This is a genomic window from Enterococcus sp. BWT-B8 (assembly GCF_020567625.1).
Taxonomy (GTDB): Bacteria; Bacillota; Bacilli; order Lactobacillales; family Enterococcaceae; genus Enterococcus_L.
In genome coordinates, this window is record NZ_JAJDJV010000007.1 from 100,342 (window position 1) to 158,012 (window position 57,671).

At 39.2% G+C, this 57,671-nt stretch carries 53 protein-coding genes and 1 riboswitch (2 of these 54 only partly in view); of the genes, 10 read left to right on the forward strand and 43 right to left on the reverse strand.

The genetic code is table 11. The features are described from left to right. Nucleotides 1-1,365, forward strand: the 3' portion of a protein-coding gene (locus LI951_RS08375) for an ABC transporter ATP-binding protein (protein WP_229441856.1). Its footprint begins 402 nt before the window's first position; 1,365 of the gene's 1,767 nt are visible here — the last part of the coding sequence; its start codon lies off the left edge, out of view; the stop codon is at nucleotides 1,363-1,365. Between the two features lie 40 nt (nucleotides 1,366-1,405). Here LI951_RS08375 and LI951_RS08380 read toward each other — a convergent pair whose 3' ends face one another. The 7 genes from LI951_RS08380 to LI951_RS08410 all read right to left on the reverse strand — a co-directional run bounded on the left by LI951_RS08380 (nucleotide 1,406) and on the right by LI951_RS08410 (nucleotide 9,940). Beyond that, nucleotides 1,406-1,954 carry a folate family ECF transporter S component gene (locus LI951_RS08380; protein ID WP_202064107.1) on the reverse strand — a complete coding sequence of 183 codons (549 nt, stop codon included), beginning with the start codon at nucleotides 1,952-1,954 and terminating at the stop codon, nucleotides 1,406-1,408. A gap of 25 nt (nucleotides 1,955-1,979) precedes the next feature. Further along, nucleotides 1,980-2,083: riboswitch (THF riboswitch) on the reverse strand. A 75-nt stretch (nucleotides 2,084-2,158) separates the two neighbouring features. Then, nucleotides 2,159-2,347 carry a hypothetical protein gene (locus LI951_RS08385; protein WP_229441857.1) on the reverse strand — a complete coding sequence of 63 codons (189 nt, stop codon included), beginning with the start codon at nucleotides 2,345-2,347 and terminating at the stop codon, nucleotides 2,159-2,161. 211 nt (nucleotides 2,348-2,558) lie between these two features. Continuing rightward, entirely contained in the window at nucleotides 2,559-2,981 is a 423-nt protein-coding gene (gene mgsA / locus LI951_RS08390; RefSeq protein ID WP_202064105.1) for a methylglyoxal synthase, read from the reverse strand. Nucleotides 2,982-3,073: 92 nt separating this feature from the next. Next, on the reverse strand, nucleotides 3,074-3,802 hold the full coding sequence (locus LI951_RS08395; RefSeq protein WP_202064104.1) for an epoxyqueuosine reductase QueH: 729 nt from the start codon (nucleotides 3,800-3,802) through the stop codon (nucleotides 3,074-3,076). A gap of 2 nt (nucleotides 3,803-3,804) precedes the next feature. After that, nucleotides 3,805-4,596, reverse strand: coding sequence for a M15 family metallopeptidase (locus LI951_RS08400; protein WP_229441858.1), 792 nt, complete (start codon nucleotides 4,594-4,596; stop codon nucleotides 3,805-3,807). Between the two features lie 231 nt (nucleotides 4,597-4,827). After that, nucleotides 4,828-6,786 carry a KUP/HAK/KT family potassium transporter gene (locus tag LI951_RS08405; protein WP_202064427.1) on the reverse strand — a complete coding sequence of 653 codons (1,959 nt, stop codon included), beginning with the start codon at nucleotides 6,784-6,786 and terminating at the stop codon, nucleotides 4,828-4,830. 514 nt (nucleotides 6,787-7,300) lie between these two features. Next, nucleotides 7,301-9,940, reverse strand: a complete 2,640-nt coding sequence (locus LI951_RS08410; RefSeq protein WP_229441859.1) for a calcium-translocating P-type ATPase, PMCA-type — start codon at nucleotides 9,938-9,940, stop codon at nucleotides 7,301-7,303. Nucleotides 9,941-10,705: 765 nt separating this feature from the next. Between LI951_RS08410 and LI951_RS08415 the strand changes: the two genes are divergently transcribed. Then, entirely contained in the window at nucleotides 10,706-10,948 is a 243-nt protein-coding gene (locus tag LI951_RS08415; RefSeq protein ID WP_202064099.1) for a helix-turn-helix transcriptional regulator, read from the forward strand. 318 nt (nucleotides 10,949-11,266) lie between these two features. On the opposite strand, the gene queA is transcribed toward LI951_RS08415, so the two are convergent. After that, nucleotides 11,267-12,298 (reverse strand): tRNA preQ1(34) S-adenosylmethionine ribosyltransferase-isomerase QueA, encoded by a 1,032-nt coding sequence (gene queA, locus LI951_RS08420; protein ID WP_229441860.1) that lies wholly within the window; start codon nucleotides 12,296-12,298, stop codon nucleotides 11,267-11,269. 155 nt (nucleotides 12,299-12,453) lie between these two features. Between queA and LI951_RS08425 the strand changes: the two genes are divergently transcribed. The 5 genes from LI951_RS08425 to LI951_RS08445 all read left to right on the forward strand — a co-directional run bounded on the left by LI951_RS08425 (nucleotide 12,454) and on the right by LI951_RS08445 (nucleotide 17,306). Beyond that, nucleotides 12,454-13,344: a VOC family protein gene (locus LI951_RS08425; RefSeq protein WP_229441861.1), complete on the forward strand. Its 891-nt coding sequence runs from the start codon at nucleotides 12,454-12,456 to the stop codon at nucleotides 13,342-13,344. 516 nt (nucleotides 13,345-13,860) lie between these two features. Then, nucleotides 13,861-15,054, forward strand: a complete 1,194-nt coding sequence (locus LI951_RS08430) for a betaine/proline/choline family ABC transporter ATP-binding protein (protein WP_202064085.1) — start codon at nucleotides 13,861-13,863, stop codon at nucleotides 15,052-15,054. A 4-nt stretch (nucleotides 15,055-15,058) separates the two neighbouring features. Then, nucleotides 15,059-15,697 (forward strand): ABC transporter permease, encoded by a 639-nt coding sequence (locus LI951_RS08435; RefSeq protein ID WP_202064084.1) that lies wholly within the window; start codon nucleotides 15,059-15,061, stop codon nucleotides 15,695-15,697. Then, entirely contained in the window at nucleotides 15,694-16,632 is a 939-nt protein-coding gene (locus tag LI951_RS08440; RefSeq protein ID WP_229441862.1) for an osmoprotectant ABC transporter substrate-binding protein, read from the forward strand. Before LI951_RS08435 ends, LI951_RS08440 begins: the two co-directional genes overlap by 4 nt. Then, nucleotides 16,632-17,306, forward strand: coding sequence for an ABC transporter permease (locus tag LI951_RS08445; RefSeq protein ID WP_324254749.1), 675 nt, complete (start codon nucleotides 16,632-16,634; stop codon nucleotides 17,304-17,306). Before LI951_RS08440 ends, LI951_RS08445 begins: the two co-directional genes overlap by 1 nt. Nucleotides 17,307-17,456: 150 nt before the next feature. Here the strand turns inward: LI951_RS08445 and LI951_RS08450 are convergent, their stop codons facing one another. The 5 genes from LI951_RS08450 to LI951_RS08470 form a co-directional block, all read right to left on the reverse strand. Next, nucleotides 17,457-17,855 carry a hypothetical protein gene (locus LI951_RS08450; protein ID WP_229441863.1) on the reverse strand — a complete coding sequence of 133 codons (399 nt, stop codon included), beginning with the start codon at nucleotides 17,853-17,855 and terminating at the stop codon, nucleotides 17,457-17,459. A gap of 104 nt (nucleotides 17,856-17,959) precedes the next feature. After that, complete coding sequence (locus LI951_RS08455; protein WP_229441864.1) at nucleotides 17,960-19,123, reverse strand: cation diffusion facilitator family transporter; 1,164 nt, start codon at nucleotides 19,121-19,123, stop codon at nucleotides 17,960-17,962. 1,151 nt (nucleotides 19,124-20,274) lie between these two features. Beyond that, a complete protein-coding gene (locus LI951_RS08460; protein WP_229441865.1) occupies nucleotides 20,275-22,974 on the reverse strand; it encodes a YhgE/Pip domain-containing protein in 2,700 nt (899 codons plus the stop codon). 98 nt (nucleotides 22,975-23,072) lie between these two features. Next, nucleotides 23,073-23,255, reverse strand: coding sequence for a hypothetical protein (locus LI951_RS08465; protein WP_202064077.1), 183 nt, complete (start codon nucleotides 23,253-23,255; stop codon nucleotides 23,073-23,075). A 791-nt stretch (nucleotides 23,256-24,046) separates the two neighbouring features. Further along, nucleotides 24,047-25,390: an FAD-dependent oxidoreductase gene (locus LI951_RS08470; RefSeq protein ID WP_229441866.1), complete on the reverse strand. Its 1,344-nt coding sequence runs from the start codon at nucleotides 25,388-25,390 to the stop codon at nucleotides 24,047-24,049. Nucleotides 25,391-25,579: 189 nt separating this feature from the next. On the opposite strand from LI951_RS08470, the gene LI951_RS08475 reads away from it, so the two are divergent. Then, nucleotides 25,580-27,058 (forward strand): helix-turn-helix domain-containing protein, encoded by a 1,479-nt coding sequence (locus LI951_RS08475; RefSeq protein WP_202064075.1) that lies wholly within the window; start codon nucleotides 25,580-25,582, stop codon nucleotides 27,056-27,058. A 258-nt stretch (nucleotides 27,059-27,316) separates the two neighbouring features. Here LI951_RS08475 and lepB read toward each other — a convergent pair whose 3' ends face one another. The 27 genes from lepB to LI951_RS08610 all read right to left on the reverse strand — a co-directional run bounded on the left by lepB (nucleotide 27,317) and on the right by LI951_RS08610 (nucleotide 54,316). Continuing rightward, nucleotides 27,317-28,195: a signal peptidase I gene (lepB, locus tag LI951_RS08480; RefSeq protein ID WP_229441867.1), complete on the reverse strand. Its 879-nt coding sequence runs from the start codon at nucleotides 28,193-28,195 to the stop codon at nucleotides 27,317-27,319. Between the two features lie 121 nt (nucleotides 28,196-28,316). Further along, nucleotides 28,317-28,730, reverse strand: a complete 414-nt coding sequence (locus LI951_RS08485) for a LysM peptidoglycan-binding domain-containing protein (protein ID WP_229441868.1) — start codon at nucleotides 28,728-28,730, stop codon at nucleotides 28,317-28,319. A 22-nt stretch (nucleotides 28,731-28,752) separates the two neighbouring features. Further along, complete coding sequence (locus tag LI951_RS08490) at nucleotides 28,753-30,099, reverse strand: hypothetical protein (protein WP_229441869.1); 1,347 nt, start codon at nucleotides 30,097-30,099, stop codon at nucleotides 28,753-28,755. A 26-nt stretch (nucleotides 30,100-30,125) separates the two neighbouring features. Beyond that, entirely contained in the window at nucleotides 30,126-30,830 is a 705-nt protein-coding gene (locus tag LI951_RS08495; protein ID WP_229441870.1) for a hypothetical protein, read from the reverse strand. A gap of 255 nt (nucleotides 30,831-31,085) precedes the next feature. Continuing rightward, nucleotides 31,086-31,466, reverse strand: a complete 381-nt coding sequence (locus LI951_RS08500) for a type II toxin-antitoxin system PemK/MazF family toxin (RefSeq protein ID WP_229441871.1) — start codon at nucleotides 31,464-31,466, stop codon at nucleotides 31,086-31,088. A 10-nt stretch (nucleotides 31,467-31,476) separates the two neighbouring features. Continuing rightward, entirely contained in the window at nucleotides 31,477-32,595 is a 1,119-nt protein-coding gene (alr, locus tag LI951_RS08505) for an alanine racemase (protein WP_229441893.1), read from the reverse strand. Between the two features lie 35 nt (nucleotides 32,596-32,630). Then, entirely contained in the window at nucleotides 32,631-32,981 is a 351-nt protein-coding gene (gene acpS / locus LI951_RS08510; protein WP_202064071.1) for a holo-ACP synthase, read from the reverse strand. A 167-nt stretch (nucleotides 32,982-33,148) separates the two neighbouring features. Next, nucleotides 33,149-34,693, reverse strand: coding sequence for a degradosome RNA helicase CshA (cshA, locus tag LI951_RS08515; RefSeq protein WP_229441872.1), 1,545 nt, complete (start codon nucleotides 34,691-34,693; stop codon nucleotides 33,149-33,151). Nucleotides 34,694-35,055: 362 nt separating this feature from the next. Further along, nucleotides 35,056-36,432 (reverse strand): UDP-N-acetylmuramoyl-tripeptide--D-alanyl-D-alanine ligase, encoded by a 1,377-nt coding sequence (locus LI951_RS08520; protein WP_229441873.1) that lies wholly within the window; start codon nucleotides 36,430-36,432, stop codon nucleotides 35,056-35,058. A 525-nt stretch (nucleotides 36,433-36,957) separates the two neighbouring features. Next, nucleotides 36,958-38,034, reverse strand: coding sequence for a D-alanine--D-alanine ligase (locus LI951_RS08525; protein WP_202064068.1), 1,077 nt, complete (start codon nucleotides 38,032-38,034; stop codon nucleotides 36,958-36,960). A 133-nt stretch (nucleotides 38,035-38,167) separates the two neighbouring features. Continuing rightward, nucleotides 38,168-38,635, reverse strand: coding sequence for a YaiI/YqxD family protein (locus LI951_RS08530; RefSeq protein WP_229441874.1), 468 nt, complete (start codon nucleotides 38,633-38,635; stop codon nucleotides 38,168-38,170). Between the two features lie 33 nt (nucleotides 38,636-38,668). Then, nucleotides 38,669-39,676: a hypothetical protein gene (locus LI951_RS08535; RefSeq protein WP_202064065.1), complete on the reverse strand. Its 1,008-nt coding sequence runs from the start codon at nucleotides 39,674-39,676 to the stop codon at nucleotides 38,669-38,671. Between the two features lie 111 nt (nucleotides 39,677-39,787). Then, nucleotides 39,788-40,798: a sugar kinase gene (locus LI951_RS08540; protein WP_229441875.1), complete on the reverse strand. Its 1,011-nt coding sequence runs from the start codon at nucleotides 40,796-40,798 to the stop codon at nucleotides 39,788-39,790. A gap of 44 nt (nucleotides 40,799-40,842) precedes the next feature. Further along, a complete protein-coding gene (gene dagF / locus LI951_RS08545; RefSeq protein WP_229441876.1) occupies nucleotides 40,843-41,583 on the reverse strand; it encodes a 2-dehydro-3-deoxy-phosphogluconate aldolase in 741 nt (246 codons plus the stop codon). Between the two features lie 66 nt (nucleotides 41,584-41,649). Beyond that, nucleotides 41,650-42,744, reverse strand: coding sequence for a DgaE family pyridoxal phosphate-dependent ammonia lyase (locus tag LI951_RS08550; protein ID WP_202064062.1), 1,095 nt, complete (start codon nucleotides 42,742-42,744; stop codon nucleotides 41,650-41,652). Beyond that, a complete protein-coding gene (locus LI951_RS08555; protein WP_229441877.1) occupies nucleotides 42,728-43,843 on the reverse strand; it encodes an amidohydrolase/deacetylase family metallohydrolase in 1,116 nt (371 codons plus the stop codon). The genes LI951_RS08550 and LI951_RS08555 overlap by 17 nt, the downstream gene beginning before the upstream one ends. Before the next feature lie 9 nt (nucleotides 43,844-43,852). Next, nucleotides 43,853-44,941, reverse strand: a complete 1,089-nt coding sequence (locus LI951_RS08560; RefSeq protein WP_229441878.1) for a DUF871 domain-containing protein — start codon at nucleotides 44,939-44,941, stop codon at nucleotides 43,853-43,855. Next, nucleotides 44,938-45,198, reverse strand: a complete 261-nt coding sequence (locus LI951_RS08565; RefSeq protein WP_202064059.1) for a hypothetical protein — start codon at nucleotides 45,196-45,198, stop codon at nucleotides 44,938-44,940. Before LI951_RS08565 ends, LI951_RS08560 begins: the two co-directional genes overlap by 4 nt. 192 nt (nucleotides 45,199-45,390) lie before the next feature. Further along, entirely contained in the window at nucleotides 45,391-46,689 is a 1,299-nt protein-coding gene (locus LI951_RS08570; RefSeq protein WP_229441879.1) for a PTS sugar transporter subunit IIC, read from the reverse strand. A gap of 128 nt (nucleotides 46,690-46,817) precedes the next feature. Continuing rightward, on the reverse strand, nucleotides 46,818-47,516 hold the full coding sequence (locus LI951_RS08575) for a DUF4310 family protein (RefSeq protein ID WP_202064056.1): 699 nt from the start codon (nucleotides 47,514-47,516) through the stop codon (nucleotides 46,818-46,820). Between the two features lie 28 nt (nucleotides 47,517-47,544). Then, nucleotides 47,545-48,324, reverse strand: a complete 780-nt coding sequence (locus LI951_RS08580; protein WP_202064054.1) for a DUF4311 domain-containing protein — start codon at nucleotides 48,322-48,324, stop codon at nucleotides 47,545-47,547. A 22-nt stretch (nucleotides 48,325-48,346) separates the two neighbouring features. Next, nucleotides 48,347-48,700 (reverse strand): DUF4312 family protein, encoded by a 354-nt coding sequence (locus tag LI951_RS08585; protein WP_202064052.1) that lies wholly within the window; start codon nucleotides 48,698-48,700, stop codon nucleotides 48,347-48,349. A gap of 72 nt (nucleotides 48,701-48,772) precedes the next feature. Then, on the reverse strand, nucleotides 48,773-49,129 hold the full coding sequence (locus tag LI951_RS08590) for a glycine-rich SFCGS family protein (protein ID WP_202064050.1): 357 nt from the start codon (nucleotides 49,127-49,129) through the stop codon (nucleotides 48,773-48,775). 26 nt (nucleotides 49,130-49,155) lie between these two features. After that, nucleotides 49,156-49,497, reverse strand: a complete 342-nt coding sequence (locus LI951_RS08595) for a PRD domain-containing protein (RefSeq protein WP_202064048.1) — start codon at nucleotides 49,495-49,497, stop codon at nucleotides 49,156-49,158. Between the two features lie 105 nt (nucleotides 49,498-49,602). After that, nucleotides 49,603-51,477 carry a BglG family transcription antiterminator gene (locus LI951_RS08600; protein ID WP_229441880.1) on the reverse strand — a complete coding sequence of 625 codons (1,875 nt, stop codon included), beginning with the start codon at nucleotides 51,475-51,477 and terminating at the stop codon, nucleotides 49,603-49,605. A gap of 712 nt (nucleotides 51,478-52,189) precedes the next feature. Continuing rightward, a complete protein-coding gene (locus tag LI951_RS08605; RefSeq protein ID WP_202064045.1) occupies nucleotides 52,190-53,149 on the reverse strand; it encodes a Gfo/Idh/MocA family protein in 960 nt (319 codons plus the stop codon). Between the two features lie 825 nt (nucleotides 53,150-53,974). After that, entirely contained in the window at nucleotides 53,975-54,316 is a 342-nt protein-coding gene (locus LI951_RS08610; protein WP_202064044.1) for a type II toxin-antitoxin system PemK/MazF family toxin, read from the reverse strand. Nucleotides 54,317-54,644: 328 nt separating this feature from the next. On the opposite strand from LI951_RS08610, the gene LI951_RS08615 reads away from it, so the two are divergent. After that, on the forward strand, nucleotides 54,645-54,980 hold the full coding sequence (locus LI951_RS08615) for a hypothetical protein (RefSeq protein WP_202064043.1): 336 nt from the start codon (nucleotides 54,645-54,647) through the stop codon (nucleotides 54,978-54,980). Between the two features lie 88 nt (nucleotides 54,981-55,068). Here LI951_RS08615 and udk read toward each other — a convergent pair whose 3' ends face one another. Beyond that, nucleotides 55,069-55,692 carry a uridine kinase gene (gene udk, locus LI951_RS08620; RefSeq protein ID WP_202064042.1) on the reverse strand — a complete coding sequence of 208 codons (624 nt, stop codon included), beginning with the start codon at nucleotides 55,690-55,692 and terminating at the stop codon, nucleotides 55,069-55,071. Between the two features lie 130 nt (nucleotides 55,693-55,822). Between udk and LI951_RS08625 the strand changes: the two genes are divergently transcribed. Further along, nucleotides 55,823-56,272 (forward strand): GNAT family N-acetyltransferase, encoded by a 450-nt coding sequence (locus tag LI951_RS08625; protein ID WP_202064041.1) that lies wholly within the window; start codon nucleotides 55,823-55,825, stop codon nucleotides 56,270-56,272. Nucleotides 56,273-56,338: 66 nt separating this feature from the next. On the opposite strand, the gene LI951_RS08630 is transcribed toward LI951_RS08625, so the two are convergent. Both LI951_RS08630 and LI951_RS08635 read right to left on the reverse strand, forming a co-directional pair. Next, on the reverse strand, nucleotides 56,339-57,022 hold the full coding sequence (locus tag LI951_RS08630; RefSeq protein ID WP_202064040.1) for a YjjG family noncanonical pyrimidine nucleotidase: 684 nt from the start codon (nucleotides 57,020-57,022) through the stop codon (nucleotides 56,339-56,341). A 5-nt stretch (nucleotides 57,023-57,027) separates the two neighbouring features. Beyond that, nucleotides 57,028-57,671, reverse strand: the 3' portion of a protein-coding gene (locus LI951_RS08635) for a 16S rRNA pseudouridine(516) synthase (RefSeq protein WP_229441881.1). The gene runs 100 nt beyond the window's last position; 644 of the gene's 744 nt are visible here — the last part of the coding sequence; the start codon falls outside the window, past its right edge — the gene reads right to left on this strand; the stop codon is at nucleotides 57,028-57,030.

Genomic DNA, 57,671 nt, shown 5'->3' on the forward strand with positions numbered 1-57,671 from the left:
ATTTCGATAGCCTCTTCCGCTGTGTTCAACCAGCTGTTTTCAGGTGCTGCAGTAGTTATTATTGCTTTTGTATACATGATACGAATGAGCGTCAGCTTAACAATGGTTGTATTGATAACAACCCCGATTATTTTTATCGTCAACTGGCTGGTCGCTGCTGCTTCACAGAAAAATTTTGCTGCACAACAGAAAATTGTGGGCTCCATTTCAGGCTTTGTTTCAGAAATGGTGGCAAATCAAAAAATTGTCAAGAGCTTTCAACAGGAATCTATAGTTCAAACTAGGTTTGAAGCACTGAATCAGGATTTATATGTACAGGGGCAAAAGGCGCAGTTCTCTTCTTCTCTGACAAATCCTTTATCACGATTTATTGATCATCTTTCCTATATTGCGATTGGACTAGTTGGCGGATTGCTTTTGTTATCTGGAAATATGACTGTCACAGTGGGGGTTATTTCGAGTTTTACTATTTATGCCACTCAATTTTCCAAGCCTTTTATAGAGCTCTCAGGTGTAATTACCCAAATTCAGACTGCTTTAGCCGGGATTGACCGAACCTTTAATCTTTTGGAACAGCCCGCAGAGAAGTCAGACGATCTAAATGCGATCACTCTTACCAATGTTAAAGGAAATGTTCTCTTCAATCACGTCAATTTTTCATACATTCCTTCAAAGCCACTAATTGAAGACTTCACGCTTTCTGTAAGTGAAGGGGAAACCATCGCCATTGTAGGAAAAACCGGAGCTGGAAAGTCTACATTGGTAAATCTGTTAATGCGCTTCTATGATGCAGACAGCGGAACAATCACAATTGATGGTCATTCTATCTCTTCTATTACCAGAAACAGCCTGAGAAAAAGTTTTGGGATGGTTTTACAGGATACCTGGCTGTTTGACGGAACTATCCGAGACAATCTAACCTATGGAAATCCAGCTGCAACCGATCAGGAGATTACGACCGCACTGAACAAAACACACACATTGGAATTTATTCAACGACTTCCACAGGGGCTGGATACAAAAATAGGAAGCCATGGGATCAAAATCTCTGAGGGACAAAGACAGCTGCTGACCATCGCGCGAACAATGATCAGTAATCCCCCTATGCTGATTTTAGATGAAGCAACAAGCTCTGTGGATACATTGACTGAAAAGCAAATTCAAGCCGCCTTTTTGGAAATTATGAAAGGACGAACTAGTTTTGTCATTGCCCATCGTTTGTCAACGATAAAAAATGCAGATAAAATCTTAGTAATGGAGTCAGGAAAAATTGTTGAAATCGGCAGTCATGACAATCTGATTGCACGTTCTGACAGCTATTATCGTGCTCTCTATGAAGCACAATTTAATGATCAGACACAGTAATAAGAAAAGGCCTTTCCGGGGATGACGGAAAAGCCTTTTCTTATTTATATGAGGTAGTTAATTTGCTCAAAAATTGTTTATATGGAAGTTTTGTTCCTATCAGATAGGTTCCGACAACTTGAACAGGGAAAAATATACTATTTTTAATGATTCTTGGAATCCACCAGGCAATATTTGCCAGATCTACGCCATACATCAATCCCAGCCACAGCGGCGTTAGAAACAGATGAACAATGCCCGTAACCAGCAAAGTTGCTATAAAAACTCTCAGCCAAGTCAGTTCTTTCCTGTAATAGAAAAAACCATAAATCCCGCCTGTAATAATAGCATTCAGTGTAAACCCCGGGAAATACGCCCCTGTTTTAGGAAACAGAATTACACCGACTGCATCTGCAATCGCACTGCCGATTCCAGTCCATAGAGGACCAAAAAGAACCCCCATCACCGATTCAGGTATAAACGTAAAACTGATTCTCAGAAACTGATCTTCATACGACAGAAAGCGCGTAAAAACGACTACCAAAGCAATTAATAATGCCAACAGTGTCAGCTTTCTTGTTTCCAGAACTCTTTTTTTCATCCTTAGCATCTCCTCTAAGAGCTGCTACAATTAATGCAGCGAATGCGAAAATAAAACCGCGGATTTCGATTGCAATCCTTCGTCCACCGGGCGACATCCCATCCCCGCAGCACTTAACGCTTTACTTTCTACTCTGATTTATTTTAGGCTTGCGCCTAAAAGGACTATAGCATATCCCATTCACAAAGGCAATGAAATGGGACACTGTCTCCACTATAAAAGTACAAAAACACCTTTCAAGATTATATATACTTTGTCAAGATCAAGCAAAAGTTCAGAATCCGCAACAATAAATTGAGGAAGCCAGCCGGAAACACCTTGGCTGCTAATATAGTACCGCCATTCCTTCCTCAGTTCCCCTGCCTTTTCAATGGGTATCATGACTTGTCCTATCATCTGCAATCCTGTCCAACTCCTTTTTTCCGCTGCATAAGACGGATCGTACTAAGAGAAGGGCATTTTCATTTATTTTTTCACTTTCTATCTTCTTCATGCTTTTGTCATGACACTGTCTGGTATGAGGAGTACAGCTCCTGTCCTCTTTTCCAGTTTCAACATGGATTTACACATATTAATCTTTTTTCTCTTATTTTAAAACAAGCTGCTCTATTATCTATAAAGAAAGCGGGCGGTTATCAGTTTCATGTACAATTTCCCGAAAATCTGCAAACCCTGCCTGAAGTCCTCTTAACAAAATTTCTGCTGTTCCGATATTGGTTGCCAGTGGAATTTCATAGACATCACTTAAACGAATCAGTGCATTAACATCCGGCTCATGGGGTTGAGAAGCCAAAGGGTCCCTCAAAAAAATAACCATATCCAGATTATCTTCTGAAATCATTGCACCAATCTGCTGATCTCCTCCAAGCGGACCGGATTTAAAGCGGTGAACAGGAAGTCCTGTTGCTTCGGCAATTTTCCCGCCAGTTGTTCCTGTTGCAAACAGTTCATGTTCAGCTAAAATATTTCTGTATGCCAGGGAAAACTTAACAATTAAATCCTTTTTTCGATCGTGAGCGATCATTGCTATTTTCATTTTATTATCCTCCTTTTTTTACAAACCTGCTGCCAATGAATAGACAGTTAGCGTCAGTCCAATAAATACAGAAGTAAATTTGAAGCAATTATTCAGTCCTCTGGCTGATTCTTTAGGAATTCCTGTGCGCCTTTGCTGATTTGCTTCAAGTCAACTCCTTGTTTCTGTGCTGCAAAAAGACAGCCGCAGTAACATTGCCGATAGATTTCATACTCTCTGCAAAGCTCAATTGATCGTTTATACCCGTTATTCTTTTTAAAATCACTCGGCAGATAGTTTGTTTGATAGAACTTTTGAATCTCTATTCCGATTTCATTAATCAGCTGACTGTTTTTCTTTGGTGACAAAGTTAACGCACTCCCAAAGTAGTCATAATTTAGTTCCTGAGCTTTTTCAGCTGCAATATCAAGACGCAGCTGAAAACAGGAAGAACAACGTTTCCCGCCTTCCGGCTCTTCTGCAAGCTGTCTCTTTTTCACCATTTGTATAAACTGGTTTGGTTCATACGGAGCAGATAAAAACCCTACCTGATTTCCGGTTTGCTTATTAAATTCCTCTACAAATTGCTGTTGAACAGCCTCTCTTCTAAGATATTCCAATCGTGGATGAATATTGGGATTCGCAAAGTAAACAGTTATATCTGCATATTGAGTTAAATACTCCAGTGCTGTTGTGCTGCAAGGCGCACAGCAGCTGTGGAGCAGTATAGTTGGTCGTGACTCTGCTGCTCTCCACTGCTTAATTAATTTCTGCAAAACGCGATCATAATTGATCTTCTGATTAGCGTTCATCTTTTCAGTTATTTCAGTTACATCAAACATGCTTATTCCCCGCTGACATAATCTCCGCCTTCAACATTTAGATATTCTTCCAGTGTAGTATTTCTTTCTTTTATCTCCTGAGCTGCTTTCTCACCGACATAACGAACATGCCATGCTTCTGCTACGTATCCGGTTATCTCTTCCTGTCCAGGTTTATAGCGAACAATAAAGCCATACAGATGTGCATTTTCATCAATCCAATCCGCTTCTTCTTCAGATCTGACCAATTCTCCGGCACTGTTGATAAAATCAAATGCCAGCCCGGTCTGATGCTCGGAATACCCTGGTCGTGACGAGTAGCGGTCTGCTTCTTCCTTTCCATCACTTTTCACATAGTTTTGATAAAGAGCCTCCTGATCTTTGTAGCTTCTGTAGCCGCTGTATTCAGAAGAAATATTCATCCCTAAATTTCTCATTTCCGCATTCATTTTATTAAAAGCTTCCAATGCCTCCTGGTTCTCCCCTGGATCATAGGATTCGGGTAATGGATAGCGCTTATTAACAATCACAATATCATTAACAATCAGCGGCTCCTTCATCGTTTGAGGTGTATGATTTATTTCTGATTCAGCTGACGATGCAGTTTTCCCGATCTCTTCTTCAGATGACTCAGTCAGTAACTCCTGATTAACTTCCACCGCAGAACTTTCAGCAGTCCCTTCCTCTGAACGAATAAGTTTATCAAATTTTTCCGTCATCTTTTTCTGGTTGTTTTCATAATAAAAAAATGAACCTATCAGCAGTACAATTGCAAGTATGCTTAATTTAAAAAAATATTTATTTCCTTTGTCCATTCATGCTCACCTGTCCAGTCTAAAAATTCACTGCCAAGAACAGTCCCTTTTTATTGTCTCTATTATACTGATAAAAAGCAAATCTGGCGAATGTAAAAATAAAAAAGCAGCCTTCTTTCAAACCAGCCCTCAAGCATTAAATTTTTAGTTTGATGGTTTGAGGGCTGATTCATTCTTCTAAGGTTGCTTTTTTTCTGTTTAGCATTCTATTCACTTCATAAATTTTAACAATTATTTAAGTTCAGTCAATCCTTGTTTCCGTTCAACCAAATGTGTTTTTCTGGTCGTCCCTATAATCAGCGGAACTGATTCATAACGTACATCACTATATTCCAAACCAAACCAGTTTTCCGGAAGAATAGTCATACGTTTAATCGCAAGCTTCATCTGCATAATCTGACGATCCCACTTCTTCAGCTCTGTTACTTTGGACAGCTCTTCCCGAATAAGAACAAATTGGAAATCGCCAACCTCCCGTCCCGGTGTGATAGTGTATTTCTGCGGCTGTTTGGCCAAACGACCTTCTTTCATCAAGTCATGGACAATCTGGTGCAGGTAAACATTTACTTCCTGAGACACCCTGAAACCAAGATAAAGCTGTACTTGTACAATATAGTCAGTTCCCATCATATCCACAGTATATTCTTTCGTGAACGGCTCATCTGTTACAGCTACATTGACAAACCAGTAGACCTTTGCACGTTTTGGACGTTTATCCAAAATAGAGTACATGATTGCCCGTCCGATTTCGTCACTGATTAAATCAGGTGTCATGAAGACAACATTTGTCTGGTACATTTCCAGACTTTTATCTTCTTTCAGCTCTGCCAGCTGATCCATATAGTCCCGGATTGGTACTGTATCTGAAGTTTTTTCTTTAATGATATTCCCCCATTCCCAAATGGTCATGACTGCCAAAATCAGCAATGCAATTCCAACAGCAACGTAACCGCCATGGAAGAATTTTACAATACTGGAAATAAAGAAAACTATTTCAATACTACCGAAGAACAACGTAATCAAATAAACAAAGGCTGCCGGTACTCCTTTTTGTCTCAGGAAAAACATCAGCAGAATAGTAGTCATAAGCATCGTTACAGTGATAGAAAGTCCATAGGCTGCTTCCATACGAGTGGAGGTTCTGAAGAACACAACAACTGCTGAACAAGCCAGCCAAAGCAGCAGATTCAGCGATGGAATATACATTTGCCCAATCGTCGAGCCGGGATAGATGATTCTCATTCTTGGCAGCAGTTTCAATTTGATTGCTTCTGAAACTAATGTAAAGGAACCGGAAATCAGCGCCTGTGAAGCAATGATTGCAGCGATTGTTGCGAAAATAACACCAAATAAGGTCAGTGAATCTGGTATCATTTGGAAAAACGGATTTAGATTTTCAATCCTGGTAATTTTAGGATCATTCTGTGATGCTAAAATCCAGGCTGCCTGTCCAAAATAATTTAACAATAGACAAATCTTAATATACGGCCAGCTGAAGCGGATATTCTTCTTACCCACGTGTCCTAAGTCTGAATAAAGAGCTTCTGCTCCAGTGGTTGCCAGAAAGACATTACCCAAAATAAAAATACCCAGATGATTTTCAGAGCTGAATAACAATTTCACGGCATAATAAGGACTTAATGCTCTGATCACTGTCAAATCCTGAGTAAAATTGCCTAAACCAACCAGCCCTAAAAAAGTAAACCATAGAAACATAATTGGACCGAAAGCTTTTCCTACCGCATCTGTGCCAAAACGCTGAACGGAGAATAAAATCAATACAATCAACAGAGTAATAACGACGATAACATTCTGATCCATGCCAAACCGGTCAAAAAATATCGGGATTCCTCTAAGCCCTTCAATCGCTGTGGTAACTGTTACTGCCGGAGTCAAAATACCATCTGCCAACAATGCAGCCCCGCCAATCATTGCAGGAATAATCAGATATTTCCCGCTTTTTCTAACCAGCGTATATAGTGAAAAAATCCCACCTTCTCCGTGGTTGTCTGCATTCAGCGCAATCATGACATATTTCACTGTCGTCAAGATTGTCAGCGTCCAGAAAATTAAGGATACCGCACCAAGAATAAAATTTTCGGATACTTCTGTGATACCGCCGTTGTCTCCAACAATCGCCTTCATCACATATAAAGGACTTGTTCCAATATCTCCGTAAACAACACCCATCGCTACCAACACACCTGCAGCTGTCAACTTGCGATGACTGTTTGCAGTTTTCCCTTGCTTTGTCACTGTGTTCTCCTCCTACAGCATTTGCCATAATATGTTTTAATAAAAAAGACCTAAATGAACAAACATAGCTGGTTTGCCCATTCAGATCCTCTCATCTGTTTTTACAGCTGATTATCTGCGGACAGATTGCCTGTCCTCTGTCCTGAACACCTTTACTACATCCACGTCTGTTTGGTCCTCAGACTGGCTACATTAAGCTATTCATTTGATAATCACTATAATACTCTTATTCAATTTTATCAACCTATATATGTGGAATGAATGAAACTTTTTTTGATTCTTCCATAAAATTCACCTGCACCTGAAAAATGCTTTTTTCAGTCAGCCGAAAAATATCCATAAAGTATCAGATAAAATAAAATTTTAAACTGCCGTACAGCCGAAAAATCATTTAGCCATTTCAAAGTCTAAAGATTCAGACGTATTCTGCTGATTACACTTCTTTATCTTATATTTCCTCTTCTTCCTCAGGAGAAAAATGGAATTTAATCAACTCATTCACAAAAATCGGAACTACCGACAACGCAACAACCAATGCCCAATGTGTCAGCCCAATTGGAACCAAATTAAACAGTTCCTGAGTAAAAGGCAACAATGCAATCGTTGTTGTAATCACCACAGCCAACACTGCCATTTCAAATAATGATTTATTTGAAGACAGTCTGACTCTAAAGATGGAATTACGGCTTCTTACATTAAATACATGAATAATAGATGAATAAGCCAAAACCAGAAAAGCAACCGTCTGTCCTACTTCATGACTGGCACTTACCCAATGAGACACGCCATCTACAAACGCCCCTAAATAAAAACCAAGCAACGTCACTACCGTAAAAACAGAGGCATTAACAGCAATCTTTTTCCAGAGCCCTCTGGAAAAAATTCCTTCATCTCTCGGAATTGGCCTCTCAGTCATAATCCCATTTTCTGCGGGTTCTCTTCCTAATGCAAATCCTGGAAGTCCATCTGCCACAACATTGACAAACAGCAGCTGAACCGCAGTAAACGGTGCCCCCCAGCCTAAAAGCATGGCGATCAGCACAATGAAAATCTCAGAAATATTACAACTCAATAAGAAATTAATAGCTTTACGAATATTCTGATAAACAGTTCTCCCCTGAGCTACAGCATCAACAATCGTTGCAAAATTATCATCTGTCAGAATCATATCTGATGCACTTTGAGCAACATCAGTTCCTGTAATTCCCATTGCACAGCCGACATCACTGGCTTTTAATGCCGGCGCATCATTTACACCGTCACCGGTCATTGCCACGACGGCTCCGGTACGCTGCCAGGACTTAACAATACGAATTTTATCTTCAGGAGTTACACGTGCATAAACGGACAGCTCTTTTACTCTGGCATCTAATTCTTCATCACTCAATTTGCGCAGCTCCGCCCCTGTCAAGGCTTCACTTTTGTTGCTTAATATGCCCAGCTCTTTTGCAATAGCCCCAGCAGTCACCACATGGTCTCCGGTGATCATAACCGTCTTAATTCCTGCTTTCCGTGCTTTTTCAATGGCACCTTTACTTTCAGGTCTCGGCGGATCAATCATTCCAACCAGTCCAAGCAGTCGCAGATTCTTCTCCAGCGCTTCTGAGGTAATATCCTGAGGCTCCTCATCGTGAATCGCATAACCGACTGCAATAACCCGTAACGCCCGTTTACCAAAACGGTCATTGACAACAGCTGCCTGATCCACATCCCCATAACGGAAACGAGTGAGCAGCACATCAAAAGCACCCTTTGTGACAGAGATATACTTTTTGCCCATTCGATGAACAGTCGTCATCATTTTTCGTTCTGAGTCAAAAGGAATCTCTCCAATTCGAGGATATTTTTCCTCAAGTTCTTCTTTTGTATGATAATTTTCTTCAACGGCGCGAACAATTGCAGCTTCTGTTGGATTCCCTTTGATAATCAAATCATCGTTTTCTTTTTCAACCGTGACATCCGTACATAGGGCTGCCATTTTCAGTACTTCCATCGCTTCACTTGTCATGGCATCTTCTGTATCGGTCACTTCATCCCCACGGGACCATACACGTCGTACCCGCATGTTGTTCTGGGTCAATGTTCCTGTCTTATCTGAACAAATTACACTGGCTGTTCCCAAAGTTTCAACAGCCGGCAACTGACGAATAATTGCATGCTTCTTCGCCATTTTCTGAACACCGTAAGCCAATGTCAACGTCACGATTACTGTTAGTGTTTCCGGAACTGCCGCAACAGCAAGTGAAACAGCGGTCATAAACATTTCCAGCATTGGTTCTCCCTGAAGTTCTCCGATCGCAAAGACTAAAGCAGCAGCTACCAGTGCAATGATACTAATTCGTTTCCCCAATTGGTTTAACCGAATTTGAAGAGGGGTTTTCTGCCTTGTATCATTTCCTAAAAGGCCTGCAATTTTCCCCATCTCCGTATCCATTCCAGTTGCGGTAACCACGGCTCTTCCACGACCGTTCGAAACTGTACAGCCCTTAAATACCATATTAATCTGATCCCCTAACGAATCCTCTTCATCCGCTATGTACATAGGATCCTTTTCCACTGGTTCACTTTCTCCAGTTAAGGCTGACTCTTCCACCCGCATTTGAGAGGACTCTATTAAACGGGCATCCGCGGTAATCATTGAGCCGGACTCTAAAATTAGAATATCGCCGACAACTATATTTTCTGCGTTGACTGTTTCAACTTTTCCATCTCTTAATACAGTACTCGTTTGTTTGTTCATATCTTTTAAAGCATCCAGCGATTTTTCTGCATTCCCTTCTTGAACAATCGCCAACACTGAGTTGATAATAACAATTGCAATAATCAGAATTCCTTCAAAATACTCATCATGCTCTGTCACAACCGCTGTATAAAATGAAATAGCTGCAGCTACTAATAAAATAATTGTTGTAAAATCAGTTAAGCTGTGGAGAAATTTCTTTAAAATTGACTCCTTTTTAGCGTCAGCAAATTTATTCGCACCGTTTTCTTTTAAACGTTGCTCTGCTTCCTGTTGTGACAACCCTGTTTCTTCGTTTGCTTTTGTTTCTTTCAATACTTCTTCCAGCTCTTTTTGTTGAATTTCCATCCTATCCCCCATTTAGTTATTTCCTATTTAATAGTAGTACTCTACAATATACTATAACATGAATTTTTTTATGATTTCAATAAATACCTCTGATAATCGGCTCTAACCCCTGCTATATCAAGCTTTAAAAAATTTCACGAACAAACATAAAAAAAAGATTAACACATCAGAAAGAGCTTTCAAAAGAACAGATTTTAGCTGGCAGAGAGCGCTGTGTATGGTTTAATGATACACTGACGAAAATGATAGTTGCTTATATATAAATTTAATTTTCGTTAAAAAAATAAGTGCTTTTTATTGAAAACGCTTTCTTCTCGTGGTATTATACTTATGTAGGAAGGAGGAAAATCAGTTATATTGAGGAATTTCTCGAGTTTCAATAGATTAAGTTTCAAATAAGTTAAAGTTTGTTGGAAGTAAATTATTCACCTTTAATCTGTTATATGTGTAGAGAAAATGGTTAAAGATACATCTAAAAATGTACGTTTATTTATTAAGGTAAACTTGATATTCGGAGAATTCTCGGATATCTAACTAAAAAGTTTCATTGGATCAAACAGAAATTCAAGTCGTACTTTACATGTATAAAAGTAAAACAATTCAATATAACTGATACCTTCCAGAAAAAAGGCCAGGCTATTCGAGAAGCTTGGCTTTTTGCTATACTTTTTTTGCTATATTATTTGTAACAAAAGCAAAGATATGGTATATTGACTATGCACTTTCTATTATTTAACTACAATTCAGTCATTGGAGGGATTTACATTGCCAAAAAAGAAGAACTCATCCTTTGAGAGTTCCATTCACGTCTATAGAGCTATGAAGCGTATGACCCAACAGGAATTAGCTGACAAAGTAGGCGTATCAAGACAAACCATTATTCAACTTGAGCGTAATAGATACAACCCATCTCTATTATTAGCTCATGATATCGCAGAGGTCTTCGAAGTGCCTATCGAGAAAATCTTCACTTTCAAAAGAATAGACCACTCAGAAGAAACAGACTAGTAACAGAGCAATAAAAGAGAAGACATGTATAACACCTTCTTTAAATTCTTGTTCAACATTTTATCAGTAAATCATTAGTCTGGCTAATCCGCTTTATCAATTTCACAGTGACGATATACGCTTATCTGCCGTCCAACATAATTTCTATAAGCTAGCTACTTGTAGACTGATGATTATGACTGGGTATCTGATATAATATATTTCATCGCTTCTGCTGCACGGAAGCATGATGCTCGTTGCTTTGAAAAAATAAGCTGCTAAAGAAGCGCAATGAACACATTGCGCTTCTTTTTTATTGGTTCTATATCAAATCACCGTTTACTTTATAAACATGGCATCGCCAAAGCTGAAAAATCGGTACTGTTCATTAATAGCGTGCTGATAGGCACTTAATGTTAATGTCCTGCCTGCAAAGGCGCTGACCAGCATCACCAGAGTAGACTTAGGCAAATGGAAATTCGTGGAGAACGCCTGAACGACCTTAAATTCGTAGCCAGGTGTAATAAAAATATTCGTCCAACCGCTGTCTGCTTTGATTTCTCCCCCAAATTTAGTCCCAATGGTTTCCAGTGTGCGAATAGATGTTGTCCCCACAGCAACAATTTTTCCGCCAGCTGCTCTAACCTCATTCAATACTGCTGCAGATTCCTCTGTTAGTCTGTAAAATTCGCTGTGCATTTCATGTTCTTCAATATTTTCCACCGATACCGGACGAAACGTTCCCAGACCTACATGAAGAGTCAGATAAACAAGTCGAACACCTTTTGCTTCAATTTTTTCCAGCAGTTCTTTTGTAAAATGAAGTCCTGCAGTCGGTGCTGCTGCTGATCCGCTTTCTTTAGCATAAACTGTCTGATAGCGATCGGGATCCTCTAGTCGTTCTTTTATATATGGCGGCAAAGGCATTTCTCCAAGAGATTCAATAATTTCCAAAAAGATTCCCTGATAATCGAAGCTAATTATTCTTCCTCCATGATCCAATTCTTTCACAACTGTGGCTTTCAAACGACCGTCGCCAAAGCTGATCTGTGTGCCGACTTTTGCCCGTCGAGCGGGTTTAATCAATGTTTCCCACGTATCTCCCTCAGTATTGGTCAGCAAAAGAACTTCCAAATGTCCTCCAGTTTCAGGTTTTTCACCGTATAAACGAGCCGGCAGTACTCGGGTATCATTCATCACCAACGCATCTCCGGCTTCCAGCTCATCAATAATTTCACTGAAATGTTTATCTTCAATCTCTCCAGTTTCTTTATCCAATACCAGCAGACGTGAACTGGTTCTATCTGCTAGCGGAGTCTGAGCGATCAGCTCTTCCGGCAGGTCAAAATCAAAATTTTCTGTGCTAAGCATTTTTCCACCTTCATTCTCTATTCATATACCTTGGCTATTTTAACACTATTTCAAGGAAGTTGCGAGAAACGGCGTAAAACAGATTGATTGGAAATAAACTAAAAACGAGTTATACTTATTTTTAGTAAGTTCAATTAAATAGAGGGGGTTCCTTTATGATTCCATTTATTCATCATGTATCTTTACTCACTCGTAACAGCTCAGCAAATCAGTCATTTTACATTGAGTTGCTGGGATTGCGTTTTGTTAAACATACAGTAAATCAGGATAATCACAGAATGATTCACGACTATTATGGCAATTATTATGGTGCACCAGGCTCTGTTATTACGTTTTTTATTGTTCCGCTATTGGGACAGCGTTATGACAACGACCATTTTCTAAGCACTATCGGATTAAAAATTCCAAAGGACAGTCTGCCATTTTGGAAAACCAGATTAACAGAAGCACAAATTTCTTTTGAACAGCGAGAAAACAAACTGTACTTTTTTGATCCCGACCAGATAGAAATTCATCTGATTGAAACTGATCTTCCTTTTTTAGAGGAAAAATATCAGGTGAAAAACGATATTCCGGGAGACAAACAAATTCTTGGACTGCTGTCAACTGAATTTCATGTGGTAGAGCCGAAAAAGACATTGGCATTTTTTAATAGACTGCTGGATTGGAACAGCTCAGATCAGCGAATTTACTTGAACGACACAGATTTTATTGATGTTCTCCCTTCTGTCAGTCAGGAAAAATCAAGAATGGGCAGAGGCAGTATGGACCATGTTGCTTTTGCGGCAGCAGATGACCAGGCTCTTGATGCACTTTACGAAAAAGCCAAATCACTAAATTTAGTGATAGAAAAAATCGTTAACCGCGGTTACTTCAGAAGTCTTTATCTACGGGAACCCGGTGGCAACCGGGTAGAATTTGCCACTGTCTCACCGGGATTTACTATAGATGAGACCTTGGAAGATCTTGGAAAAAGTCTTGCTCTCCCTCCTTTTTTAGAGGAACAGAGGAAAGAAATCGAGAAAAAGATTTATCAGGAAAAATAATAAGTTAATATATACATCGATCAGCAGCTATTAGCATATTCTCTAATGGTTGTCGCTATTTTTTAACTACTGATTGGCTTCCATAATCATCTTTAATTATTCTATAAATGGGGCTTTCACTTTAAATTAGTCATTACTCTTCAACGTACGCTCTGTTCAGCAGAATAATCTATACTTGTTCCGAACTCTTACTTCAAGTCAATATATATAAGCGACTTTCTCACCTTTTATGTTATGCTGTTAGTAGAGGTTGTTGCTATTTTACCTAAAATATTGGTTTTCTTCACGTATGTTTCATTTTATTTCAGCAACCAGCTACAATGAAACGGCAGCTGCTTTTCGTTCATTACTTGAGGAAGCGCAGAGTGCTCGATGAATTGTTCTTGACTAAAAATAGTCATTATATACTTCTTTTAGGAAAGCCAGTCCTTTCAGAAAAAAGGCCTTCTTATTAGTTTTCAAGAACTGTTTAAAACATACTGATATTGCAGGAATTATAAGAAAGAGGTGACTGTTTTGATTGAGTTTCAACATGTGTACAAAATTTATAAGGGTGGCAAAGTGGCTGTCGAAGATGTCAATCTGCATTTTGACAAAGGCGAGTTCATCTGTTTTATCGGAACAAGCGGAAGCGGAAAAACAACAACGATGCGTATGATTAATCGAATGACAGATCCCACCAAAGGAAAAATTTTGATTAATGGAAAAGATATTCTAACAATGAACCCTGTGGAGCTTCGCCGCAAAATCGGGTATGTAATTCAAAGTATCGGGTTAATGCCGCATATGACAATTCGTGAGAATATTACGCTGGTTCCAAAACTGTTAAAAGCAGATCAGGAAGAGCGTGAAAAGATCGCTGAAAAAATGATTGATCTGGTTGAGCTGCCAAGAGAAATGCTGGATCGTTATCCCCATGAATTATCCGGCGGCCAGCAGCAGCGGATTGGGGTTGTGCGGGCTCTGGCGGCAGATCAGGACATTATCCTGATGGATGAGCCTTTTGGTGCTTTGGATCCTATTACCAGAGATTCTCTTCAGGATTTGGTAAAGGACTTGCAGGAACGACTCGGGAAAACGATTATCTTTGTTACGCATGATATGGATGAAGCACTGAAGCTGGCGAATCGGATTGTTATCATGAGTGAAGGAAAAGTCATTCAATTTGATACACCTGATAATATTTTGAATGCTCCGGCGACAGAATTTGTTGAAGAGCTGATTGGGGAAGACCGCCTGATTCAGGCAAAATCAAACACAACAACTGTTGGTGAAGTTATGTCACACAACGCAATTACTATTACATCGGAAAAATCTCTGTCCGAAGCAATTAAAGTCATGAGAGAAAAACGGGTGGATACTTTACTGGTTGTAGATGGGCAGGGGATCTTAAAAGGATTTATTGATATTGAAACCCTGGACAGAAAAAGAACCAAAGCAACCAGTGTCAGTGATATCTTAAATACAGATGTCTTCTTCGTAAAAGAATCTTCTCTTCTGCGGGATACTCTTCAGAAAATTCTGAAGCGCGGGGTTAAGTATGTTCCTGTTGTTAATGAAAAACAGAAAGTTACCGGAATTCTGACAAGGGCTTCGTTAGTTGATATTGTCTATGATGTAATTTGGGGCGAGGAAGAGCTAGCCACCATCGCTTCTGAAAATTCTACGAGTGAAGATGTTGAACCACAAGCCTCTCAAACGGAGGTGTAGTCAAATGTATGAATTTTTTATGGAAAAAGGCGGAGAACTCATTACCAGAACAGGAGAGCATATCTTTATTTCAGCTGTTTCTCTTGGTTTAGGTATTCTGTTTGCTGTTCCATTAGGTATCTTGTTGACCAGAACAAAGCGTACTGCGGCGATCGTTATTGGCTTGACCAGTGCACTTCAGACGGTTCCTTCACTGGCTTTGCTGGCACTGATGATTCCTATTTTCGGTGTGGGAAGATTTCCGGCAATTGTTGCATTATTCATTTATTCGCTGCTGCCGATTTTGAGAAATACCTATATTGGAATCAAGGAGGTCAGTTCTGATTACAAAGATGCTGCTAAAGGAATGGGTATGACAAATATTCAATCTATTTTTATGGTGGAACTGCCGATAGCCACGCCAACTATTATGGCTGGGATTCGTCTGGCAGCTGTATACGTAGTCGCATGGGCGACTTTAGCTTCTTACATTGGAGCCGGCGGTCTGGGCGACTTTATCTTCAGCGGGCTGAATTTGTATCGTGCAGATTTAATTTTCGGCGGAACAATCCCTGTTGCACTTATTGCTTTAACTGCTGATTTCCTGTTGGGGTGGCTGGAAAACAAACTGACTCCGGCAGCATTACGAGGTGAATCAGAATGAGAAAACTAAAAAATATCTTATTAAGCATACTTCTTCTTTCTACTGTCGGATTTCTGGGGAGCTGTTCATTGCCGGGGCTGGCAAGCGGAAATAATAAAGATACCATCAGTATTGCCGGCGGCTCTACTTCCGAGATTCAGATACTTGCCAACATAGTTAGTGGAATGATCGAACATTACACGGATAAGAATACCGTCATTATCAATAATTTGGCAACGACAACCGTGATACATCAGTCCATGCTGAACGGGGATACCAGTATCTCGGCTGCCCGCTACACTGGAACTGATTTAACGGGAACCCTGCAACTGCCTCCTGAAAAGGAACCTGAGAAAGCTTTTGATATTGTAAAAAAAGAATTCCAGTCACGCTATCATCAGACCTGGTTCCCTTCTTACGGATTTGCCAACACCTATGCGTTTATGGTAACTCAGGAAACTGCAGAAAAATATAACTTGAAAACAGTCAGTGACTTGAAAGCCGTTGCTGATCAATTGACAGCCGGAGCTGATACATCATGGATTGATCGTCAGGGAGATGGCTATAAAGGCTTCGTTCAGGAGTATGGATTCGACTTCAAGCGAGTTTTTCCGATGCAGATTGGGCTGGTTTATGACGCTGTAGCTGTCGGAAAAATGGACGTTGTTCTAGGATATTCTACAGATGGTCGGATTGGAAGCTACAATCTGGTTATGCTGGAAGATGACCGAAAATTTTTCCCGCCTTACGATGCAAGTATTGTGACAACGGATGCTATTTTAAAAGAAAATCCAGAGCTAAAGGATATTTTAAGCAAGCTCTCTGGAAAAATTTCCACGGAACAAATGCAGGAACTGAACTTTCAAGCTGACAATGACTTAATGGAGCCGGCCACAGTTGCAGAAAATTTTTTAAGAGACAATCATTATTTTGAAACAGATCAGGGGGAAAACTAATGGAAAATTTGCAGGATATGAATCTTTTCGAGCAGTTCTTTTATTACTTTGCCCAAAACGGCAGCTATGTATTCAGTCAAGTTGTGCGTCACTTTCTGATTTCAGTATATGGTGTATTGTTTGCAGCCATTATCGGGATTCCAATCGGGATTTTTATTTCCCGCAGAGTTAAACTGGCTGGCTGGATTATCAGTCTTGCTAATCTGATTCAGACGGTTCCATCATTGGCTATGCTTTCCATTTTAATGCTTGGACTTGGATTAGGTGTAAATACGGTTATCGTAACTGTCTTTCTTTACTCTCTGCTTCCCATTATCAAAAATACGTACACTGGCATGCGTCAGGTCGACAACAATATTCTGGATGTCGGAAAAGGAATGGGAATGACTAAAATTCAGCGCCTGTTCATGGTTGAACTGCCTCTGTCCATCTCTGTCATCATGGCAGGGATTAGAAATGCACTGGTTGTTGCCATTGGTATTACGGCTATCGGCGCCTTTGTGGGTGCCGGAGGACTGGGTGATATTATCATCCGGGGAACAAATGCCACAAATGGTACTTCAATTATTCTAGTTGGTGCACTACCGACTGCTCTGATGGCAATTCTGACAGACTGGATTCTTGGCATGATTGAACATCGGCTGGATCCGGTAAGCAAGCAGTCATCACATTAAAAAGGAGGTTATGACAGCAGTACCAAGCTTCAAGCAGTTTCTGAAGCACAACTAGCTGCCAGACCTATGACAAAATAAAAAGATCGGGACAAACACGTGAATTTCGTTGTGTTTGTCCCGATCCTTTTATAATTTTTCAAACAGCACTAACTACTGTTCTCTATTTTGATAATACTCATCTTCATATCTGGAAAATGCTCCGTCATTCAGAATGATAAATGGCTCTTCATTCAGCTCTTCTTCCAGCTCATCGCTTACCACTCGTTGTTCAATCTCAGTTCTTTCGGAAAGCTCTTCCTCCGGTTCATCTAAATAAGTCCCTTCCTGCAATTCCGTCTCATCCATTAAATGGACAATACTCTCATCCTGCATTTTCAACATATGATTCATACGGACTCTTTCCACTTTCATCTCAGATAAATCTTCCTGCAGTTGATCTTTTTCATCCAGTAATTTATACATCAGCTGTTTTTCTTTAAATAATAAAAAACCTAAAATAATAATAATGACAACAAAGAAATACATCACTGCAAGAAATGCCAGATTCATAATCATCAGCTCCTTAAAGCTATGTTAACACGAGAATATCCTTTCAAATTCTCAGGTTTTTTTCAAAAAAGAAAAATTTTTGAGAAAAAAGAAATAATAGAATTCTAAAGAAGATAATTGTGATCAAATGTAATCTCAACTTCACAACCCTCTAATTTATCATAAGCTTTTATCTGAATCATTCGCAATATTTCTTCATCACTTATCAAATATTTACTTGGAACAACTAAATCAAACAGAACAGTACTTTTTCCTTCATGATCAACCAGACGAATATCGTGAGCTTTAAAATTTGTATCAATTTCTTTGACAATCATTTTGACCTGTTGATGGACAAACTGCTGCTTTTCATCATAAAGATTGACAGGATCAACGTGGCAGACCAGCTCTACTTCCAATTGTTCTTTAAAAGCAACCTCAATCTGATCAATAAGCTGATGCGCGCGATTCAAATCCCAGCGATCATCTATTTCAATATGAACTGTCGCAAAAATTTTATTTGGTCCATATTGATGAAGCATTAAATCATGGTAGCCGACGATCCCTTGAACAGCAGACAGAAACTTTTTCATTTCATCTATCTTTTCCTGATCCGGTCTTACCCCTATCAACTCATTTATAAACTCACGAATCAGCTGCAGACCGCTGTAAATAATATAGCCAGCAATCAATAACCCTATATAGCCATCAATTCGCCAACCGGTAATTCCCTCGACAACAGTAGAAATCAGAACAGTGACTGTTGTAAATACATCATTCAAACTATCTTTGGACGCCGCTATTAATGCATTGGAATCAATTTCCCCGGCAATGTTTTTGTAGACTAGTCCCTGCCAAACCTTCAAAAAAATAGACACTAAAAGAACAACCAGCATAATCCAGTTAAAATTAATACTTTGCGGTTCTCTGATACGGTCAATAGATGTCAGTAAAAACTGAAAGCCGACAAATGTAATTAGAAGTGAGACAAACGTACCGCTGATGTATTCAAAGCGTTCGTGTCCATATGGATGTTCTCTGTCTGCCGGCTTTCCTGCAATGTAAAAACCCAGTAGTGTTACAACTGAAGAAATCGTGTCAGAAAGATTATTTACTGCATCTGCCATGATTGAAACACTCCCAGAAAAAAAACCGATAGACAGCTTCCCTACCACCAGCAAAAGATTGGAAGTTAAACCAATAATACCTGCAAAAATGCCGTAGCTGGTTCTGCGATCCTTTCCTTCTCCATATTTCTTTTCAAACAAATGAAGTATCCCTTTTATCATAGAATCAAATCCCTGCCTTATTTTAGAATCTCTGGTTTGTATCTTAAAATGTCCTTTGACATGCGTATGTCTGAGACCCCTAAAACCGAATAAACGGTATTCCAGTCTTTGTATGTCGTAAGAAGCGTAGGAGCACGGTCCCCTATTCTTCGAGGATCGAAATGAAGTCCTTCAATTCTTAGTGGCTTTGCCATTTAGAAATTGATGGGATCGAAACGACGTGTAGTGTAGTGAAAATCGTAGATGCAGAAAAACGGATACAGCGTAATGTTTTGTCTCAAAAATCGTTAGACTCGTAGAGACAGCAGTTCTTCTATGCTCCGCTACGCATACAGTTCTACTGCATCAAGTGAGCTAGTTTCATTTAAGGAATACTTATCGAAACTACGCATACCATTCTGCCAAAGTACGAATATAAGCAGAAGTGGCAAAGTAGAACTAGCACTTGTCGGTCCTAATCTGTGCCGAGTAATTGCAGGCAACATCTCGGAAATAAGTCAAACAATCTTCAAAATATAAGCAGCTCCAGGTCCTTCACCGAGTAAGTAACAGGACTTCGTCTACTCTGCTAAATCAATCCTAGTGAAGATTGTCAGCTCTAGTATGTTTCCTACGTAGAAGTTGAGGTGGTAGATGATGCATGATAACTACTTGGTTCTTGAGGCAGAACACTTCTGCTCCTGCGGTTACTCGTCGCACAAAAAGCTTGCTCCTGCGGTTACTCGTCGCATAGAGAAGCTTTGGCACAACCGCATCATTGCTCTTAAGTACATTCTAAAGAATATACCCCGTTATTAATGATTTGTACATTGAAACATTAGATTTTTTATCCGCTTTTTACTATTTAGAAAACCCCTATTTCCAACACCGGTGACCCATTATTTCATTATTAGGAGTGCCTAGTTTCCAAATTCAGCGACCTTGGAAATTTAACGAACGGATCAACCTACGCATAACAGAAACAGAGACCAAGATTCATTCGATCTCAGTCCCTGTCCCTATTCATTAGATGTCAATTGTTTTTTACCACAATTCTGCACTTATGATTATCTATATCTGCTCAAAATACTGCAAATTTCGAAAGTGGAAACCATGTACTGCGACACCTCCTATTTTACCTGAATTTATACAGTTCGGAAAATAATAAGTCATTAATGAAAAATATAACTCTTGTGTGACAATTCCCCAAGTTTTTTCATTTTTGGCTCCAGAAGAGGGTAAAATATCGTCCCCAGTATCCCTACCACCAGCATAATCCCCGCTAAAATAACAATCGCTTTCCAGGCATTCGGCCAGTAAATACCACCTGCTGATTCTCTTAATAGATCAACTGCATGAGTAAACGGCAGAAACGGGTTGATAAACTGAAAGAATTTACCCGAAACTTGAATTGGATAGTTTCCACCCCCACCGGAGATAGAGAGAACCAGAATAATGATCGCAATTCCTTTTCCGACATTTCCAAACAATGCCACGAGAACATAAACTATCGTCATGAAGCTCAATGCGATAAATAATGCAAATAGAATACTGAAGACCGGGGCTTTAACCTCCACCCCCAGTAAAAAGTAATTTCCAAGAGTAACGATCAATGCCTGAGCCAGACCCATTACAATAAATGTCAGCATTCTGGCAGAAAACTGTTCCCGTTTTGAAAACTTTCCTTTATCGGTTCCTTCCAGATAATAATCTGTCGTCGCAATACTGGAGAACAACACTGCACCTACCCATAAGCAAAGTACGGTATAGAATGGTGTACTGGCAGAGCCATTATTTGCAATCGGATAGATAGAGTTTTGTTTAACCACAACGGGTTCAGTAAAAAATTCGCTTTCTGAGGTTGCATCAAGTTTTAACAGTTTAATAATCTCTCCAAGCTCTACTTCACTTTCACCTTTGCGGATTGTTTCAGCAGCCTTGTGAAGTCCTGCTTTAATATGGGACCAGTCATTTTCAATCAGATCATTGGCTTCATTCAACACAGCTTCCACTTCTGGAAGTTTTTGATCCACCATCGCCAATGTATCTGTGATTTCTGCTTTAATACCTGGGTAATCATTTTGAATGAAATCCGCAGCCAGATCCAGTTTCTCCTCAATTACGGGCAGTTCATTATTATAAAGAGCTGCTCCCTCATTAATTCCGTTGACAATTGCAGCCAAATGACCATTCAACAGAACATTGGCATCATGGACTTCCTTTTTAATAGCAGGCAGCTCTCCCTGATATTTTTCTAAAATACCAATTGCATTGGACACTGTCTTCTCCGTAGAATTCAGCAAAGAAGCAAAATCAATTTGCTGTGCCTGAGACAGTAATCCCTGAGCTGTTGTAATTGTTTCAATCAGTTTTGACAGCATCGTACCAACAGTCGTTGTAATGCCATTTACATCTACGCTGGCAGCTTCTGAAGAAATTCTGTCGGCTGCTGTCGTAATTTCGTTAAGAATAGTTTGAAGTTCAGCAATTGTAATTTTGTCTGCATCTATTCCCTCCACTCGATTTTTCAGTCCCTGAACCAGTGTTTGTATACTATTCAGCTGTCCGATAATTCCCTGCAGGTCCTGATTGCCGGCTGACTCCTGAATATCTGTCAATAATTTCGACAGCTGCTGAATTCCTGTTACCTGTCCATTCAGACTGTTGGAAAACTGTTGAAGCAGCTGCTTCAAGGTGATCCGCTCTTCCGGTGTCAATTCATTATCAGCCAACATTTGCTGAATTTGGCTGGTAATTGCAGAAACATTGCTGCTGACCGTCTGAATTGATTCTAAAGTAACCTGAACGCTGCTTGCAATACTTGGCAGAGCCTCCTGCAACTTTTGAGCTCCTTCCAAGGTAACCGTCCCTACCTGGTTTACCTGTTCGCCTAATTTTCGAATATCAGGCAGCGACTGCTGAACAGTTTGGATAATTGTCAGTCCTTGTTTGGCTTCTGTTATTCCTTCATTCATTACCTGCTCTACAGAAGTAAAATCTTCATCAATCATTGCCAGCTGCTTCCCTGCATTTTGAATTTCAGGGATTTTGTCTTGCAGCGTCAAAATAACTTTTGCCTGCTCTTTAATCACAGGAAGATTGGTATTCAGCTCCACTACCTTATCAGCCAACGCATCAATCTTCGGTATATAGGTTATAAATTCATCTGCTTTAGTAATTTTCTTCTTTATCTCAGGTATTTTCCCATAGAGCTCCGCCACTTGCTGAACATAGCCGTCAATTGTATCAATATTATTATCAGCAGACAGGATAAGATTCTTCACTTTGTTGATGCTGACCAGATTCGCATCTATATCATAACCAATCTCATTAAATACTTTCAGTAATGTACTGGCGGCCATACTGATAAATTCTGAAGATATTTGAGATTGCAATGAAGCCGCTCCTTTATCTGTAATTTTAGGTGCGATAGCATTAATTTTTTCATTTACAGAATAGACAATCTCAGGCTTTGTTATCTCTCCAGTTGTAAAACTTAGTAAATCTTCTGAAAAATCTTCCGGTAAATAAATACCTGCATAATATTTTCCTGACTTTACCCCTTCATCCAGCGCCTTCTTCGATCTAACAAAACGCCAGCCCAGCTGTTTATTCTCCTGAAGATTCTCCAAAACCTCATCTCCAATATTAATTTTCTTCCCTTGAAATGAAGCTGTTTGGTCATCACTGTAAACAGCAATCGGCAATTCTCCTGTATTTGAATAAGGATCCCACAATGCCTTGATGTTAAACCATGCATAAAGGGAAGGGATAAGCATCAAGGCTGCAATTAATAATGCAGCAATCGGATTCTTCCAGATCCTCTTCCAGTCTAAAATAAATAAGTTTAATGTATTTCTCAAATATTTCATATTCCACCTGCTTCCTTACGACGGACTTACTTTAGCACATATTTTTACTGGCAAACAACTTGAAACCCTCGTAATTGGTGAATTTTTAGACAACTATTTTAATCTGTCGCAATTTTCCCCAGCACTTCTGAAGAATCTTTTAAGCCTATTTGACAAAAACTAAAGTAATCCTCTTTCAGCTCAAAAAAGAACCAGACAGAATTACTTGTTTTCCTTAAAAAGTAATCAAAAATCTGTTTTATTCCACTCACTATCTTTTTATGCTGAAAGGTACTTTTCAATATGGTGCCTCCTGCTCCTGGTACATTGATTATAGATATTCTCCATATGCTGATTCTAAAGGATTTTCTACTGATGTAGAAACCTTTGATAGACTTGTCAGCCCCATTGTTTCAGGAACAGCTAGTGAGATGGTATGCGAACCGACAATCTGATGGGGTAGCAATAATTCATTCCTGTATTAAAAGCTTGCTCCTACGCTTCTTCGAATGCTCGTCGCATGTCTTAAGGTCGTGCAAGAACTTGCTCCTACGCTTCTTCGAATGCTCGTCGCATGTCTTAAGGTCGTGCAAGAACTTGCTCCTACGCTTCTTCGAATGCTCGTCGCATGTCTTAAGGTCGTGCAAGAACTTGCTTCTGCGCTTCTTCGAATGCTCGTCGCATATCTTATGCTCATCCAAGACATGCAAATGCTTTTCCAAGTAGATACAAGATTTTCCCATAGTAGAAAATCAGTTCTCAGAATTTCCAATCTCACTAAGATAATCGTACTAGTAAAATAGTATGCAACACTCTGATAGGGATAAATTTGTCAGAATCTATTCCGTCTACAAAGAGATAGCTGTATACGAAATGATGATCTCATGAACATGCAGACATCTAATCTTAAATAGGAGATAACTGACCGTAGTGGTATACAAAGACTGGAACACTGTTTATTCAATTTTAGGGAGCTAAAACATACTGATGTCCCAGCTCCCGAATAAATAAAAAGGCCTAGAACAGTTTACTCAAAGCTTCATCACTATTGATGAAACAAAGAATAAACGCTCTAACCTTTATTTATTAATCGTTAATTTTTGTATTTTCTAAGCATAAACTCGTAAGCAGCCTGACTGATGACACCCATTGGCTGATTAAGAATCGGATTGAAATAGAAATCCATTGTAACCAGTTCTTCCCACCCGACTTCCTTATCTATTGCTAAGGAAATAATATTGATAATTTGTGTAACATCCTTTTTCGACATCAGCTGACCGCCAATAAGGCAATTTGTTTCTTTTGAAAACACCATTTTTATATAAATACTGTCCTGTTCTTTCAAGTAAGGCAGCTGGTAGGGAAGCTTCAGAAAGATACTTTCAACATCAATTCCCTCAAACGTTGCTTCGGTCTCCGTCAAACCTGAACTAGCAATATAATACCCAAAAACATGAGTAGCTGTTGTCTTCTGTGTTGTATTAAAGCTCATTTTATTTCCCATAACATTCACTGCTGCAACTGTGGCACTTCTCACAACATTATTAACCAACGGGATAAACGATTGCCGATAACTGTTATGAACAGGATAAGAAACAATATCCCCCAGAGCATAAATATTCGGATCACTAGTCTGCATATGCTTATTCACACGCACTGTGCCATTAGGATTCAAATCAAGAAAATCATGAACGATCGCCGTATCCGGACGTGCATTGACCGCAATCACTACATAATCGTTTTTAATTTCTTTTTTTGTTGTGACTGTAGAAAATATTTCTTCTTCTTTAGCATTAAAGCTCAGCACCGTTTCATTCAGATGAAGATGTATCCCAGATTCAACGATTTCTTTTTTCAAAATCTCCCCCAGCTCTTTATCAATATAACGAAATAGAACTGTATCAGCACTTTCAATAAGATGAACTTCTTTTCCCTTATCCTTCAAAGCATCTGAAAGTTCCACGCCAATATAGCCGCCGCCAATAATTGAAATACTGTTCGCAGCCTCAATTTTGTGCAATGCTTCCAGCGAGCTGTCATAACTTTTAAAGTGTGTGATTTGATTATTACCAGGTAGTTTCATGTTCAAAGAAAACTGGTTGGAGCCCATCGCAAGGATTAGCTTATCATAGTTCTCCTCTGCTTGGCTGCCATCCGGCTTCTCATACATCACTATTTTTCCTTCCGGTTCTATATGAGTAACTTTTGATTCCAGACACAGTCTTATTCCAAGTTTGTGTAAATCCTCTGCAGTAGTATAACGTACATCATCAAGATCATCTACCATATGATTCAATTTTATAGTGATACCACTGGAGACGTAGCTGATATCATTTCTTTTTTCAATCAGAATAACGTCTGTTCCAGGGTTTAATCGCTTTATAGTGAAAGCTGCCTGAAGTCCGCCGTGTGAGGCTCCGATAATTACTATCTTCAAAAACCTATCTCCCTTCAAGTAATCTCTGCTGAATGAATTACTTTGTTTAATATAACTGCATATTCCGTGTTTTCATTATATATAACTTCCTAAAAAAAAGAAATCCACCTTCCAACAATAACATACTTTTCTCAGATTAATATTGCCATTTTATCATGAATAAAGTATGCTTAAAGTGAGGTGTCGATTATGCTAAAACGAGATTTTTTAGAAAAACCATATGATTATATGAATGATATTCTTTTATTTCTGTACAATAATCAAGGAAAATCAACAAAGAGTAAGCTGATTGAAGAGTTTCAAATCAGTTTACCTACATTGAATGAATATCTTTCTTTTTTACAAAGTTTTCTTGAAGAAAACGGAATTAGTGACCAAGTGAGAATAACCACTAGTGGAGATCACCTTTCTTTAACCAAAGAACTTGATTTCCCGCTAAAAAAAGTTGTTCTTCTTTTTCTTGATAAATCGATAAAATTTCAAATGGTCAATCAACTGTTTCAAAAAAACGAGGTAAGTTGCGATTATTTTCAATTATCCTATGCAATCAGCTCTGCAACGTATTATCGAAAAGTCACAGAATTGAATGAGCTTCTGAAAGAATTTCATTTACAAATAAAAAGAGGAAAAATAGTAGGAGAAGAAAAGCAAATCAGATATTTCTTTTTTAATTTTTTCTGGTATCTTTTTGAAGATAAAACTGAACTGGAAAAAGAAACGTCCAATCAATATCTTGGTTTTATTGAAACGTTAAAAGAGTCTCTGAATGTGACCTTTGATCCCACTGAAATATTCCAAATTAAATTATGGATGAAGATTTCACTGCGCCGAATGACTGTCGAATTAAATCCGGTTATCAGCCCAAATTATGATCATCCAGACCGTCCGCTGTTTGAAGAGATAAATCTGGCTTTCCATACATACATGAAAAAAATCGATCGTCCATACACTATCTACGAAGCCTATATGTTTTATGATTTCTTCTGCTCCATGAACAATTTTTCTGCGAATTCTTCTTTTGCCTTTCGACTGGCAGAAGCACAGAGAACAGAGAGTTCTTATTTAAACTATATGAATAAGGTCATTTTAAAATACTTGAAGCAGCAGGGTTATCTAACTACGTACGCCTCAGATGACCGCCTGTCCTATATTGAAAATTTACTGTTTCAACTGCATTCAAGACTTTACTATTTCGACGGTTTCATCCTACCTTTCGACTATTGGACAATCACTTCCATAATCAATGCACACAGGCATCCTTTCACAGGAAATGAGGTGGATGAAACTATGAGAATTGCTTCTGAAAAATTTGATTCGAGCGAAGAGAAAAATCGTTTCATCAATCGCTTTACTCAAATACATTACACAATTATTTTAAATCATATAGCAGAGCTCAATGAAGAAAAAATTACCATTGGTGTGTATCATTCTCTGAATCCTTCCATAGGTGAACTGGTCATGCAGCATTTAACAAATGTGCTTGGACATAAGTTTCCTATCAAAGCTGAATTATATCAGGAAGATTCTTATTATGATATATTACTGTCTAATATTTATAACGAAGCAATTGCAGAAAATCAAAAAACAACGTATGTCTTCTCTGATGTAGGAAACAATTATGATATGAATGAGGTCAAAAAAATTATTCTCAATTTACTTGATAAATAAGTAAGAAATCCTTACTTCTGTAGCTCCATTATAGCAAAGAAACGTGCTAAAATTTCTCTATTTTATATAAAAAACCAGAATTTACTGAGAATTCTAACAAAATGATCGTTATTGCTGATTGAATGAATCAGATTTTAAAAGAGGCATTGTCGTTTATTCCTGCTGATAATCGACAATGCCTCTTTTGATTTTATTCTGTTCCCTAATATTTCGATTCAAGCTCTCAATCAGCCAAGTACAGAAAATATGCTGTTCCTTCTATCTAACCCAGCCAATTGAGCTGAGCGGTTTATAGCGGAACGTAACCACACCTTCTATTGAAAACTTGCTGACTAACCCAAACTCTCTGCTATCACTTGAGTTATTTCTGTTATCGCCCAGTACAAAGTAGAATTCATCTGGAATTTTATCAAATTTAGACAACTGTACCACCGTTTCCGGAGAAATGGATACTTTTATAGTACCATCTGGAAGCTCGTTGGCAGCATTTAAAACAACCCCTTCAGGAACCCCTTCCGTCTGATTAATAAACAAGTCGGAGCCTTCAATCCAGATTGCATCTCCCGGCATCCCAATTACGCGTTTTACGTATTGAAAATTACTGTCAACCGGCGGATCAAATGTAATAATCTCATAGCGGTTTGGCGTTTTCGTTCGTTTCGCAATCACCTTGTCTCCACTCTGTAAAGTCGGATTCATTGAATCACCATCAACTATATGCGGAGAAGTATTAAAAATAAAAATAAAAACAATGGTTGCCATGATAATGACCGGAACAACAAACTTAATGATTTCAATAATCTGTTCCTTCTGTTTTTTCTTTTTCCTAAACTCAATTTCTTGTTTTGTAAGCTTTCTTTTTCGTTTCCTTTTGGGAGGCGTTTTGCGCTCAATATCTGTCGGTCTTCTCTTCTTACTATTTTTTGAAACAACGGGTTGTTGTTCTTTTAACTCTTTCTGCTCAACCGCTGGTTTTCTCTTTTTCAATGCTGCAGTTTCTCTCTGAACAGTTGGTCTCTCTTTAATTGTTTCTATATTCTGATTTTTTTTGATCAGCGGGCGTTTCAATTTGGGCATATTCTCAGTTGATTCTTCCTTGCCCCTCATCTTTTTTAGTTTTTCTATAAACTCGTCCATGTAGCACCTCAATTTACACTCTTATCTTAATAAGAATAACAAAACGCAGCGCAATTTACCATAAGAAAAGCTGAAAAAGAGTTTTCGGATTTTACCAAACCGAAAACTCTTTTTCTTCTTATTATTTTGACAGTACTAATTCCTGGCCTTCAATAATTACAGCACTACTCAGCTGATTGGTAATCATCAAATCCTGTACAGATACTCCAGTAGTCTGGCTGATCTCCCAAAGTGTTTCACCTGACTGAACCGTATAAATATTTGCCGGATCCACTGGTATATTTTCTACTTCTGGTTCAGGCTCTACAACTACCGGTATCTGTTCAACAGGTGCACTGCTTTCATTTGAAGTTTCATCAGTTGATGTCACAGAAGTCATTGTAACTTCTCCTTTGGGCTCTTCTGTAGAAGATGCCGCTGTTTCATCAGGTGTTGAGCCCTCAATAAGAGTTGAATTCATTAAATAGGCAGAAACTCCAATGATTCCAGCTGAAAGGAGTGACAGCAACATCATTCTATTTCTATTCTTCCCCATATCGAACTCTCCTTATCTTTTATTAGTTTCCTGTTTTATCCAAACGGGAAAGTTTGCTCAGGCGCTCTTCCAGTTCACGATAAACGCTCATAATTTCATTTTTGGATTCTTCTACTTCATTAGAAATATTTTTCGCACGATTTCCAATGTTCAGCATTTCCAATTCAGCTGAATTAATCATATGTTTTGCTTCAACTTGAGCTTCGCTAATAATTCTGTTTGCTTCTTTCTTCGCTGAAACCATTACTTCCCCGATTTCCTGTTGAGATTTCAGTGCATCTTCCTGTAATGACTGATTTTTCAGCAGTAAATCATTGATTTGTTGTTTCGCCTGCAGCAATTCAGCAAGCTGCTCGCCTTTTGCTTCTCCAGCTGCTCCACCGCTTTGAAGAACATTCAATTCTGATTTAACAGATTCAAGTTCTTCTTCTTTTTGTTTATAACTTTCTCTCAAGGTTGCAACTTCTGCTTCAAAAACATTCTTTTGAATTGCATGTTTGTCGTTTAATGCCTGAATGCGTCCAAGAGTTACTTCTAATTCACTTTTCTCTTTAAGAACAGCTTCAAGTTCTTTCTTCAATTCTTCAATATGCCCGTTTGTTCCTACAGATGTGCTGTCAGCAGACAAAGAAATTGCTTTGTCATTTAAGCGACTGTTTTCTTCCTGTAATTGAGCAAGCTGCTGTTGAAGATCGGCAATTTTTTGTGTAAGCGCCTGTTTCTCGTCTTCACTTTTATGAAGTTTTTTATTTAATTCTTCTAATTCCATTTTTACCGTCTCCAATGCTTCTTGTTTTTCTGTTGTACTTCCACGGGATAATAAATCAGCATTCAGCTGCTTGATCTCCTGTTCTTTTTCAGTAATTCGTGTATCTAGTTCTTTATTTTTAACCAACAGTTCTGCTTCCAGACTGCTGATCTGCTGCTGCGCTTCTTCATTGTCGCGCTGAAGCTGCTGAACCTGATTTCTCAATGTTTGAACTTCTTCTGAAGCCCCTTGTGTCTGAGCATCTTTTAACTCGCTGATCTCAGCTTCTTTCTGATTCAGAAGCATCTCCAGTTCATCATTTCTGTCAGTGAGTTTTTCAAGTTCCTTCTGATCATTTTCAACTTTGAATGTCAACTGTTTATTCTGTTGGGACAGACGGAAATTCTCGTCTCTTTCCTGCTCAAATTCCGCTTCCTGTAAGCGATACTCTTCCAACAATTCTCTTAAATGTTTAATTTCCTGATCTTGCTTTTCCAACTGTTCATTGGAAGCTGCGGAATGTCTGCTCTCTGTACCTTCATTTTCTGTTTCAAACGTTTCCTGTGCCAATTCTTCATCAGACACTTCGTTAATCTTTTTAATTAACCGTCTTTTTGCCATGTATTACACCTCATCTAAATATTTCGTTATTTACTAAGCTCTATCCTTTTTAGTCCCTGACCCTCTGAATCATCTTGAGCATACACGATTGATTGTTTCGTTAATGTATTTGTTTCGTCACGATATGTAAAATTAAAATCTATCATCTTTATTTCAGGTACTGCTCCCAGTTCCTCCACAAACTTCTCCACATTTTTCTTAGCAGTCTGGAAATCTGTATTCGCCAGCGAAGAGGAGAAAACTGAGATAGTAAGTGTTTTAGTTGTCTGACTTCTAACGATCGTTACACTTACCTCACCCAAAAAGGGTTTCCAGTCTCTTGACAGTTGCAGCTCATAATTTGTCAGAGCTGCAGCATCACGACTTTCTACAACTGTTCCCCAAGGAAATTCAGCCAGTTTCAAGCTGCCTGTCTTATAATCTTCCACCAGACCACCTGCACTGCCTGTCTCCTTTTCCAATACTGCCACATCTGATTTTAGGGATTCATTGTCCTGCTGTAAAAGATACTGCTGATACAATATTCCCAGTAAAACAAATGAAATGAAAATCATTGCAATAACAAGAGAAACAACCAGACGACTGTTTTCCTGTTGTCTGTACACATTAATTTTTTTCTGCATTTTTGAATTTTCTGAATTCAGCTGATTTAAGTTCACTCTCTTGTACAACTCATAACTGAAGAAAGCCAACATAGCGATTACCAAAATTCCTATAACAATTATGACCAAATAAAAAACCCCTTTATACCGTAATAAAAACACTGATGAATAATTTCTTGAAGTTATCTATTTTCTACCCAATTATACATAATCCATTGTAACATTACCTTTTGCTCTTGCCAACTTTTTTTTGTGCTCCTGTAAAACTGTTTTAGAGAGCTGTAATTATGTGTTATTGCAGCAATTTATCAAAAAGAAAAAACATGTGTTTTGTTTGGCTTTTTAACTATGTATCACAATAAATTGGTATGTCATTCATATTTGTTATATTTGGTATGTTCCTACCGATTCTTCCGGTTCTGATTCAATGATGCCTACACTAATTCCCAAAGCTCTGTCTACAGCAGACATTAATTGCGAATTCAAGTGGCAGACTTTTTCCTTCAGTCTTACCTTATCGATTGTTCTAATCTGTTCCAGTAAAATTACTGAGTCTCTTTCAATGCCGGTCTCTTCTGAATTGATTCCTATGTGTGTAGGTAATTTGGGCTTAGCCATTTTCGCTGTTACAGCTGCCACAATAATGGTTGGGCTAAAATGATTTCCCAGATTATTCTGAATAACCAAGACGGGACGTATACCGCCTTGTTCAGAACCAACAACAGGAGAGAGGTCAGCAAAATAAATATCCCCACGTTTGACCATGTTGTCCTCCCTATTTATATTCCCTTGGTATGCGTTGAGAAAATGTACAGGCTACTTCATAATGAATTGTCGAAAGATGTTCGGCAACCATCTGCAACGTAACCGTTTCCCCGCTATTTTCACCTACCAGTGTTACTTTTGTGCCCTCCGGTACCCATTCTTTCAGAAGCAGCATACACTGATCCATGCACACTCTTCCTACGATTTCACACTTTTTCCCATTCACTAAAACACTAAACCCCTGCATATGTCTCAGCCAGCCATCCGCATAACCAATTGGAATCGTTCCGATCCATTCATTTTCCGCAGCTGTATATGTTTTGCCATATCCTATCCCTGTACCAGCTTCAACTTCCTTGACTTGAATCAACGATGTTTCCAAACTTAGTGCCGGTTTTAAAAAATAGGTATCTTCCAGTTTGCTCCCTGATGGATTCAAACCATACATGGCGATCCCAAAGCGGATCATGTTTCCTGGGCTTTCCGGATGCCACAATGCAGCTGCACTGTTTTCGCTGTGAATATATCGCGGCTGTTCAGGCAGCTTCTCTATAAGCTCCCGAAATTTTGTTTCCTGCTCCTTAAAATAGGATACATCTGCTTCATCTGCAGTGGAAAAATGAGTAAAAATGCCCTCCCACTCCATTAAAGGATTCTCTCTGACTATTTCAACAGCCTCCAGAGTTTCTTCAAGAGAAGTGAAGCCTATTCTGCCCATCCCTGTATCCGATTTTATATGTATCTTCAAGGAAACTCCTGCATTAAGCTTATTAAGTTGCGCTGCAGCTTCTACCAACCATTTTTTTGTAGCAACTGTTACGGATAAATCATATTTTAACAATAAATCTATGTACATTGGATCTACAGTTCCCAAAATCAAAATAGGTTCTGTCAATCCGGCTTCCCGGAGCTCCAGTCCTTCATCCAGCAACGCAACACAAAAGCCGGAAGCACCACCTTTTTTTGCACTGTATGCAGTCTCTACAGCTCCATGCCCGTATCCATCAGCCTTAACAACAGCAAAAAGCTCTCTTCCTTTAGGAAGTCTTGCCACTTCGTTTGCTACATTTTCTATAATTGACTGTGTATCAATCAGTAATCTGGTGGGGCGATGATGCCCAGTAACCATTGCGTCTCCTCCTTTTAAATCAATTGTTCCCATTGTCATTCTTCCAGAATGATTTGTGCAATTGCCAGTGAGTCCGTATGGGAAATGGATACAAAAACTTTTCCCATGTGAGGCGATTTTGTCACCTCCGGAGCCCCGCTGCTGTTGCTCAGTATTTCTATTTCCTGAAAACCAACGCCGCTGATTCCAGTCCCCCAAGCTTTTGAAAAAGCTTCCTTACAGCAAAAGCGGCCACCCAAAAATTCTATCTGACGATTTTGTGAAAGTTGTTGAAACATCAAACGTTCATTTTCAGTCAGGACTCGTTTGATAAATGAAGATTGCTTTTGAATAATCCGCTCAATCCTGGAAAGCTCAACAATATCAATTCCTATCCCCTTTATCATAATCTGCCTCGCATTTCAAATCAATAAATTATATTTATTCTATCAAATTTCAGTCATTTTTCCTACTAGTAAGAACAAAGAAAAAGATCTGTCTTAATAAAAAAATATCAGGCTGTGAACAACACCTTAAATGGTCGTTGTCTGCAGCCTGATATGTATCTTTACATTTAGTTATTTCCTTTTTCGCGAATCACAAAGCCTCTGCTCTTGTCATTACTGCGCTTGGAAGAATAATTTTTCTTTCCTTTGTTGTAACTTCCGTTACCGCTGCTGCTGCCGCCGCTGTTTTTATTATTCTTTCCACGATATTGAGAAGAACGTCCATCTTTACGCTGACGATTACCTCCGCTGCTGTATCGTTTATTTTTATTAAAGCCGCCGCTTTTCGGTGAAGGAAGTGGACGCTCAGGTGTTATTTTCACCGGCACAGCATCTTCCGGATCTTTAGAGATTGTTTTAAGCAGCAACGCTGCCAAATCCTGCGCAGAATATTTTTCCAGCAGTACTTCAGCAGAAGCCAGATACTTGTCCAGCCCATTTTGCTCTAACTTTTCTCCTACAGATTCCATTGCAAGTCCTAATTTACCATGAAACGCTTCTTTTTCTGTGGGCGGTCTCAATGGAGACATTCTCTTTTTCGTCAAAGATTCAATGACATGCAGATAGCCCATTTCATTTGGTGTAACAAATGTTACTGACATCCCGCCTTTACCCGCACGACCGGTTCTGCCGATACGGTGTACGTAGCTCTCAGGGTCCTGAGGAATATCGTAGTTGTAAACGTGAGTAACCCCGGAAATATCTAATCCGCGGGCTGCCACATCAGTAGCCACCAGAATATCCAAGTTGCCGTTTTTAAATGAACGTAAAACACTCATTCTTTTTTGCTGAGACAAATCCCCATGGATTCCTTCTGCTTTGTAGCCTCGTGCTTCCAAGCCTCGTGCAAGCTCATCCACTCTTCGTTTTGTCCGCCCGAAAACAATTGTAAGATCTGGAGACTGAACATCCAGCAGTCTTGTCATTACATCAAATTTCTCATAATCTTTTGATCGCACATAAAATTGATCAATCAGATCAGCAGTCATTTCTTTTGCTTTAATTTTCACATGTTCCGGATCTCTCATGAACTTCACGCCGATATTCTTGATAGCCGGCGGCATTGTTGCTGAAAACAGCAAGGTCTGACGTTCACTTGGAACCTGCGAAATAATTTTTTCTATATCTTCCAAAAATCCCATATTGAGCATTTCATCTGCTTCATCCAGTACCAGTAATTCAACTGTACCTAATTTCAGTGTTCGACGATTGATATGATCAATAAGTCTTCCGGGGGTTCCTACCACAATATGCGGATTGTCTTTCAACCCTTTGATCTGACGACCAATATCTGCTCCTCCGTAAACAGCTTGAACACGAATCTTTTTATCCCGTCCAAGACGGAACAATTCTTCCTGAGTCTGGATAGCCAGTTCTCTTGTAGGTGCAACAACCAGTCCCTGCAGTATGCGTTTGCCTGCATCAATTTTTTCAAGCATTGGCAGACCAAAAGCCGCCGTTTTCCCTGTACCTGTTTGTGCCTGACCAATAACGTCTTTTCCTTGTAATCCCAAAGGAATTGTTTCTGCCTGGATCGGTGTTGCTTCTTCAAAGCCTGAACGCTCAATAGCAGATAATAGTGTAGATGATAAACCAAGTTCGTTAAATTTCAATGTGATCCTCCTAATTTCTTATTCTTTGAGGGCATTCCCTCTGTTACTAAACATTTCAATGAGTCAATAAACTCGGCCGCACAGTTTGCTCTGTTGAACAGGTACCGACCATTCACTGCTGAGGCATCCGCTCTGTTTATTCTGAAATAAACTATATGTTTTCATCAAACCATCTTATTAACTCTATCGAAAAATCCAATCGTATGAAGATTGACAACAGAAAAGCCAAACGGAAACGTTCAGCTCTTCAAGTTTTATATAGATAATACGGACAGTCTTTGTCTGTCACCTATTCCAATTCAAATCTTCTGACAACAGTTTATTTTAGCACAATTATTACTTTTCAGCAAGTTTTATGAAAACTAGTTTTCATTTAACAAAGCTGTCACCACTTCCGATAACCCCATCCCGTTACTTCCTTTTAATACAACCATATCCAGTGGAGTCAGAATAGATTTTAGCGATCGAATCATGCTGTCCTTTTCATTTTTTGGATAGTAATGAATTTTTTTCCCGTATCTCGGTTCCAACGCTCTATACAGATCATACATTTCACTACCGTATAAAAAGACTTCTGCAATTTCTTCCGGATTTAAATACTCGCCGACAGAGCGATGCATTTCTTTTGATTCAGGTCCCAGCTCCAGCATATCCCCCAATACTGCTACACGCTTGCCGCCACTGTTGATCGGCATTTGTCTAAAATTATCAACGACCAGTTTCATGGCAGTTGGATTGGCATTGTAAACATCACTTAAGATTTCAAGTCCGTTCATACTTTTTAACCATTCTGTTCGATTCTTCGTTAAATTAAAACTTTTTAGACCTGCTTGTATTTCTGAATAGGAAAGCCCAAACCAGCGCCCAATTCCAATAGCAATTAACGCATTGGTCACATTGTAATTACCCGGAAGCGGAATACTGAAAACCTCCTCAGAACCTGAAACTTTAAATATTGTCTGTTCTTTTCCTGTTTCTATTGTTTCCCCCTGATAGAAAGCATCGGCGGACCAGCCAAATTTTTCCACAGTCTGAGTCAGATTAGCAGTTAAATCCTCCAGCAGCGGTTCCTCATTAGGAACCATCAAAAGTCCATCAGTTTTCAAGCCTTCTACAATTTCCATTTTGGCTGCTGCAATTCCCTCCCTTGAACCTAAATGTTCAATGTGAGCCTCTCCAATCATCGTAATCGCTGCAACATCCGGTTGCGCCAATTTGGACAGAAAACGAACTTCTCCGGCATGATCCATACCCATTTCCAGAATAAGTTTCTCAGTATCATCAGGCATATGGAGAATTGTATAGGGCAGACCAATCTCATTATTGTAATTTCCTTGTGTTTTGTAAGTCTGAAATTTCTGAGACAAAACTGCCTCTGTCATGTCTTTTGTTGTCGTCTTCCCATTGCTGCCGGTAATGCCGATAACTGAAGGCGCAAGCTTCTTTAAATAATATATTGCCAACTGCTGCATTGCTTCCAGTGTATCCGAAACTTCAATAATTCCAAGACCCTCAGGTGCTTTTTCATTACTGCTCCAAAATGCAGCAACAGCTCCATTGGCAACTGCCTGATCTGCAAATAAATGTCCATCATTAGTTCCTGAAAGCGGCACGAAAAGATTCCCTTCCTTAATCAGACGACTGTCAAACTCAATACCTGTTATCGGAAGATCTTCCCATTGCTGCCAGTTATTTTCCCCATGCGTTGCTTCAGCTATTTCCCAAAAACTAAGTTTCATCGGTCATTCTCCTTTTCTTTTATAAGAGAGTCTGAAAATCTAAGCTTCATACTCCGGCACAGCATATGAATCATTCTAAAAATCAGCATTTGCAAATTGTTTTTTCAAAAAAATAATACAAGGAGCCGCTTCAGCTCCTTGTACAGCCTTACTTTATAGATGCCAAACAGTTGCTGAAAGAGATCTGAACAGAAGGATTCAGCTTCAAACACCGTGTAGCGATCATGCATCATCTACTCTGACAAGTCAATCGTAGTGATTTATGACAAATAAGAAGGGATTCATGAAAATGACAAGAAAGCTCATAGGTACTAAATGCTCTTCGAGTCCCTGCAAAAGTACCTGTGTATGACCTAAGCTGTGATACGTGTCCTACGAGGAAACATCTATTTTATATAAAATAGTGATTCTCAACAATTTCGACCTATTATCAAAGAGTCTGCTTCTGTTCCGCCATTTATTCAAATTTTTTTGAATGTCATTTGAATGTTATAAGTTTGGAGCTTCGTTATGGACCAAACTCAATCAATTTCCGTACAAGCTTTGATGCTGCTTATAACGATTCAAGGCCAGTTGAATCAGCTCTTCTATCAGATCACTGTATTTTAGTCCCATATTTTCCCATAGTAAAGGGTACATACTGAACTGTGTAAAGCCCGGCATCGTGTTCAGCTCATTAAGGAATAATTCATTTTTACTTGTTAAAAAGAAGTCACATCGGCTTAAACCGCTGCCGTCTAAAATCTGATAGGCCTTTTTCGCATACTTTTGTGCTTCCTGATGAACCTCATCCGGAATCTCTGCCGGAATCTGCATAGTTATTTTATTATCAATATATTTAGAATTATAATCGTAAAAATCAACGTCTTTTACGATTTCTCCTGCCATGGTTGTCCGTACATCTTCATTTCCTAAAATAGCCACTTCGATTTCTCTTGCCTCAATTCCCTGTTCAACAATAGCCCGAGAATCATACTTATACGCCTCTTTCAACGCATTTTGAAGTTCTACTCGGTTCTCCGCTTTAGAAATTCCCACGCTGGAACCCATATTTGCCGGTTTAATGAACATTGGATAAATCAGTGATCCTTCGCATTGTTCAAAAATATGTTTTGGATTCTCTTTCCATTGATTAGCCAGAACAGGCACAAATGGTACTTGAGGAATTCCTGCTGTCTGAAGAAGATATTTAGTCATAATTTTATCCATGGCAGTGGCGCTGGCTAAAACACCGGCACCGACATAAGGAATATCCATTGTTTCCAAAAATCCCTGAATCGTTCCATCCTCGCCGTTCGGTCCATGAAGTACCGGAAAGACAATACTGTCCTCTTCTTTAATATCACAGGGCATAATCACTTCTCCGGTAAAATTATCCTCTTCTGAGACACCTCCATGTGGGTTCCAAGACAGATGCAAGACTGCTTCGTCTTCAGGAGCTTCTGTTAAAAGCGGACCTTTTACCCATTGACCTTCCTTACTGATATAGACCAGCTGAACTTGATAATAATTATAATAAACTGCATTTAAAACAGAAAAAGCGGATAAAATAGATACATCGTGCTCTTCACTTTTTCCTCCGTATAACAATACAATCTTCAAATGCTTTTCCTCCTATTTTCCCATCTATTACTATGTATTCCATTAGCCAAATTCTTTTTCATTATTTTAGCATAAAAATGATTTTTGTAATAGAATCAATTCAAATTCATTACGCCAGCATTACAATTGCCGGCTAGATTGGTTTGGACTGTTTGTCCAACTCTCTTCGAATAACTTCCCTCAGCTTTTCTCTAAATTTTTCCCGATCCTGTGCTGTAAAAGGCTTTGGTCCTTTTGTTCGACCTCCGCTTTTTCTAACTTTTGCACTAAAATACCGCTGTTCCAACAGCTGATCAATGGAATCAAGGGTATACTCCTTACCCAGCTGATGCAGAACCGCTGCACCTTTGGGAAGAGCCAGTGAGGCAAGTCCATAATCCTGAGTAACCAAAAGATCGCCTCTTTTAATGAGTTCAAGGATGCGATAATCTGCGGAATCAGCACCTTTATCCACATACATAAATGAAACGCCTTTCGGATATTCCTTTTGAGAATAATGATCAATACTTGTTACAACCACTATTTCCAATTCTTTCGAAAGTCCGATAGAGATTGTATCTTCTTTTACCGGCGATCCATCTCCGTCAATGAATATCTTCATACTTCAGCCTCCTGTCTTCTTTCCTGCCTGAAACTATCTTACATACCAGGAAGGATGTCGTCTCAAGAAAATAGACACCTCTTCTGAAATCGCTTCTCTGACAATTTTATACAGCTCTGGATTTCGTATCTTCTGTCTGACTGTCCCTGCATATCTGGGCCGCTGCTTTATTTTAATAGAAAGTACAAAATCAAAACGTTCAGGAAAATTTTCAACCGTCATGATTTTCATCCGGCTGGTTTCTCCTAAAAACTGATTCATTCCGTCTACTGCTCCCTGAATAAATCCATCCAAATGTGTTCCCCCATCTGCAGGCAGGTGACTGTTGACAAAACTGTCTCTGATGCTTGCTGACGGATTCTTTGAAATAACTGCCTGAATCAAAACATCTTCTCTTGAGGTCCTTATAATTAAAGGTTTTCGGCCTCTAGTCAGACTGTTGTCTTTTTGAAAAATATATTCAACAAGCCCCTGCTGATAATGGAGTATATTTTTCTGATCTTTTCCATCTGTCAATGTAATCATTAAACCGCTGTGAAGCATTGCCAGCTGCTGACAACGATTAAATAGAATAAAGTAAGAAAATTGCTGTGTACCAAAATACGCCGGATTCGGTGTAAATGCCAATTCAAGTCGATATTCTTCTCCTTTGGAAGAAAGAGACGCCTCTTTTACTACTGCAGCCTGTTGATAAATACGAATCTCCCGCTTTTTTGGCGTCTGCATACTGATCCCCACCTGCTCAGAGAGTGCCAGCATGATTTGCAGGAACAGATACGGAGAAGAAGACTGTTCGTTTTTTTGTCCAAACAGCCACTTCCGCTTGCTGGAAAATGACAAAAGAATCTGTTCACCAGAAAGCTCGATCGCCAATTGCGACACTTCCGGTGCTCCTGCCATCCCCAATAAATAATCAAGGAGCTGAATCATCATGCTTTCCAAGCCGGAAAGACCGAGTGCACCAATATACATCCCCGGACGCTTGCGGATGTTGTCTATAACTTTTTCATTTTGCAAAGCAATCCAAAAATCTTCGGGCATCTTATTTCCTCCTGTATTACACTTTGAATCTATCTCTCTCATTATAATGAAAAAAGAACTGAAACGAAAGTAACTTATCAACTTTCGTTTCAGTCTATCAGTCTATCCTACTTATCGAATCAAATCAACTGCAGGATATTCCATCATATGTTCGACTTGCTTTCGGGTTGTCAGCGGAACATCCCCCTGAATCGTGTGGGCAAGTACTCCATTTGCAGTAGCGAATTCTACCGTCTTTGCCAACGGCCATTTTTCTGTGTAGCCAAGAAGCACTCCTGCGGCGTAGCCGTCACCTGCACCAATTCGATCCAGATTGATGATCTCTCTTGCTTCTGCCTGCTGATACTCGCCCTCTGAAAATAAAAATCCGGAAAGGTAAGACTTCTCATCTTTTCTAGTTCTAAAAGTTCCTGCAAATTGTTCAACAGCATATCGTTTCATAAATCTTCTGACTAGTTCCGGAAACTGTTCTGGAGACGGCAAATCCAAATCTACAGTCATTCCCAGCAAATCAGTCAGATCTCTCTGACTTCCGAACACAATATCACAATAAGGCAGCATTCGTTCATATTGTTCTCTCATAAATGCATTCTCATTATTTTGGTTCAAACTGGGGCGGAAGTTAAAATCAAAACAGATTTTTTTCCCCTGCGCATGTGCTTTTTCTGCTAGAGAAAAGGCTGCAGCTCTTGTTTGATCCGTTAAGCTCAAAGAAATGCCGCAAATGTGAACCAAATCCGTATCTTCCAGAAACTCCTCAAACGGATAAGCGAAATCATCACTGACACCAAAAGAACTGCTGTGTCGGTTTTGATAGGTCACTTGTGTTGCACGCGGTCCAAAGCCCATTTCTGCAAAATAGGAACCGATATGATTGCCGCATTGACCAATCCATCTATCACTGATTCCCAACTGACGCATACTTGCTTTTGCCGCTTCACCCAAACGGTTATCCGGAAGATTAGTAATCAGACTCGTTTTACAGCCAAAATGGGCAAGGTTGCTTAAAATATTTACACCGCTTCCTGTAAAGTCCATTCTCAGTTCTTTTGTCTGCTCCAGCATTAAATATTCGGGCGGAGTCAAACGCATCATCACTTCTCCAAAAGCTGAAATTTTCATTGTCTTGTCCTGCCTGTCCATTTATTTAAAATTAGATTTTATGTTTATTTTAATGTATTCTTCATCATTTGCAGCAGTAAACGTACATCTTCCGGTTTTGTATCCCCGGTTTCCTTATCAATAATTGAGCTGTAAACATGCGGAATAATTTTCTTAACACCAGCATCTACTGCAATTTGGACGATTTCTTCAAAGTTTTCCAAGTCGATTCCTCCGGTTGGTTCCAGATAGAAATCATATTTTGCACAGGCTTCTGCAACTGCTTTATATTCTTCTTTATGTGCCAGCCCTTTCATAGGAAAATACTTGATTGAGCTGCCGCCCATATCCTGCAAAAGTTTGATGGCTGTTTCAATCTGAACTTCTCCTGCAGGCGCCTGTGAGCTTAGGGGACCTGTTGCGATATTAACATAGCCTACTTTTCCTGTGGGTGAAACCAATCCATTAATCACGGTATCATTTTGTCCAAGCAGCGCCCGGGAAGTCCCAACTCCGGTAAATACCTGATTGACATGCTGAGGCTGTAAATCTTTGGAAATACGTGAAACCATCTGACTTTGATTCGGGTCTCCTGCGCCAAGTCCCACAGAAAGCGCGTTATTTGTTGCATCTGCGTATTTTTTCATATCCTCAATTGCAGCTTCATCTGTTGCATAGTTTTTAGACAGTACACCAAGAATAACGTGTCCCTCGGCTGCTTCATAACAGGCCTTTGCATTTTCTACTGAGTTTGCTAAAACATTTAAACATAAACGATCTTCTAAATAATTTGGTGTTAATGACATTCTGTAAACCCCTTCTGTATATAATTTAATACGATATTCTTCATAATAACATAGCTAAAGCCGTTTTTATTTCATAATTTCTGTCAGGCGGACAGTGATCTTATCCATTTCTTCCTTATTAACAGAACGGATATCAAACTCAATGATTCCGTTATTTGCCTGATATTCTCTAGTGTAGATTGCCGGATTCTCTGTCTTCAGCTCACGAATCACTTCTTTGGCCGTTTTATTTCCAGAAACTTTTATGCTTGCTCGATAGATATCTCTCCCTGCACTGTCCTGTACAACTTTTGCATCTATATTGGAAATATTATTCAAATCAGTGATAAAAGGAGCCAGACGATCCTTCATCGAATCACCGGATTCACTGCCGTTCTTCAAATAGTCTTCCACAGCCTGAGTAAACCCTAGAATGTTGTCCTTGCCGATTTTCATTGCGCGGCCAATCCCTTTTCCTTGAAGACGAATCCATTCAATGTATTCCTTTTTTCCGACAACCATTCCGGCACTTGGACCTTCAATCGCTTTCGCCCCGCTGTAAATAACCAGATCAGCTCCTGCCTCGATATATTTAAACAAATCTTCTTCTGCAGCAGCATCAACAATCAGCGGCAATTGATGTTTATGGGCAATCTCTGCTGCTTCAGCCGGACTTAGCATGCTTTTTTGAACTGTATGGTGACTTTTAATATATAAGACAGCTGCCGTCTCTTCAGTAATCATCATTTCAATATGTTCCGGTGTACACATATTTGCATACCCAGCTTCAACCAGCTCGCCGCCTCCCTGAGCAATCATCACTTCAACAGGTGTTCCATAATCGACATTATGCCCTTTCGGAATAATAATTTCCCGTCGGCTGATACGATCTGTATAAGGATGGTACGCATGATAAATGGAACCTTGACCAATCAGAGCCGACACACTTTGAGCAATCCCCGCAGAGGCAGAGGAAACAATTTGAGCATCTTCAACCTTCAGCAGCTCAGCAAGATAGCTCCCTGTTTGAATACTTAATTCGCTCATTTCAAAGAAGTGCTCTCCGCCAAATTTCTGAGCTGCCAAAACATTTTCAGATACCTTTGAAACTCCAAGGACAGTCATTCGTCCGGAAGCATTGATCACTTCTTTTAGATTAAACTTTTCATAACTGATTGTCATAAACAACACCTCCGATAATTGTTTTTACAGGTTTAATCAGCTCTGCTGCTTCTCTGGTAAAGCCATTTGAGTCTGTCAGTAATTTGCTGCCTTCTTCTATAGTAAAAATGGTAAGATCAGCATCGTAACCAGTTACCAAATGACCTTTTCTTTTCAGATGGAAGCTCTCAGCTGGGGCTGCCGTCACTTTATTAATAATCTCCGACCACTCATAACCTGCAACACGCAGTTTTTCCATTGTTGTGGCCAGATCGTAAACCGGTCCGTTTTCCCTATTGCGGATGTAAATATCTGTACTGATAGTTTTTGCCTTTATTCCTTCTTTAAGTGCTGTTTCAGCGACAGTAAAATTAAAGCTGTCAGTTCCGTGACCAATATCAAAAACGATCCCTTTATTATACGCTGCTGTGGCAAAATCTTTTATCTTGCCCTTTTCTGAATCCAAAATACCGTTGGCTTTTCCATTAAAACAATGCGTTAGAATATCGCCGGCAGACATATGCTCCAGAATATCATCTAATTCAGGAGGGGCAGAACCGATATGAACCATTAACGGTACATTATTATTCTCTTTCTGGATTTCCTTTGCAAGCTCAAGCGGCTTGATTCCATTCTCACCAATCACCGTTTTGCTCATTCGAGCTTTTATACCAATCACAAAATCAGACAGATCAGTTAATGTTTTCTTTACCAGCTCTTTCTGAATCTTTGTAAGATCTGCCAGCTCATCCTGTTCGACAATTCCCCATTTGGATATGTTTACAAGTGCGTAAACGTTGGTTTTTGCCTGAACAGCTAAATCATGAAATTCATGAATGTTTTCTGCACCGGTTGTTCCGGCATCGATCACAGTAGTTACACCCTTTTTCACTCCGATTTCATCTGGAAAGTCATAATACAGTGTCATCTTTTCAAAGCAATGGACATGATCATCGATCCAGCCGGGAGAAATAAAAGACTCTCCTTTTAAATCAATCTGTTCCTTACTTTCACCCTCAACAAAAACACCGGTTTCAGCGATCTTTCCGTCAAGTATTGCAATATCAATTGTTTGTCCACCAATTAATTTTCCATTTTTTATCAGTAAATCATAGACCATATAGTCCCCCTACTTTTCTTTTAATCTAAATTTTGTCCAAGGCTTTATATAGTCCAGCAAGACCTGTTCCTCGGCAATGATACTGCCGACCTTGTTCTTTCTTGTATCTTTATGCGGCTGCAATACAAGCTGCAGCTCATTCTTGTATTTTCCAAATGCATCATTTCCGATAACAATATCGCCAACGCTGAATTCCTGATTATTATCATGCGCAGAATTCTTTTCCTGACTATATTTCTTACGAACTTCTGTCGAGCGAGCCATCAGCGCTGTGATATCTCCTCGGCGAAAATGCTGTTCATCCAATACAATTGTTTTTTCTACAGGATTCACGGCATCTGTAAACTCAACACATAATTCCAGCTGATAGCGATTCAAATTGCCTAATACTTCGAGCTCTTCATCTGATGCATAGGCATTTCCTATGATAACATCATCAATCAGCCCTGTAGCAAATAAGTGCTTGGCCTGAACCTCCACCGGCAAATGACGGTGACTCTCAAGTGTCGGCAAGCCATCATTGATATCCCACGGTCCAATGCTCCCTGACTGAGAAGTAATAAAGGCTGCAGTACGAATGCCCTTTTCTTTAAAACGGATACTGCATTTTTCAAAGAAATCATAAGGCAGAGCCGTACCTTCCTGAGGATAAAAATTGTGACAGCCGTACAAAAAGGGCTTATTTGCTTCATAGGTCAAAATATTATCCAAGTAGGCAACATCATTACTCATATTCAATTCTATCGCCAAATTATATGGATTGAAAGTTAGTTTCGCTTCTTTATTTCCATCAAAGCCAACATCCAGACGGATTCCGTCTGCTCCAAGCTCATGGAAAAAGGATAAATCATCATAAGAGATTTCCAGCTCATCAAATAAAGAGGGAACAACATCCAGTATGGTCTCAAAGCCAAGGTTTTTCGCATAACTGATTAAATGCTGAAACTTTTGTTTGACTGTGTCTTTCCCATCCGTTACCTCCAGCATACTCATAAAAATTCTGGTAAATCCGTATTCTGCTGCTTTCTTTAAATAAGCTTTATCCTGTTCCATATCACTATGATCCGGATATACTGAAACTCCCAGTGCTCTTTTCATATTCTTTTGCCACGCTCCATCTTGTCAAATTTATCTCGATTTTTCCATGATACCAAAGATCCAAAGAAAATAGTGGTCGTTCCTACAATCAATATCGGCTGTCCTGCTATAATACCCAGAACAATTGCCAAAGAAATTCCGCCTATTGAATACAAGCAAAGTGTTCTCAATCGGACACTTGTCAGTTTTTCAGGCAGCAGCTTTTTCTCCAGCACAGCCTGTACAATAACAAAAAAAAGAATGAACCATACCCACATCGCTTACTCCTCCTATAGCAGTGTTTGTTAGCGCCTTTTATCTAAAATGAAAGAGAGATGAGCCCGGAACATATGCACGTACCAGGCTCATTTACTATCTCTATAACAGAATAATGGACGTTGCTGAAACATCGAGTCTACAAAAGACTGTCATAACCTTATCCTGCCCGCTTCCCTTTTTACAAATTCTTTTTATGCTGCTTCTTCCAGTTCCAATTCTTTATCAAGCTGCTGCTTTTCATAAACTTTAAAGAATGGATAGTAGATAGCCAGTGTAATGACAAAGTTGATACAAACCAGAATCGCTGACATGACACTGTAATCTGTACTCAGCCATGCAGCAATTGGTGCCGGTAAAGTAAAGGCCAGACGAACAGCCATCATTGGAACGACGTTCGTAATTGTTAAAAAGTAAGATAATGTAGTTGTTACCAATGGAGCCACAATAAACGGTATCCCGATAATTGGATTCATTACAATCGGTGTCCCGAAAATAACTGGTTCATTGATGTTGAAAATTCCTGGAAGCAGGGATAGTCGACCCAAGCTTTTTAGGTACTCTGATTTTGAAAAGACCATTAAAAGAACTAACGCCAGTGTCGTTCCCGCACCGCCAATCCAAACGAACCATTGTAAAAACTGTTCCGTAAAGATATTAGGCAGTTCATCTGCACTTATACCATTTAGAAATGCCTCATTATTTTCAACAATTGACATATCCCAGAATGGGCGGATAACCGGTCCCATAATTGCCGGACCATGAATCCCAAGAACCCAGAAGAAACAAATTAGGAAAACTGTTAGAAGTCCTCCAAACAAACTGTTTCCTGCCAGAACACCTTTTAATGGCATCAGCAGATTACTTAAGAATCCGTTTAAGTCAAAGCCGATAATATGGCGCAGTCCCCAGAACAACAACAAGATAACAGTGCCTGGAATTAACGCCACAAATGAATTTGATACTTCCGGCGGTACACCCTCAGGCATTTTAATCGTAATATCTCTTGAAACAAAGAAGCGGTAAATTTCCACCGTCAGCAACGCTGCGACAATTGCTCCAAACAGAGAAGCTGCTCCCATGTTTGCCAAATTAATGTACCGACCGGCATTAATAACATCTGGAACATCCTCAAATACTCTTGTTGGAGGAGCAGCCGTCACCAAGAAAGCAACCAATGCCAAAATGCCGCACATCAGTGAGTCAAGTTTATAACTTTGCGCTAAAGATGATGCAATCCCAAAAGTAGCATATAGAGCCAGAATTCCCATAGTATATCGGGAAGGAATATCCATTACAGCTGAATAAGGTGCAATAAATTCCATGTACGAATCAATAGGAATATTTTGAAACAGCGTAAAAAACGACCCCACGATTGTTAAGGGCATTGTTGCAATCAACCCTTTTCTAATTGCCACCATGTGCTTTTGCGAGCCAAATTTATTGGCTACAGGCATCAGGTGCTGTTCCATCCACAATACAAATCCATTCATTTTAAACTTCCTCCGTTCAATTAAAGATTATAACGTTATTATAAATCATTGCGGATTTATAATAACATAGTTCTATACTAATGTAAACGGATTTTTCACTATTTTATGAATAGAGTTTCTACTTATTACTACGGCAATTCTACTGGAAAGAATGCTCCGAAAATCATCGCTCCAAGTATTGCCCCGCCTGCAATCGGTTTTTTCCATGCATAGAAAATCAATGCTCCGATCGTCGAACCGATACCAATGGGGATTGAAGCACCAGCTGCACTTAAAATGATTAGCGGACCAAGGAAGCGGCCAGCCGCATTTCCTGCTCCCATCATAATATCTGCTCCAAATGTGGAATTCGCCTGATTAATCGTAAATTTACGAATCAGAATAATAACACCGCCAACTAATAGTCCCAGCACAGCTCCGGTAATCAAGGACAACGCAAAATTATCAATTGGCGCTGTAATATTCATACTCAATAAAATAGCTGGTACGCCAATACCAATTCCTGTCAGAATTGAACCGCCCAAATCTAAAATCCCTACCAGCGAGCCTTCCAAAATACGTGCAAACAGGAAGCTGGCTCCAAACGCTGCCGCAGCTCCATAAGAATCTCCGTCAAGCCCAGCCTTCAGCATTGCCACGATCGATACTTCATTAAAAGCCCCTACACCATGGACCACATACATATGTGTACCTGCAAATACTGCAGCTGCCATCAAACCAACTAAAATCGGAAAAGACCAGTCAGCATACCAGAAGCTTTTTGCTTTCAATGATTCTTGAATCTCTATCTCTTCCTGAGACCATTCTTGTTTCTCTTTTACATCCATACCTTGCTTCCTCCTTACTTAAATCAGTTTATTTTACAGTAAATACATCATGCAGATTATTCAGCCAGTTTGGTACTTCCAGCTTAAAGCTCTCAATCATCTGCATATCAAATCCACGGAAAAAGCCGCTGAAAATAAACAGGAGAATAATTGCAGCCATCATAGCTTTCGTCATCTTGGACCAGCCCAGCTCATCGACGCCTTTACCAATTAGAATTCCCAGAACTACACCGGGCACTGCATTTCCCATAACCAGCTGAGAAAGTCCGCCAAATAATGTTCCCCAAAAACCTGTACGTTTACCTGCATCTAAAGCTGCCAGCCAAAACAATACCGGCATCACTGTATTTATTAAAATAGTTGCAGCCGGAACCAGAACAGCCACTGCGGTTACTTGAAGAGATGGCGGTATAGCTGCAGCTGTACTGTTTAAAAAAGCTACAGTTATAATTCCCGCAATCATTCCTGTAATCCCCATTTTTTTAGGATCATGCATCGTTTTTGTGACATCTTTATCTTTGACCAATAATGCAGCAGCTGCCCAGTTCGGAATGATTCGATGTGTGACATCCTGAGTAAATGCACCTGCCCCCACAGCAGAAGCCCACGCATTAAAGAAAAAGCCCAACCCAAAAGAAAAATGGGAAGCTGGATCTCCCTCTGCTGCATTCATTTCTCCTAATGTTCTAAATGCACCCAACCCCTGAGTTTGAGGAGCATGAAACATTCTCGCCGCTCCGGTCCCAGCCGCAAAGCCAAGTAACCCGCCAATAATAACTGATTTAAATAGAATAATAATTAAATCCACTTACCTGTTCCTCCTGCCCTAATTAAATTTTCCTTGATGTAAACGGAATCGTTACACCATTCGGATCTTCTGAATCCACTTTTGTAAAAACGATATCAGCTGCTTCAATCAAACTGATTTCTACCTCAACCATTAACTCTACTTCATAATTTGTTCGTTTTCTCGGAAAGAAGAAGAACAGAAATCGTTCAGTGTACTCTTTCTCTTTTGCAGACAGAACAGCAATATTTGTCGGTTCGATTCGAATCAGTACATCTTCTGAATCTTTAAGAACTTTTTTCGAAACACTGCTCAATGCACTGGCAAATGCGGTGACTTTACTGTCTCCTTTTCCTGTTACCTGTACGATCTGTGACATCTTTTTAGTTAGTCCCATTCCTCTTCCTCCTCGTGCATTTTTTAGACATCTGATATACAGTTAATCTGCTTCTGTATTAAGCATTCATTGCTATTCTCCATGTTTCTTAATGAATGCTTCTGTCAGTCTTTTTCCAAGTTCTTCCTGATCCATGAATCCAAAACCAAGAACTGTTTTCCCATCATTGATTGCTGTAATCCCCTCCTCAATCGAACGCATCCCATGTCGCTCCGGATAGCCATATTTCGTTGCCGCAGTTAAAGCTCCTGCCCCGCCGCTCCCACAAAAGGAAATACCCATATCCGCATTTTCCTGCTGCATCACATCACCTAAACGCATATCTGCACCCATTCCCGGTACAACTACCGCACGTCCGCCGGCAGCTTCGACACCTTTCGCTACATTTTGTCCTTTTCCTAAACGATCTGCAATTACTACTGTTATCATCCTATTTCCTCCTAAAATTATTAGATTTACTCAACTGAATTTTGTTTAGCTGTTTCAAAATGAATGGATAAAACATACATTTCATCAATCATCAGATTCCCAATACTTTTTACCAGCTCACCAGCTATAGACAGTGCTTCACTCGATACTTCCGCAAACAGCTCCGGATCAATACCTGTCATTTTCTCACCTGCTTTCGAACGCTTAATCATTTCATTTATGTGATTGATTAAAACCGTCCACTGTAAATCGGTGGGAACAATCCCGTTCGCTTCCAGAAGCTGATTTGCCTGTTCAATCATTTCAGTCAGTTCCGCCTGATATTCAGAATCATTGATGATTTTTTTTGCCTCTTCAGTTAAATTCATAGCCTCACACCCTTTTCATTGATATCTTTTACTTAATTTCTGTTTATGAATTGGCTTCCTTCCCTGACTCAATAATTGCCGCTTCTGGAGTGTTTCTCTTGTGAATCACCCCAGATTCTCTTTAATATAGTTTAATAAAGCAACGATCTCTGCCTGATTAACAGTTAAATTGTTTTTGGCAAATATTTGTTCAATTTTTTCTACCAATACTTTCCTTTCCATCAATTTTTCTTTCATGCTGTACCTGCCATTCTCATACTGCCCGTCAAACATTATTCTGTGAACCATCAACAGCACATGAAGCAAAAAAGCTTCTCTGTATTCCTCATTCAGACTTTCTGAAAAAGCTGTCAGCAGCTCTTCATAAATAATGTATCCTGTCATCAAAAGCTCTCTGCTTTCAGCCTCAATTCCCTTTCTTTCTTTCAAGGAACGGCGCAGCGTCAGCCTAGGAATACTTCCATCACGAACACTGGTCAAAATTTTATTTACCTGTTCCTGAATTAGCTGGATATCTCCTTCAGTCGGTAAAGGGTTCACTTTAATAAAAGGGTGATTCATTCCCTCAATCGGAAAAATACTAAGAATCAGGTCAGGATTCTTTTCTTCAATCAATTCTGCAGCATTGAGTACTGAGGCAAATCCGGCTATCTCAACATTCGACACTTCCTCCAGAATTTTCTGTTCAATCAGGCTGGTAACACCCAGCCCCGTTGAACAAACATAAACAATCCTCACGGTGTTCACTTCATGCTGATTTTTTTCATAGGCAACCAGAAAATGCAATGCAATATAAGCAATAAATGATTCATTGATAAAATGAACGGCGTTCTCAATGGCACGATTACTTACACATTCGATTGCAGCAAAAAGCTGCGGATATTTTGTCTTGATATCATCAACAAAAGGATTGTACTCATTGATAAACTGATGCTTCTTTGTTAAACGCAAAGACAGATGTGCAAATAAATTCGTAAAAAGCTGGCGATCTCTAAAAAAAGGAAAGTTGATTTCATTAGAAACATTTTTAATTAATTCTTCAGTCAGTTTCGCTATATCCTGATTTTTGTCAGAAATAAACACATCACTGTATATATATAAGTATTCGTCAGCAAGCAGAGGCAGTTCATAATATTCAAATACTTTATCCATCAGCAAAAATGGCAGATCCTGTTTTTTCAGAAGCTCCTTTTGGTTTGATAAAATCTTATAGCCATTCATGGTGTGATTCAGCTGCATTCGTGAAGCTGCAATTGAAACACGTAATGTAATTGACAGAAGCTCTGCATAATTGAAATGCTCAAATAGTGATGGGTCCAATAATTGAGCCATTTTACTCAATGCCACTTGATAAATATCCCGAAAAATTACGTTTGTACCTACATGGACTTCCAGCTTTGATTTTTTATTTCCGGGTTGAACAAAGTGGCTCATAATTTGATAAATATCATATTCAGTAATTTCTTTCTGACTGATGTATTCCATTAGCAAACGGATTTTGCTTTCTTCTCCGCAAATTAGAAAGCCCAGACCGCTTTGCCGGTTCAATGTGATTCCATATTCATTAATAAAAGTCTCCAGCCGATCAAGATCTTTTAAAATCGTATTACGGCTGACTTGAAGTTCATCAGATAATTTCTGAGATGTTACGTAATCCTTTGACAAAATCAAGTAGAAAATCAGCTGATTCATCCTCAGCTCCTGATCAGGATATGTTTCAAATCGATCAACTTCAAGGATTTCATTTTTCAGTCTCAATCGTTTTGAATCAGGCAGGTCCAGCCATATTCCTTTATTCCTTCGTGCCTGCAGTATAATTCCGCGCTCCCAAAACCATTCACGGACTTTATCTAAATCATATTTGACTGTGCGGACACTAACCTTAAACTTCTCTGCCAGCTCTTTCGTGGTAATACTGTTTTCCATATCCAAAAGCAGCAGCAGCAGATTGATTTCTCGTTTTGATAAGTGCAGCGACATCTTTCACCACCTTCATTTCCTTCCCTTACATTTGCAACTATAGCCTGATTTTATTAGTGTAACAACACAAAAAAGTTGCACTTTTGTAAGTGCAACCTTAATCAGATATCTTTTTTATAACTCTAAATTTGAGCTGTTTCTCTTGTCAGCCTCTTTCCACTGCTTTGTTAAAAGCTGGCATTACAGGCTTTTTTATTTCCTTAAGTGCAAAACATTTTAAAAATAACAGAAAAAGCATACCTGCACTTAACTTGAATTCTCCAATATTTTATGGAAATTTGCAAAAAAAAAGAAGATTTTCATCTTCTTTTTACACAGTATTTATATGGTTATAAATAGATAACGACTTCTCCACAAAGACTTTATCCGACACACTACAAATGCGGTAGCTGATGAACAAGGGGGTACCTTGAACTTCTGTGCCTCTGTTTTAACCAACCTCAAGCCGATGAATCGGAACAGTCAGAAACTGTCAGGTTGAGTCAACTCGTCGCATGAGAACTACTCTAGCACACTTTTGTCCTTAATTCAACCGGATTCCAAAAATCGAATGACTATTCTTTATTTAGAAAATCCTGTCCAAGTTTCTTAGCCGGAGTTACACAGCACTTTATCCTGAAACAAAATATGATAGACGCTTTACTCACGTATAAGATTTCAGTTTCAGTCCCTTTCAGGTACTCTTATACTTCTGCTGCTTCATATCCGTTTTTTATTCAGTCCACCGGGTGTACATTTCTTCCACTAATTTCACCGTATCAAGAGTTATTTTCTTTGTCATAGCAGGACTTTCCAGAAGTCCTTTCTCCAAACAATCATTGACATGGTCTACTTCAAATGAAAATTCATTGTTAAATGTACTGGTTAGTTTTTCTGTTGTTCCATCTGCATAATGAATCATTCCCTGCTTTGCTTTCCAAAATGATGGAATCTCTATTTTTCCCTTTTCACCATAAATCGTCATCTCACTAGGTAAGTCAAGATTTACAGTTATAAATATACTGGCCAAAAGCTGATTTGAAAATTTTAATGAGAGGTCAAAACGTGCGTCTGTTTTTCCCGGCTCAATAGATGCCTGCCCGGTACAGCTCTCTATTGCTTCTCCCAGAATAAACTGAATATACTCAAGCGGGTAGCTTCCTGATCCATGCAATGCACCACCACCGGCATCCATTGAATGAAACCACTTCAGGTGATCAATATTCGGATAAGCAGTCACGGATCGAATATACAGAACTTTTCCAATTTTATTCTCTTGGACAGCAGCTTTAACTTTAGCAGTTACCGGCAGAAAAACAGCTTTTTGTGCCTCCATCAAAAAACAATTATTTTTTTCGGCCAACTCAAATAGCTCTTCTGCTTCACTGATACAAAGTGTAAAAGGCTTTTCCAGAAGCACATGCTTGTGGTTCTCCAAAGCCAGCCTGGCTGCTGAATAATGACCTTTGTTATATGTTGCGATGTAGACCACATCAATTTCTTTATCCCGGCAAAGTTCATCATAACTTCCATAGGCTTTTGGTATCCCAAGCTTTTCCGCTGCCTCTTTTGCTTTTGTCAAGTCTCTGGATGCAATTGCTGCTGCTTCTCCTTGTCTGCTTTCTCTGATCCCCTGAACAAACCGCGGAACAATCTGCGCAGTGCTTAAAATCCCATAGCGAATCTTTTTCAAATTAAACCCTCCTTATCTACTCTACTATACTGAGAAAAAATAAAATTTCAAATCCTGCAAAGCAAACCCCTTAAAAATAAACAAACAAAATGGGTCTGCGACATTAGTATGCCCCAGACCCTTAAAACTGAATAAACAGTGTTCCAGAAGTAAAAGTCTCTTTTGTACCTGCGGTTACTCAAGACATAACATTTAGTGCCTATGAGCTATGATGAACAACACCTGCCTAATCACCAAAAATTTGTGGCGCATCAAGTAGGAAGGCGCATAGGAACGTGTTGTGTTACCACTGCAATTAATTGCTTCTTTTTCTGGAACGAATGATCGCTAATTCATTTGACTATCGCACATATATCATTCCACTAAAAAAATCTGACAAAAGCGGAACTGACAACTCAAGGCATAGTAGCAGCACGTTCCTGCAAGCTGCTCTACGGTTCTCACTACACTACACTTCGTTTCGATCTCATCAATTTCTAAATGGCAAAGCCACTAAGAATTGAAGGACTTCGTTTCGATCTCATTACTTTCTAAATGACAAAGTCATTAAGAATTGAAGGATTTCACTCCGATTGATTTGTCAGAGCAGATGATGCATGATACCTGCCCGATGCTAAAAGCTAGGCACTTCTGCCTCTGCAGTCAGCTATCTCATTGTATATGGAATAAATTCTGACAAATTTATCTCCATCAGAGCTTCGCATACCATCCTGCTAGCTTACTATTAGGCAAGCAGGACTGGCAGCTCAGGACAAATAAAGATTTGTCATAACCTCATCTTCCCCATTCTTCACACTTCATCATTCTATGTATCAGCTAAAGAGCCTATCGAATTCCTATACTTATCTTCAGCGCCTGATTTACTTTTTCCATATCACCTTCTTGCAGCTTGCAGATTTTCTGCAAAATTCGTTCCTTATCCAGTGTCCGAATTTGTTCCAGTAAAATAAGCGAAGGAGTTAGTTCCTCTTCATGCGGAATGTTCACCTTAACCTGTGTCGGCTGCATTTTTTTTCTGATATTTCTTGTAATAGGCGCTACAATCAATGTTGGACTAAATAAATTTCCTTTATTATTTTGAATAATCAAAACCGGCCGGATTCCTCCTTGTTCAGATCCAACGACTGGTGACAGATTTGCGTAAAAAATTTCTCCCCTACGTATCATTTCTTTTATCTCCCCCTTCCGAGGATAACATCTTTTTACAAATTATAACATGATTCGTACAGAAATGTTTTTCAAGATTTTAAAAGAATAAGCAAATATTTGATAATTTATAGTAGAATAACTGACATATTATCAAAAAAAAAAGAACTGCAAAAAAAACTTTCAATTCATGACCTTTTTTGACCTTTTTCCTGTTAAAGTTCAAGTTGAATAGATATTCAAAAGCTTTTATGATAAACTTATATTGTATTTCGGGGTCAGCTTCTGACCCTTATTTACTTTAGGGGGATGGTTAGAGAATCACCATTATTGATAGAAGGAGCGCTGTATGAATATCTATTCGATTAAAATTTCACCTAATCGACCTTTCAACAAGTCTGAATTGAACTACTTACTTGAAAGATGTACCATACTTTCCAAAAAGGCGGAAGCCTTAGACTACATTAAAAAATGTAGTTACACTTATGATCAGAATGCCGAATCATTCAACTTTGATTTTATCTGTATCCATGATGAAGCCTTCTCGCTCAATATTGTTAAAGACAATCGCTCAAATAATCATACATTTTCTATGCAAAATTATGAAAAATGGGCTGTCTTGAGAAAAGATTTTTTGAAGCAGCTTAAAATCATCGACGATATTCACACCGGCCTTCACAACTAAGATAGCACTGCTTGACAAAATGATGATTAGCTGAAAAAACGGGATTTTCAATTTGAAAATCCCGCTTTTTTTATCTTGTATGGTCAGCTTAATCCAAAATACTTTTTATTTTAGTCGTAATTAAATCAATTGCCACATGATTTTCTCCGCCTTCTGGAACAATTACATCGGCATATCTCTTTGTAGGTTCAATAAATTGATGGTACATCGGCTTTACTACGGTCAAGTACTGATCAATCACCGAATCCAGTGTCCGTCCTCGTTCTTCCATATCCCTTTTTATCCGCCGAATAATCCGAGTATCGTCATCTGTATCCACATACAGCTTGATATCCATTAGCTCCCGCAGTCTGGGATCTTCCAAAATCAGAATTCCTTCCAAAATAATCACGTCCTTCGGCTCCTGTATAACAGTCTCCGAACTTCTGGTATGAGCCACATAATCATAGACCGGTTTTTCTATAGGCTGGCAGTTCAACAGCTGCTTTAAGTGCTCAATCAATAAATCCGTATCAAACGCAAACGGATGGTCATAGTTGGTTGTTAATCTCTCCTCAAAGCTTAAATGGCTTTGATCTTTGTAGTAAGAATCATGCTCAAGCATCATGATGGAATGATCAGGAAAGTAATTGAAAATTGCTCGGCTGACACTTGTTTTGCCGCTCCCTGAGCCCCCGGTTACACCAATGATTATCGGTTGATTGTTTTTCATGCAGGAAAACCTCTTTCTTTTTCAGCTATAGTCATTGTCGTCCTTATCTATTATAATGAAAAGCGGAAAGAATGCCACAGAAAATATGAGCTTTTTTAGAATTCAATAAAAATTTACTGGAGGTAAAAATTTGAAGCTCGATAAAATCAAACTACTGACAGATGATCACTACAGATTACTCTTTAAAGCCGATCCATCCAAACGACTTATCGACGACTATACACAAAGGGGAACAGTATTTGCTGCTCTGAATCCTGAACTGGTTGGAATTATGGTCCTGCTGCCAACTCGTCCTGATACATTGGAACTGGTGAACATTGCAGTAGACGAAGCCTTTCAAAATCAAGGCTATGCACAAAAAATGATTGCCTTCGCATTTGACTATGCAAGAAAGCAGGGAATTAAGACGATGGAAGTAGGTACAGGAAGTACAGGATTCGCCCAACTTTATCTCTATCAGAAATGCGGATTTCGCATGACAGGCATAGATAAAGACTTTTTCATTCGCCATTATGATGAAGAAATTATTGACAATGGTCAAGTTCTGAATGATATGGTTCGTTTAAGTCTGGATTTATAAATAAAAAATTTTTAACAAACTTCTTTCAAAATAAACATACTAAGATTAGTGGTTTCTTAACCTTCTTTAACCTAATATCGAAAACAACTGATCCAGCTGTTGAATTTCATACGTAGGCTGAATTTCCTGTTTGCCTGCTTGTCTGGTTGGATTCAGCCAAACCGTTTGAATATTTGCCTGCTGTCCTCCGCCAATATCTGAATTAAGAGAATCACCAATAATGACCGTCTTTTCCTTATCAAAATCAGGGATTTGATCAAATACATAATCGAAATATTCTTTCATCGGCTTTTGATATCCAATTTCTTCAGAAACAAAGATATCCTGAAACAGCGGATAAAGATCAGCATCTTTCAATCGCTTGTATTGTGTTACAGCAATCCCGTTTGTGACCACATACAAATCATAATCTGGCTGTAATTTTTCTAAAATCTTCTTACTGTTTCCCAGAAGATCATGACCATCACTTAGGTGCTTCTGATATCTTGCACCCAGTGCTTTTCCATCAACCTTTTTCCCCAGCTGCTCAAACAATAAACCGAAGCGTGTTTCGCTGATGGTTTCTTTTGCAACTTTACCATGCTCGAAATCCTGCCACAACTGATGATTGATTGCCTGATAAGTCTGTTCAATTTCCTTCGTCAGTTCAAGCTGCTCTTCTGAAAACAACGTATACAGAGCACGCTTTTCTGTTGTCCGAAAATCCAATAATGTGTCATCTACGTCAAATAATAATGTCTTGTATTTCATCCTCACTACCCATTTCTATCTATATTTACCTTTTTTACAACAGGAAGCAGCTGCCTTATTTCTTCCTGATTTAACGACCGATAGTCTCCGCTCCTTAAATCATCCTCCAAAACAATCGGTCCTATGCTGATCCGCTTAAGATAGGTTACTTTTTTCCCAACGGACAGGAACATCTTTTTCACCTGATGAAACTTGCCCTCTTTGATATCCAGATAAGCCTTGCTTCTATCTGAAGAGCTAGTAAGAATGTCCAACTCAGCCGGAAGACACTGTATTCCGCCAATAAAAACGATTCCCTTTGAAAAACACCGGCAATCTTCTTCAGTCAGTCGGTCATTTACCGTAACAAGATATCGCTTTGTTACTTTCCTGCTGGGGTGAAGCAGCTGATACCCCAATTGTCCGTTGTCTGTAATCAAAACCAGTCCCTCAGTATCTCTATCCAACCTGCCAACTGGATAAAGACCAGTTTTTCGATCCTCTTCTCTGATAAGATCAATGACTGTTTGGTGTTCAGCATCCTTTACAGCTGTAACTGTTCCCTGCGGTTTGTTCAGCAGGAAGTAGGAATGCCCTGCACCTCTTATCCTTTTACCCGCCACTTTTATTTCATGGACAGTCGGATCAATATTTATATTTTCTTCTATTA

Coding starts and splice junctions, on each gene's coding strand:
- LI951_RS08380 (WP_202064107.1), bottom strand. CDS start 1,954: ATGCTAAGGATGAAAAAAAGAGTTCTGGAAACAAGAAAGCTGACACTG.
- mgsA (WP_202064105.1), bottom strand. CDS start 2,981: ATGAAAATAGCAATGATCGCTCACGATCGAAAAAAGGATTTAATTGTT.
- LI951_RS08395 (WP_202064104.1), bottom strand. CDS start 3,802: ATGTTTGATGTAACTGAAATAACTGAAAAGATGAACGCTAATCAGAAG.
- LI951_RS08400 (WP_229441858.1), bottom strand. CDS start 4,596: ATGGACAAAGGAAATAAATATTTTTTTAAATTAAGCATACTTGCAATT.
- LI951_RS08405 (WP_202064427.1), bottom strand. CDS start 6,786: ATGGGTGTTGTTTACGGAGATATTGGAACAAGTCCTTTATATGTGATG.
- LI951_RS08410 (WP_229441859.1), bottom strand. CDS start 9,940: ATGGAAATTCAACAAAAAGAGCTGGAAGAAGTATTGAAAGAAACAAAA.
- queA (WP_229441860.1), bottom strand. CDS start 12,298: ATGCTTAGCACAGAAAATTTTGATTTTGACCTGCCGGAAGAGCTGATC.
- LI951_RS08425 (WP_229441861.1), top strand. CDS start 12,454: ATGATTCCATTTATTCATCATGTATCTTTACTCACTCGTAACAGCTCA.
- LI951_RS08435 (WP_202064084.1), top strand. CDS start 15,059: ATGTATGAATTTTTTATGGAAAAAGGCGGAGAACTCATTACCAGAACA.
- LI951_RS08440 (WP_229441862.1), top strand. CDS start 15,694: ATGAGAAAACTAAAAAATATCTTATTAAGCATACTTCTTCTTTCTACT.
- LI951_RS08445 (WP_324254749.1), top strand. CDS start 16,632: ATGGAAAATTTGCAGGATATGAATCTTTTCGAGCAGTTCTTTTATTAC.
- LI951_RS08450 (WP_229441863.1), bottom strand. CDS start 17,855: ATGAATCTGGCATTTCTTGCAGTGATGTATTTCTTTGTTGTCATTATT.
- LI951_RS08455 (WP_229441864.1), bottom strand. CDS start 19,123: ATGATAAAAGGGATACTTCATTTGTTTGAAAAGAAATATGGAGAAGGA.
- LI951_RS08460 (WP_229441865.1), bottom strand. CDS start 22,974: ATGAAATATTTGAGAAATACATTAAACTTATTTATTTTAGACTGGAAG.
- LI951_RS08475 (WP_202064075.1), top strand. CDS start 25,580: ATGCTAAAACGAGATTTTTTAGAAAAACCATATGATTATATGAATGAT.
- lepB (WP_229441867.1), bottom strand. CDS start 28,195: ATGGACGAGTTTATAGAAAAACTAAAAAAGATGAGGGGCAAGGAAGAA.
- LI951_RS08485 (WP_229441868.1), bottom strand. CDS start 28,730: ATGGGGAAGAATAGAAATAGAATGATGTTGCTGTCACTCCTTTCAGCT.
- LI951_RS08490 (WP_229441869.1), bottom strand. CDS start 30,099: ATGGCAAAAAGACGGTTAATTAAAAAGATTAACGAAGTGTCTGATGAA.
- LI951_RS08500 (WP_229441871.1), bottom strand. CDS start 31,466: ATGGTCAAACGTGGGGATATTTATTTTGCTGACCTCTCTCCTGTTGTT.
- alr (WP_229441893.1), bottom strand. CDS start 32,595: ATGGTTACTGGGCATCATCGCCCCACCAGATTACTGATTGATACACAG.
- acpS (WP_202064071.1), bottom strand. CDS start 32,981: ATGATAAAGGGGATAGGAATTGATATTGTTGAGCTTTCCAGGATTGAG.
- LI951_RS08520 (WP_229441873.1), bottom strand. CDS start 36,432: ATGAAACTTAGTTTTTGGGAAATAGCTGAAGCAACGCATGGGGAAAAT.
- LI951_RS08530 (WP_229441874.1), bottom strand. CDS start 38,635: ATGAAGATATTCATTGACGGAGATGGATCGCCGGTAAAAGAAGATACA.
- LI951_RS08535 (WP_202064065.1), bottom strand. CDS start 39,676: ATGCCCGAAGATTTTTGGATTGCTTTGCAAAATGAAAAAGTTATAGAC.
- LI951_RS08540 (WP_229441875.1), bottom strand. CDS start 40,798: ATGAAAATTTCAGCTTTTGGAGAAGTGATGATGCGTTTGACTCCGCCC.
- dagF (WP_229441876.1), bottom strand. CDS start 41,583: ATGTCATTAACACCAAATTATTTAGAAGATCGTTTATGTTTAAATGTT.
- LI951_RS08550 (WP_202064062.1), bottom strand. CDS start 42,744: ATGACAATCAGTTATGAAAAGTTTAATCTAAAAGAAGTGATCAATGCT.
- LI951_RS08555 (WP_229441877.1), bottom strand. CDS start 43,843: ATGGTCTATGATTTACTGATAAAAAATGGAAAATTAATTGGTGGACAA.
- LI951_RS08560 (WP_229441878.1), bottom strand. CDS start 44,941: ATGAAAAGAGCACTGGGAGTTTCAGTATATCCGGATCATAGTGATATG.
- LI951_RS08565 (WP_202064059.1), bottom strand. CDS start 45,198: ATGTGGGTATGGTTCATTCTTTTTTTTGTTATTGTACAGGCTGTGCTG.
- LI951_RS08570 (WP_229441879.1), bottom strand. CDS start 46,689: ATGAATGGATTTGTATTGTGGATGGAACAGCACCTGATGCCTGTAGCC.
- LI951_RS08575 (WP_202064056.1), bottom strand. CDS start 47,516: ATGGATGTAAAAGAGAAACAAGAATGGTCTCAGGAAGAGATAGAGATT.
- LI951_RS08585 (WP_202064052.1), bottom strand. CDS start 48,700: ATGGGACTAACTAAAAAGATGTCACAGATCGTACAGGTAACAGGAAAA.
- LI951_RS08590 (WP_202064050.1), bottom strand. CDS start 49,129: ATGATAACAGTAGTAATTGCAGATCGTTTAGGAAAAGGACAAAATGTA.
- LI951_RS08595 (WP_202064048.1), bottom strand. CDS start 49,497: ATGAATTTAACTGAAGAGGCAAAAAAAATCATCAATGATTCTGAATAT.
- LI951_RS08600 (WP_229441880.1), bottom strand. CDS start 51,477: ATGTCGCTGCACTTATCAAAACGAGAAATCAATCTGCTGCTGCTGCTT.
- LI951_RS08610 (WP_202064044.1), bottom strand. CDS start 54,316: ATGATACGTAGGGGAGAAATTTTTTACGCAAATCTGTCACCAGTCGTT.
- LI951_RS08615 (WP_202064043.1), top strand. CDS start 54,645: ATGAATATCTATTCGATTAAAATTTCACCTAATCGACCTTTCAACAAG.
- udk (WP_202064042.1), bottom strand. CDS start 55,692: ATGAAAAACAATCAACCGATAATCATTGGTGTAACCGGGGGCTCAGGG.
- LI951_RS08630 (WP_202064040.1), bottom strand. CDS start 57,022: ATGAAATACAAGACATTATTATTTGACGTAGATGACACATTATTGGAT.